Origin of the sequence: Tropicimonas marinistellae, assembly GCF_001509585.1 — a bacterium.
GTDB lineage: Bacteria > Pseudomonadota > Alphaproteobacteria > Rhodobacterales > Rhodobacteraceae > Tropicimonas > Tropicimonas marinistellae.
Genome location: NZ_LNCI01000014.1, coordinates 57,672 through 104,839 on the forward strand (window position 1 = coordinate 57,672; position 47,168 = coordinate 104,839).

General features: G+C 64.5%; 58 protein-coding genes (1 of these 58 only partly in view). 11 read left to right on the plus strand and 47 right to left on the minus strand.

The annotated features are described in order from the left end of the window. From ARC39_RS22820 to yihA, 6 genes are all read left to right on the plus strand, one after another. On the plus strand, positions 1-680 hold the 3' end of the coding sequence (locus tag ARC39_RS22820; RefSeq protein WP_068118453.1) for an FAD-binding oxidoreductase. Its footprint begins 733 nt before the window's first position; 680 of the gene's 1,413 nt are visible here — the last part of the coding sequence; the start codon falls outside the window, past its left edge; its stop codon occupies positions 678-680. 45 nt (positions 681-725) lie between these two features. Next, entirely contained in the window at positions 726-1,571 is an 846-nt protein-coding gene (ttcA, locus tag ARC39_RS22825) for a tRNA 2-thiocytidine(32) synthetase TtcA (RefSeq protein WP_068118457.1), read from the plus strand. Positions 1,572-1,663: 92 nt separating this feature from the next. Further along, entirely contained in the window at positions 1,664-3,202 is a 1,539-nt protein-coding gene (locus tag ARC39_RS22830) for a putative bifunctional diguanylate cyclase/phosphodiesterase (RefSeq protein WP_068118459.1), read from the plus strand. Between the two features lie 157 nt (positions 3,203-3,359). Beyond that, a complete protein-coding gene (yidC, locus tag ARC39_RS22835) occupies positions 3,360-5,165 on the plus strand; it encodes a membrane protein insertase YidC (RefSeq protein WP_068118462.1) in 1,806 nt (601 codons plus the stop codon). Between the two features lie 7 nt (positions 5,166-5,172). Next, entirely contained in the window at positions 5,173-5,934 is a 762-nt protein-coding gene (locus tag ARC39_RS22840; RefSeq protein WP_068118464.1) for an MOSC domain-containing protein, read from the plus strand. Beyond that, positions 5,931-6,584 carry a ribosome biogenesis GTP-binding protein YihA/YsxC gene (yihA, locus tag ARC39_RS22845; RefSeq protein WP_068118467.1) on the plus strand — a complete coding sequence of 218 codons (654 nt, stop codon included), beginning with the start codon at positions 5,931-5,933 and terminating at the stop codon, positions 6,582-6,584. Before ARC39_RS22840 ends, yihA begins: the two co-directional genes overlap by 4 nt. 49 nt (positions 6,585-6,633) lie before the next feature. Here the strand turns inward: yihA and ARC39_RS22850 are convergent, their stop codons facing one another. Next, positions 6,634-7,374 carry an SDR family NAD(P)-dependent oxidoreductase gene (locus ARC39_RS22850; RefSeq protein ID WP_068118470.1) on the minus strand — a complete coding sequence of 247 codons (741 nt, stop codon included), beginning with the start codon at positions 7,372-7,374 and terminating at the stop codon, positions 6,634-6,636. A gap of 117 nt (positions 7,375-7,491) precedes the next feature. Here ARC39_RS22850 and argB point away from each other — a divergent pair, with 117 nt between their 5' ends. Genes argB through ARC39_RS22865 form a run of 3 tightly spaced genes read left to right on the plus strand, consistent with a single transcriptional unit; the run spans position 7,492 to position 9,607 of the window. Beyond that, complete coding sequence (argB, locus tag ARC39_RS22855; protein ID WP_068118472.1) at positions 7,492-8,379, plus strand: acetylglutamate kinase; 888 nt, start codon at positions 7,492-7,494, stop codon at positions 8,377-8,379. A 44-nt stretch (positions 8,380-8,423) separates the two neighbouring features. After that, complete coding sequence (locus ARC39_RS22860) at positions 8,424-9,110, plus strand: ferredoxin (RefSeq protein WP_068118476.1); 687 nt, start codon at positions 8,424-8,426, stop codon at positions 9,108-9,110. Continuing rightward, the gene (locus ARC39_RS22865; RefSeq protein ID WP_068118478.1) at positions 9,107-9,607 is read left to right on the plus strand and encodes a SixA phosphatase family protein; all 501 of its coding nucleotides are present in this window, start codon (positions 9,107-9,109) and stop codon (positions 9,605-9,607) included. The genes ARC39_RS22860 and ARC39_RS22865 overlap by 4 nt, the downstream gene beginning before the upstream one ends. A gap of 59 nt (positions 9,608-9,666) precedes the next feature. On the opposite strand, the gene ARC39_RS22870 is transcribed toward ARC39_RS22865, so the two are convergent. From ARC39_RS22870 to rpsM, 16 genes are all read right to left on the minus strand, one after another. Then, positions 9,667-10,458 carry an amino acid ABC transporter ATP-binding protein gene (locus ARC39_RS22870; RefSeq protein ID WP_068118483.1) on the minus strand — a complete coding sequence of 264 codons (792 nt, stop codon included), beginning with the start codon at positions 10,456-10,458 and terminating at the stop codon, positions 9,667-9,669. Positions 10,459-10,468: 10 nt separating this feature from the next. Then, on the minus strand, positions 10,469-11,761 hold the full coding sequence (locus tag ARC39_RS22875; protein WP_068118484.1) for an amino acid ABC transporter permease: 1,293 nt from the start codon (positions 11,759-11,761) through the stop codon (positions 10,469-10,471). 1 nt (position 11,762) lies between these two features. Continuing rightward, the gene (locus tag ARC39_RS22880) at positions 11,763-13,082 is read right to left on the minus strand and encodes an amino acid ABC transporter permease (protein WP_068118576.1); all 1,320 of its coding nucleotides are present in this window, start codon (positions 13,080-13,082) and stop codon (positions 11,763-11,765) included. A gap of 135 nt (positions 13,083-13,217) precedes the next feature. After that, positions 13,218-14,234, minus strand: a complete 1,017-nt coding sequence (locus ARC39_RS22885; RefSeq protein ID WP_068118485.1) for an amino acid ABC transporter substrate-binding protein — start codon at positions 14,232-14,234, stop codon at positions 13,218-13,220. A 231-nt stretch (positions 14,235-14,465) separates the two neighbouring features. After that, complete coding sequence (locus ARC39_RS22890; RefSeq protein ID WP_068118486.1) at positions 14,466-15,188, minus strand: ATP12 family chaperone protein; 723 nt, start codon at positions 15,186-15,188, stop codon at positions 14,466-14,468. Continuing rightward, complete coding sequence (locus ARC39_RS22895) at positions 15,189-15,878, minus strand: HAD-IA family hydrolase (protein WP_068118487.1); 690 nt, start codon at positions 15,876-15,878, stop codon at positions 15,189-15,191. It lies immediately after the preceding gene. Beyond that, a complete protein-coding gene (locus ARC39_RS22900; protein ID WP_068118489.1) occupies positions 15,875-16,921 on the minus strand; it encodes an RluA family pseudouridine synthase in 1,047 nt (348 codons plus the stop codon). The genes ARC39_RS22895 and ARC39_RS22900 overlap by 4 nt, the downstream gene beginning before the upstream one ends. Next, a complete protein-coding gene (gene crcB, locus ARC39_RS22905; protein WP_068118577.1) occupies positions 16,918-17,301 on the minus strand; it encodes a fluoride efflux transporter CrcB in 384 nt (127 codons plus the stop codon). Before crcB ends, ARC39_RS22900 begins: the two co-directional genes overlap by 4 nt. 61 nt (positions 17,302-17,362) lie before the next feature. Further along, positions 17,363-18,034, minus strand: a complete 672-nt coding sequence (locus tag ARC39_RS22910; protein ID WP_078059435.1) for a cytochrome b/b6 domain-containing protein — start codon at positions 18,032-18,034, stop codon at positions 17,363-17,365. Positions 18,035-18,039: 5 nt separating this feature from the next. Continuing rightward, positions 18,040-18,495 (minus strand): c-type cytochrome, encoded by a 456-nt coding sequence (locus ARC39_RS22915; RefSeq protein WP_068118490.1) that lies wholly within the window; start codon positions 18,493-18,495, stop codon positions 18,040-18,042. Between the two features lie 135 nt (positions 18,496-18,630). Next, entirely contained in the window at positions 18,631-19,947 is a 1,317-nt protein-coding gene (locus ARC39_RS22920; RefSeq protein WP_068118499.1) for a replication-associated recombination protein A, read from the minus strand. 48 nt (positions 19,948-19,995) lie between these two features. Next, complete coding sequence (locus ARC39_RS22925; protein ID WP_068118500.1) at positions 19,996-20,607, minus strand: autoinducer binding domain-containing protein; 612 nt, start codon at positions 20,605-20,607, stop codon at positions 19,996-19,998. Between the two features lie 179 nt (positions 20,608-20,786). After that, on the minus strand, positions 20,787-21,200 hold the full coding sequence (gene rplQ, locus ARC39_RS22930; protein ID WP_068118501.1) for a 50S ribosomal protein L17: 414 nt from the start codon (positions 21,198-21,200) through the stop codon (positions 20,787-20,789). 204 nt (positions 21,201-21,404) lie between these two features. Continuing rightward, positions 21,405-22,421 carry a DNA-directed RNA polymerase subunit alpha gene (locus tag ARC39_RS22935; protein WP_068118578.1) on the minus strand — a complete coding sequence of 339 codons (1,017 nt, stop codon included), beginning with the start codon at positions 22,419-22,421 and terminating at the stop codon, positions 21,405-21,407. 118 nt (positions 22,422-22,539) lie between these two features. Next, positions 22,540-22,929, minus strand: a complete 390-nt coding sequence (rpsK, locus tag ARC39_RS22940; protein ID WP_068118502.1) for a 30S ribosomal protein S11 — start codon at positions 22,927-22,929, stop codon at positions 22,540-22,542. 15 nt (positions 22,930-22,944) lie between these two features. Then, positions 22,945-23,313 carry a 30S ribosomal protein S13 gene (gene rpsM / locus ARC39_RS22945; RefSeq protein ID WP_068118504.1) on the minus strand — a complete coding sequence of 123 codons (369 nt, stop codon included), beginning with the start codon at positions 23,311-23,313 and terminating at the stop codon, positions 22,945-22,947. 439 nt (positions 23,314-23,752) lie between these two features. Between rpsM and ARC39_RS22955 the strand changes: the two genes are divergently transcribed. Both ARC39_RS22955 and adh read left to right on the plus strand, forming a co-directional pair. Beyond that, positions 23,753-24,709: a GAF domain-containing protein gene (locus ARC39_RS22955; RefSeq protein ID WP_068118509.1), complete on the plus strand. Its 957-nt coding sequence runs from the start codon at positions 23,753-23,755 to the stop codon at positions 24,707-24,709. A 127-nt stretch (positions 24,710-24,836) separates the two neighbouring features. Continuing rightward, complete coding sequence (gene adh, locus ARC39_RS22960) at positions 24,837-26,360, plus strand: aldehyde dehydrogenase (protein WP_068118511.1); 1,524 nt, start codon at positions 24,837-24,839, stop codon at positions 26,358-26,360. A gap of 345 nt (positions 26,361-26,705) precedes the next feature. Here adh and radC read toward each other — a convergent pair whose 3' ends face one another. The 30 genes from radC to rpsJ form a co-directional block, all read right to left on the minus strand. Further along, the gene (gene radC / locus ARC39_RS22965) at positions 26,706-27,656 is read right to left on the minus strand and encodes a RadC family protein (protein WP_078059436.1); all 951 of its coding nucleotides are present in this window, start codon (positions 27,654-27,656) and stop codon (positions 26,706-26,708) included. 134 nt (positions 27,657-27,790) lie between these two features. Next, on the minus strand, positions 27,791-29,146 hold the full coding sequence (gene secY, locus ARC39_RS22970) for a preprotein translocase subunit SecY (RefSeq protein WP_068118514.1): 1,356 nt from the start codon (positions 29,144-29,146) through the stop codon (positions 27,791-27,793). A 100-nt stretch (positions 29,147-29,246) separates the two neighbouring features. After that, positions 29,247-29,732 carry a 50S ribosomal protein L15 gene (rplO, locus tag ARC39_RS22975; protein ID WP_068118516.1) on the minus strand — a complete coding sequence of 162 codons (486 nt, stop codon included), beginning with the start codon at positions 29,730-29,732 and terminating at the stop codon, positions 29,247-29,249. Positions 29,733-30,116: 384 nt separating this feature from the next. Then, the gene (locus ARC39_RS22980; protein WP_068118519.1) at positions 30,117-30,698 is read right to left on the minus strand and encodes a hypothetical protein; all 582 of its coding nucleotides are present in this window, start codon (positions 30,696-30,698) and stop codon (positions 30,117-30,119) included. After that, on the minus strand, positions 30,685-32,535 hold the full coding sequence (locus tag ARC39_RS22985; protein ID WP_068118524.1) for a glycerophosphodiester phosphodiesterase: 1,851 nt from the start codon (positions 32,533-32,535) through the stop codon (positions 30,685-30,687). The genes ARC39_RS22980 and ARC39_RS22985 overlap by 14 nt, the downstream gene beginning before the upstream one ends. A gap of 231 nt (positions 32,536-32,766) precedes the next feature. After that, positions 32,767-32,955: a 50S ribosomal protein L30 gene (gene rpmD, locus ARC39_RS22990; protein ID WP_068118526.1), complete on the minus strand. Its 189-nt coding sequence runs from the start codon at positions 32,953-32,955 to the stop codon at positions 32,767-32,769. A 12-nt stretch (positions 32,956-32,967) separates the two neighbouring features. Further along, the gene (gene rpsE / locus ARC39_RS22995; protein WP_068118527.1) at positions 32,968-33,555 is read right to left on the minus strand and encodes a 30S ribosomal protein S5; all 588 of its coding nucleotides are present in this window, start codon (positions 33,553-33,555) and stop codon (positions 32,968-32,970) included. A gap of 122 nt (positions 33,556-33,677) precedes the next feature. Continuing rightward, positions 33,678-34,037, minus strand: coding sequence for a 50S ribosomal protein L18 (gene rplR, locus ARC39_RS23000; protein ID WP_068118530.1), 360 nt, complete (start codon positions 34,035-34,037; stop codon positions 33,678-33,680). Between the two features lie 11 nt (positions 34,038-34,048). Further along, on the minus strand, positions 34,049-34,582 hold the full coding sequence (rplF, locus tag ARC39_RS23005; RefSeq protein ID WP_068118533.1) for a 50S ribosomal protein L6: 534 nt from the start codon (positions 34,580-34,582) through the stop codon (positions 34,049-34,051). Positions 34,583-34,594: 12 nt separating this feature from the next. Then, positions 34,595-34,984, minus strand: a complete 390-nt coding sequence (gene rpsH / locus ARC39_RS23010; protein ID WP_068118534.1) for a 30S ribosomal protein S8 — start codon at positions 34,982-34,984, stop codon at positions 34,595-34,597. Positions 34,985-34,996: 12 nt separating this feature from the next. Next, positions 34,997-35,302, minus strand: a complete 306-nt coding sequence (rpsN, locus tag ARC39_RS23015) for a 30S ribosomal protein S14 (protein ID WP_068118536.1) — start codon at positions 35,300-35,302, stop codon at positions 34,997-34,999. Between the two features lie 14 nt (positions 35,303-35,316). Continuing rightward, complete coding sequence (gene rplE, locus ARC39_RS23020) at positions 35,317-35,877, minus strand: 50S ribosomal protein L5 (protein WP_068118540.1); 561 nt, start codon at positions 35,875-35,877, stop codon at positions 35,317-35,319. After that, positions 35,877-36,182: a 50S ribosomal protein L24 gene (gene rplX, locus ARC39_RS23025; RefSeq protein ID WP_068118543.1), complete on the minus strand. Its 306-nt coding sequence runs from the start codon at positions 36,180-36,182 to the stop codon at positions 35,877-35,879. The genes rplE and rplX overlap by 1 nt, the downstream gene beginning before the upstream one ends. Beyond that, positions 36,182-36,550 (minus strand): 50S ribosomal protein L14, encoded by a 369-nt coding sequence (gene rplN / locus ARC39_RS23030; RefSeq protein ID WP_011567679.1) that lies wholly within the window; start codon positions 36,548-36,550, stop codon positions 36,182-36,184. The genes rplX and rplN overlap by 1 nt, the downstream gene beginning before the upstream one ends. Positions 36,551-36,627: 77 nt before the next feature. Next, positions 36,628-36,858, minus strand: coding sequence for a 30S ribosomal protein S17 (rpsQ, locus tag ARC39_RS23035; RefSeq protein WP_068118545.1), 231 nt, complete (start codon positions 36,856-36,858; stop codon positions 36,628-36,630). A gap of 5 nt (positions 36,859-36,863) precedes the next feature. Then, on the minus strand, positions 36,864-37,082 hold the full coding sequence (rpmC, locus tag ARC39_RS23040) for a 50S ribosomal protein L29 (protein WP_068118547.1): 219 nt from the start codon (positions 37,080-37,082) through the stop codon (positions 36,864-36,866). Positions 37,083-37,323: 241 nt separating this feature from the next. After that, positions 37,324-37,623 carry a type II toxin-antitoxin system death-on-curing family toxin gene (locus ARC39_RS25450; RefSeq protein WP_201455795.1) on the minus strand — a complete coding sequence of 100 codons (300 nt, stop codon included), beginning with the start codon at positions 37,621-37,623 and terminating at the stop codon, positions 37,324-37,326. 444 nt (positions 37,624-38,067) lie between these two features. Beyond that, complete coding sequence (locus tag ARC39_RS23050) at positions 38,068-38,295, minus strand: hypothetical protein (protein ID WP_068118553.1); 228 nt, start codon at positions 38,293-38,295, stop codon at positions 38,068-38,070. Positions 38,296-38,417: 122 nt separating this feature from the next. Then, on the minus strand, positions 38,418-39,038 hold the full coding sequence (locus ARC39_RS23055; protein ID WP_068118554.1) for a 2OG-Fe(II) oxygenase family protein: 621 nt from the start codon (positions 39,036-39,038) through the stop codon (positions 38,418-38,420). A gap of 582 nt (positions 39,039-39,620) precedes the next feature. Next, on the minus strand, positions 39,621-40,034 hold the full coding sequence (gene rplP, locus ARC39_RS23060) for a 50S ribosomal protein L16 (protein WP_068118555.1): 414 nt from the start codon (positions 40,032-40,034) through the stop codon (positions 39,621-39,623). 12 nt (positions 40,035-40,046) lie between these two features. Then, the gene (gene rpsC / locus ARC39_RS23065; RefSeq protein ID WP_068118556.1) at positions 40,047-40,769 is read right to left on the minus strand and encodes a 30S ribosomal protein S3; all 723 of its coding nucleotides are present in this window, start codon (positions 40,767-40,769) and stop codon (positions 40,047-40,049) included. Beyond that, complete coding sequence (gene rplV / locus ARC39_RS23070; RefSeq protein ID WP_068118559.1) at positions 40,769-41,149, minus strand: 50S ribosomal protein L22; 381 nt, start codon at positions 41,147-41,149, stop codon at positions 40,769-40,771. The genes rpsC and rplV overlap by 1 nt, the downstream gene beginning before the upstream one ends. 6 nt (positions 41,150-41,155) lie before the next feature. After that, positions 41,156-41,434, minus strand: coding sequence for a 30S ribosomal protein S19 (rpsS, locus tag ARC39_RS23075; protein WP_068118561.1), 279 nt, complete (start codon positions 41,432-41,434; stop codon positions 41,156-41,158). Between the two features lie 3 nt (positions 41,435-41,437). Continuing rightward, the gene (gene rplB / locus ARC39_RS23080) at positions 41,438-42,280 is read right to left on the minus strand and encodes a 50S ribosomal protein L2 (RefSeq protein ID WP_068118563.1); all 843 of its coding nucleotides are present in this window, start codon (positions 42,278-42,280) and stop codon (positions 41,438-41,440) included. Between the two features lie 322 nt (positions 42,281-42,602). Then, on the minus strand, positions 42,603-43,277 hold the full coding sequence (locus tag ARC39_RS23085) for a sulfotransferase (protein ID WP_068118564.1): 675 nt from the start codon (positions 43,275-43,277) through the stop codon (positions 42,603-42,605). Between the two features lie 173 nt (positions 43,278-43,450). Next, positions 43,451-44,659 (minus strand): MFS transporter, encoded by a 1,209-nt coding sequence (locus tag ARC39_RS23090; protein ID WP_068118565.1) that lies wholly within the window; start codon positions 44,657-44,659, stop codon positions 43,451-43,453. Positions 44,660-45,010: 351 nt separating this feature from the next. Beyond that, on the minus strand, positions 45,011-45,307 hold the full coding sequence (locus ARC39_RS23095; protein WP_068118566.1) for a 50S ribosomal protein L23: 297 nt from the start codon (positions 45,305-45,307) through the stop codon (positions 45,011-45,013). Continuing rightward, positions 45,304-45,924, minus strand: a complete 621-nt coding sequence (gene rplD, locus ARC39_RS23100; RefSeq protein WP_068118567.1) for a 50S ribosomal protein L4 — start codon at positions 45,922-45,924, stop codon at positions 45,304-45,306. Before rplD ends, ARC39_RS23095 begins: the two co-directional genes overlap by 4 nt. Beyond that, on the minus strand, positions 45,921-46,658 hold the full coding sequence (gene rplC / locus ARC39_RS23105) for a 50S ribosomal protein L3 (protein ID WP_068118568.1): 738 nt from the start codon (positions 46,656-46,658) through the stop codon (positions 45,921-45,923). Before rplC ends, rplD begins: the two co-directional genes overlap by 4 nt. Positions 46,659-46,673: 15 nt before the next feature. Further along, positions 46,674-46,985 carry a 30S ribosomal protein S10 gene (rpsJ, locus tag ARC39_RS23110; protein WP_068118569.1) on the minus strand — a complete coding sequence of 104 codons (312 nt, stop codon included), beginning with the start codon at positions 46,983-46,985 and terminating at the stop codon, positions 46,674-46,676. Positions 46,986-47,168 lie beyond the last annotated feature (183 nt).

A 47,168-nucleotide genomic window follows, 5' to 3' on the forward strand; every position in this document is an offset into this window, starting at 1 on the left:
CCTTCGAATACATCCCCGGTGCGACCGTTGAGGCGCTGGTCGCCCATTTCGACGGGATGCGCCCGCCGTTCCAGCGGACCTACGACGTGAATATCCTTGTCGAGGTCGGGGCGACGGCGCCATGCGATGCGACACCTCTGGCGGACGGCACGCTGCCAATCGTGACCTATCTGGAAGAGGTGCTCGGCCAGATGCTCGAAAATGGCACCGTCATTGACGCGGTCGTCGCCCGGAACGAGGCGCAGCGGGTCGAAATGTGGGCACGACGCGAGGGCATGGCCGAGGTCGCGCTCGCCCACCGGCCGTTCGTGAACACGGATATCTCGGTGCCCCTCGATCGGGTGCAGGCTTTCCTGGATTCGATGGCACCGCGCTTGGCGGAAGTCGATCCCGGTGCGCGGACGCTGGTCGTCGCGCATCTTGGCGACGGGAACGTCCACTACACCGTTCAGGCATCCCGAGACGAGGCCGGCTTGCTCGATGCCATCCTTGAGGCGGTGGAGGACCGGGCATTGGCGCTCGGCGGCAGTTTTTCCGCCGAACACGGTATCGGGATATCCAAGCTCGCATCGATGCGGCGGCGGAAAAATCCGGTCGCGCTTTCCGTGATGCGCGAGATCAAGACCGCGCTGGATCCGCAGGGTGTCATGAATCCCGGCAAGGTTTTGCCCGACGCCTGACGCCAGCGGCTTTCGTCCGGCTCCGGAATTTGGCATAGCGGCACCATGTTCGACGACCTGGACGATATCCACCCGCTGTTTCACGGCGCCCCCTCCACGACGGAGTTCAAGAAGCTCCGGAAACGCATCGTGCGCAATGTGCGCGAGGCGGTGGAGCAATATGGCATGATCGAACGCGATGCACGCTGGCTGGTTTGCCTTTCCGGCGGGAAGGACAGCTACACGCTGCTTGCGGCCCTCTACGAGTTGAAGTGGCGCGGGCTCCTGCCGGTGGATCTGCTGGCCTGCAACCTCGACCAGGGACAACCGGGGTTTCCGGCGACTGTCCTGCCGGAGTTTCTGGAGCGGATGGGCGTCCCGCACAGAATCGAGTACCAGGACACCTATTCCATTGTCATGGACAAGGTTCCCCAGGGGCGCACCTATTGCGCGCTCTGTTCGCGGCTGCGGCGGGGCAACCTCTACCGGATCGCGCGGGAGGAAGGGTGCTCGGCGGTGGTGCTCGGCCATCACCGTGACGACATCCTGGAAACCTTCTTCATGAACCTGTTCCACGGCAGCAGGCTGGCCACCATGCCGCCGAAACTGGTCAACGAGGAAGGCGACCTCTTTGTCTACCGTCCGCTCGCCCACGTCGCCGAGGCAGATTGCGCGCGCTTCGCAACCGCGATGAACTACCCGATCATCCCCTGCGACCTCTGCGGCAGCCAGGACGGCTTGCAACGACAGCAGGTCAAGGCGCTTATCGACGGTTGGGAGGCCAATCATCCCGGGCGGCGCCAGAAGATGTTCCGCGCGCTGATGAACGCACGGCCATCGCACCTTCTTGACCCTGCGCTCTTCGATTTCGCCGGTCTGGCGCGCGGGAACGGAAGAAATCCCGAAAATTGAAGGAATAATGCGGGGGCGCGTTAAGAGACTGCTGAGCCCCCTCTCCTAGCATTCCTCCGAGTGGCCTTTCGCCCAACCGAGGAACTGGATCCATGTCACGGCCCGCAATCCGCCTGCGCCACATCCGGCGCCGGCTGAACAACGCCTTTGTTCGACCGCAGACACTTGCCTTTGTGCCCGCGCTGATGTTCGCAGGCTATTGGTTCGGCGGCGAGGGTGTCCTGATGATCACCGGTGTCACGTTTCCCCTTGTGCTGATGCTCGGCGGCCTGCTCGAAGGGGACCGGAACATCGAGCGGCTGGACTCGCTCACCGGGCTCGCCAACCGCAACCACCTGATCGACACGCTGGACGAATTCCTCGTCCACCACGAGGGGCGCGGCCAATCGACCATCGCCTTCGTGATACAGCTGGACGACTTCAGCGAAGTTGCGGAATCGCTGGGCAGTGCCGGTACGGAGGAGGTGCTGCGGCGGACCGCCGATAGAATCCTCGATGCGATCCGGCCGGGCGACCAGGCCGCCCGCCTTGTGGAGCATCGGTATGGGCTGGCGCTCGGGCCCGTGCGACAGGCGAACATGGAGATTGCCCTGCGCGTCGCCGAACGGATCCAGGCGGCGATTGCGGAGCCGATCAGCCTCGATGCAAGCACGATCTACGTCACCGCCTCCATCGGTTTTTGCCTGGCCCGGCGCGCGCCCGATCGGTCGGCGGAGGCCCTTCTAGACGCGGCGGAGGTCGCCATGGACGAGGCGCGTCGCGCCGGTCGCTCGCAGATCCGTGCCTATTCCGCAGAGATGAGCGACGCCATAGCAAGCCGCCACCTGCTGTCCGAAGAGATCGTCCGGGCCTTCGAGAACGGTGATATCCGGCCATGGTTTCAGCCCCAGATCTCCACCGACACGGGTCTCGTGACGGGGTTCGAAGCGCTCGCGCGCTGGATTCACCCCGAGCGAGGCGTGTTGCCGCCGGGCGACTTCCTGGAGGCGGTCGAAGCGGCAGGCATGATGGAACGTCTTGGCGAAGTCATGCTGTTCAACGGCCTGTCCGCATTGCGCATGTGGGACAAGGCGGGATACCGCGTGCCGCGCGTCGCCTTCAATTTCACGGCGGCCGAGCTGCGCAACCCGCGCATGGTGGACCGCATTCGCTGGGAACTGGACCGGTTCGACCTGACGCCGGACCGGTTGAATATCGAGGTCCTCGAAACGGTCGTCGCGGACGCTACCAACGACACGATCACATCGAACATCGCGGCACTGGCAAAACTCGGGTGCCAGGTCGATCTCGACGATTTCGGCACCGGTCATGCCTCCATCGCGAATATCCGGCGTTTTGCGGTCAACCGCATCAAGATCGACCGCTCCTTCGTGACTCACGTGGACACGGACCGCAACCAGCAGAAAATGGTCTCGGCCATCCTGTCGATGGCGGATCAGCTGGATCTCGACACGCTGGCCGAGGGGGTGGAATCGGTCGGCGAGCACGCAATGATGGCGCAACTCGGCTGCGGGCACGTTCAGGGATACAGCGTTGCCCAGCCGATGCCCTTCGAGGATGCGTTGGGCTGGATGGACCGCCACGCCACGCGCCTTGGAACGGCACCGCAGATCGGCGGCCCGTTGCACTGAACCGCCGAACCGGCGGTTTTACCGGCGCCGCACCGCCGCCCGGGCCGCGGCGAGAGGGGGCAATCGCCGCCAAATACCGGGATTCTGCTTGACGTTTCGTCCCGCGACCGATTGAACCTCCGCGAACCCGGAGACAAAGGACGTCGGTGATCCCCTTATGGACGATCAGAACAAGAACCTCATTCTCGCCACTGCGCTCAGCTTTCTCGTGATCCTGGTCTGGTTCGTGCTGTTCCCACCCGAGGAACCGCCCGTGACGCAGACGCCACCGGCAGTCACCGACGTGCAGAACGAGGCAGGCCCGGCCGCATCCGTACCGTCGAGCGCCGATCCCGGCGCAACGTCCGCGGTCACCGATACGGCCCCGGTCGCCGACGCGCCGCGTCTGCCCGTCGAAACGCCGCGCCTGACCGGCTCCATCTCGCTGGCCGGCGGCCGTATCGACGATCTGCTTCTGAACGACTACCGCGAAACGCTGGACACCCAGTCGCCCAACGTTCGCCTGCTCGATCCGGTTGGCGGCCCGCTGTCCTACTACGCGCTTTTCGGTTGGGCCCCCGGCGGCGGGCTGGCCGCGGGCGACGTGCCGGCAACCGACACGCTCTGGTCCGTCGAAACCGGCGAAACGCTGTCACCGGGCACACCGGTCACGCTGCGGTGGGACAGCCCGAAAGGCCTTGTCTTCCGGCGCGAGATTTCCGTGGACGACGACTACATGTTCACGGTCACCCAATCCATCGAGAACCCGACCGACACCGCGTTCCGCGCGCAGCCCTACGGGTTCATCGCGCGGCACAACCTGCCGGAACTGACCCGTTTCTTCATTCTGCACGAAGGCGTGGTCGGCATGGCCGACGGAATCCTGACGCAGAAGAAATACGACAAGTTCGAGGATCTGGACGTCGACCCGCAGCTTGGCGCCCATGCGGAAACCATCCCGGACGCACAGAACGGTTGGATTGGCTTCACCGACAAGTACTGGATGACCACCCTGATCCCGGAACCGGGGAAAGGGCACAAGCAGGTCATGCTGTTCCAACCTGGGTCCAATATCTTCCAGACCCAGACCATCTACCCGACGGTCGACATCGCCGCCGGTCAGACGGTGTCGCAGACGTCCCGTCTCTTCGCGGGCGCGAAGGAATGGGAAACGATCCGCCACTACCAGAACGACGAAGGGATCGAAGGCTTCCTCGATTCCATCGACTGGGGCTGGTTCTTCTTCCTGACCAAACCGATCTTTGCTGTCCTGCACTTCCTCAACGGCCTGATCGGCAACATGGGATGGGCGATCATCGGCCTGACGCTGCTGATCAAGGCGCTGCTCTTCCCCCTGGCCTACAAGTCCTACTCGTCGATGGCGAAGATGAAGGAATTGCAGCCCGAGATGGAGAAGTTGAAGGAGCGCGCCGGGGACGACCGCATGCAGCTCCAGAAAGAGATGATGGAGCTCTACAAGAAGGAGAAGGTGAACCCGGCCTCTGGCTGCTTGCCGATCCTTTTGCAGATCCCGATCTTCTTCTCGCTCTACAAGGTGATCTTCGTCACCATCGAACTGCGTCACGCCCCCTGGTTCGGCTGGATTCAGGACCTCTCGGCGCCTGACCCCTCCTCGATCCTGAATCTCTTCGGCCTGCTGCCCTACGGCGTACCGGATCTGGGCGCGCTGCAGATCATTTCGCTGGGCATCCTGCCGATCCTGCTCGGCATCTCCATGTGGCTGCAGCAGAAGCTGAACCCGGCGCCCACAGACCCCACGCAGCAGATGATCTTCGCCTGGATGCCCTGGGTGTTCATGTTCATGCTCGGCAGCTTCGCCAGCGGGCTGGTCCTCTACTGGATCACGAACAACACGATCACGTTCATTCAGCAGTACCTGATCATGCGCAGCCACGGCTACAAGCCCGACGTGTTCGGCAACATCACGTCGGGTTTCCGGAAGAAAAAGCCGGACGCGGAGTAGCCGGCACGTGGCGGGCCGTCTGGCGCATATCGTCCGCCACCCGATCAAGTCGCTCGGGTGGGAAGAACTGCCGGCGGTGGAGCTCAAGGCCGGGCAGGTGCTGCCCTTCGATCGCCACTGGGCACTGGCCCATGAAGCGGCGGCCTTCGATGGCGCGCCGGATGGCTGGTACGCGAAGCGGAACTTCGTGCGCGGCGTCGCCGCACCGCCGCTCATGGCGATCTCGGCGACCTTGTCGGACGACGCGCGGTCGGTCCGCCTCTCCCACCCCGAACGGCCGACGTTGGAGGTCACACCGGACAATGCCGATGCGTCGGTCGGTCTGGTCGACTGGATCGCACCGCTCTGGCCGGCGAACCGGCCCGCCCCTGCCCGTCTCGTCGCCGCCGAATCGCAGGCCATGACCGATGTCCCCGATCCCTTCGTCGCCGTTTTGAACCTCGCGTCCCTGCGCGACCTGGGCCAGCGAATGGGCAAAGACCTCTCGATCCACCGGTTTCGTGGCAACCTCTGGGTCGACGGCTTCGCGGAATGGGAGGAATTCGACTGGGTCGGGCACGAGATCCGCATCGGCGCAACGCGCCTCAGGGTGGAGGAGCCGATCACGCGCTGCAATGCCACCAAGGCGAACCCGGTAACCGGCCAGGTGGACGGCGATACGCTCGCCGCCTTGGAGGCAGCCTTCGGGCACCGGGATTTCGGCGTCTATGCAACCGTCATCGAAGGCGGCCGTGTCCAACACGGCGACATTGCGGAGGCCCCGCTATGACGGCCCTTCCCTTTCCCCTTGCGGAGGCGCCCGAGCCCTTGGCGCTCGAAACCGGCCGCAAGCTCTTCGCGGGGCAGACGGAATTCCTCAAGGGCGTGGTCGCGATGTCCGGATTGCCGCCCGCCGACCGGCTCGAGGTCTGTTTCGCGGGCCGGTCCAACGTGGGAAAGTCCACGCTGATCAACGCGTTGACCGGGCACAAGGCACTGGCACGGGCCTCCAACACGCCGGGACGCACGCAGGAGATCAACTTTTTCACCCTGCAGGACAGCCACTACCTGGTGGACCTTCCCGGGTATGGATTTGCCAAGGCGCCGGTCGCCGTGGTCGAGAAGTGGCAGCGCCTGCTGAAAGCCTACCTCTCCGGCCGCGCCACGCTCCGGCGCGCCTTCGTCCTCATCGACGCGCGGCACGGGATCAAGGCCGTGGACAAGGAAATCCTCGGCCTTCTCGACAAGGCCGCCGTTCCGTTCCAGGTGGTTCTGACGAAGGCGGACAAGGTCAAGGCGGCGGACCGCGAGACGGTCCTCGCGCAGGTCCGCGCCAGTCTTCAGCCGCACCCGGCGGCCTACCCGGAAATGGTGCTCACGTCCTCGGAAACGGGCGCGGGTATCCCGACGCTACGTTCCATCATCGCAGGTCTGGACTGACAGGCCCCTGATCGTGGTCATCCTGGCAAGGTCCCCGTGAGACCATGCATCAGACGTGTTGACCGGCGTTTACCTCGATTTCCGTCCCGGTGACGTAGCTCGAAGGCTCGGTACACAGGAAGTAGATCACGTCGGCAACCTCCTCCGGCTGACCCAGCCGCCGCAACGGCAGGCCATCGACTATCCTCTCGGTGCCGGGGCTGAGGATCGAGGTCTCGATCTCTCCCGGCGCGATGGCGTTGACCCGCACGCCGCGCGGGCCGAAATCATGTGCCATCTCGCGCGTCAGTGCTTTCAGAGCCGCTTTCGAGGTCGCGTAGGCAGCACCCGCAAACGGGTGGACCCGCGACCCCGCGATGGAGGTGACGTTTACAACCGCTCCCTTCGCCGCCGTCAGCTCCTCGATCAACCCGCGCGCCAGCACCACCGAGGCAAAGAAATTGACGTGGAATACACGCCCCCAGGCGAGGAGGTCGGTGTCGATCGTGTTCAACCGCTCCCCGTTGGGGCCTTTGGGGGAGATCCCGGCATTGTTGACCAGCGCGTCGAGCTTGCCGCCGATGCGCTCCTGGATGACCCCCACGGCATTGATCGTGTCCGCCGGATCGGACAGGTCCAGTTGCACATGGTTGTCTTCCCCGCCCGGCCACGGACATTCCGACGAGAAAGGTTGCCGGGAGCAGGAGATCACCCGCCACCCCTCCGCGCTGAACTTGCGCACGGTCGCGTGCCCGATACCCCGGCTCGCGCCGGTCAGGAGAAGGGTTTTCTGACGTTCGTTGCCAGACATGGCAGACCTCCCGAAGCTGCCCCATGAGTGCGCCACGATACGCGAAAAGACAATCGCCCTTGGCATGAGGCCGGTCCGGGCGTAACACCGCAGGTCAAGGAAACACCGAGCCGACCAATGAAGAAGCAGACAATGAACCGCGATTGGATTGCCACCGCCCGGACCCTGTCCGAAGCCCTCCCCTATCTTCAGCGCTATTCGGGTGCCATCGTCGTCATCAAGTTCGGCGGCCATGCGATGGGCGATGCGGAGCAGATGGCGAGCTTTGCCCGGGACGTCGTGTTGATGAACCAGGTGGGTGTCCATCCGGTGATCGTCCACGGCGGCGGCCCGATGATCAACGACCTGCTGGCGAAGCTGGAAATCCAGAGCGAGTTCGTCAACGGCAAGCGCGTGACCGACGAGGCGACCATGGAGGTCGTCGAGATGGTGCTGTCGGGCCTCGTCAACAAGCGGATCGTGCAGGCAATCAACGGTCAGGGCGGCCGCGCGGTTGGCGTGTCCGGCAAGGATGCCAACATGATGGTCTGCGACCCGGTGGACCCGGCCCTCGGGCTGGTCGGGCAGCCGGTGGAGGTGTCGCCGGAGCTGATCCACCAGATGCATGCGCACAATATCATTCCCGTCGTCGCGCCGCTCGGCGCCGGGCGGGACGGCGAGACCTTCAACGTGAACGGCGACACGGCCGCCGGCGCGATTGCCGCGGCTCTCAAGGCCGACAGGCTGCTGCTGCTGACCGATGTCGAGGGGGTGAAGGACGCCAACGGCGCCGTCGTCACCCAGCTGACCCCCGATCAGGTACGCGATCTCACCGGCAGCGGCGTCATCGCCGGTGGCATGATCCCCAAGACCGAGACCGCGCTTGCCGCCATCTCCGGCGGGGTGCGCGCCGTGGTAATCCTGGACGGGCGGGCCCCCAACGCTTGCCTTCTGGAGCTCTTCACCGAACACGGAGCCGGGTCGCTGATCCGCGTCCCCATCGATGAGACCCCCGGCAAGGTGTGAAAAGGGCTTCGCATCGGCGCGCCTTTCCTTATGATCAGGCCGTCATGACAGCCCCCGTCCAGACAGCCGGAGCCGACCTTGCGGACATATCGCGCGCAGCAGACGCGCGACGTCTTGCGGTGCTTGGAGGGTTTCACGCGGGCTCCGGCACGCCGAACCTGCCGCCGGGAACAGCCACGGTGCTGCTTCTCGGTCCGGCCGAGCCCGGGTTCTGGATGGCGGTCAACAGCACCCCCGAGTTCCGCGATGGTTGCCCCGATCCGCTGGACCGGTGGTCGCGCCGAACGATCGGGGAGATTGCCGCGCGCTTCGATGCCGTGCCCCTGTTTCCGTTTGACGGCCCGCCGTACCGGCCATTCGTGTCGTGGCTTATCGAATCCGGCCGGGCGTGGATGTCGCCGGTATCGCTTCTGGTCCACGCCGATGCCGGTCTGTTCCTCTCGGTGCGCGGCGCGCTCGCGTTCCGACAGTCTCTGACGCTGCCGGCGGCATCCGAACGGCCGTGCGAATCCTGCGCGGCGCAGCCCTGCCGCGATGCCTGTCCGGTGGGCGCGCTTCGGCCGGATGGCTACGACGTTGCGGCCTGTCACCAGTTTCTCGCGACCGACGCCGGTTCCGACTGCATGCGCCTCGGCTGCGCAACGCGCCGCACCTGCCCGGTCAGCCAGAGATACCCGCGCGATCCTGCGCAATCCGCATTCCACATGCGTGCCTTTCACGAGACCCCATGAAGCAGCTGATCCTCCTCCGCCACGCGAAGTCGAGCTGGGTAAACCCGGAACTCGACGACTTCGACCGCCCGCTCAACAAGCGCGGCAAACGCAGCGCCAAGGCGCTCGGAAAATGGCTGCGCAAGAACGAGCGGACGCCCGATCACGTGCTGTGTTCGGCCGCCCGGCGCGCGCGCGAAACCTGGGAGGAGCTGAAACTGCCCGGCGACGTCGCGCTGCGCGACGATCTCTACCATGCCTCGCCGGAGACGATGCTCACGGCATTGCGGGGGACAAGGGGCAGGTGCATCCTGATGATCGGACACAACCCCGGAATCGCGGCCCTCGCCCATGACCTCGTCGCCGAACCTCCGGCCCATCCCCGATTTGCCGACTACCCGACCGGGTCTATGCTGATCCTCGATTTCGACATCAAGAAATGGCTCGGCGCGGCGCCGAAACTCGGCCATGTACAGGAGTTCCTGACGCCCCACGACCTTGTGGAGACGGACACCTGAACACGGGCGCCCGTCTCGTCGCTTTGCCGAGGGCGTCAGATCACGCGTGACGCCCGGCGTCAGTGCCCGAGGATCTGGCTGAGGAACAGCTTCGTGCGCTCGTGCTGCGGGTTGTTGAAGAAGGCCTCCGGCTCGTTCTGCTCGACGATCTGGCCCTGATCCATGAAGATCACCCGGTTGGCGACCTGCCGCGCGAAACCCATCTCGTGCGTCACGCAGAGCATGGTCATGCCCTCTTCGGCCAGTTCCACCATCGTGTCGAGCACCTCCTTGATCATCTCCGGGTCGAGGGCCGACGTCGGTTCGTCAAAGAGCATGATCCGCGGTTTCATGCAGAGGGAGCGGGCAATCGCCACCCGCTGCTGCTGACCGCCGGACAACTGGCCGGGATACTTGTTGGCCTGCTCCGGGATCTTGACCTTTTCCAGGAAGTGCATCGCCGTCTCGACGGCCTCCTTGCGCGGCACCTTGCGCACCCAGATCGGTGCCAGCGTGCAGTTTTCCAGGATCGTCAGATGCGGGAAGAGGTTGAAATGCTGGAACACCATCCCGACCTCGGAACGGATCTTGTCGATGTTCTTCAGGTCGGAGGAAAGCTCCGTCCCGTCGACGACGATCTCGCCCGCCTGATGCTCCTCCAGCCGGTTGATACAGCGAATGAGCGTCGACTTGCCCGATCCGGACGGCCCGGCAATAACGATCCGCTCCCCCCGGTAGACGGTCAGGTTGATGTCGCGCAACACGTGGAACGAGCCGTACCACTTGTTCATGTGCGTGATCTGGATCGCGACCTCGTCGGACACCTGCATCTGGGAGCGGTCGACGGTGCGTTCTGCGGTCAATTCAGACATGAGCGTTTCCTTAGCGATGTCCGGTCTGAAGCTTGCGCTCCAGGTACATGGAGTAGCGGGACATGGAGAAGCAGAAGATGAAGAACATCACGGCGATGAAGCCGTAGATCTCCCAGACGATACCGTTCCAGGCGGAGTCCGCGAGGATCGCGCGGGACAGCCCGAGCGGGTCCAGCAGGCCGATGATCGACACCAGCGTGGTGTCCTTGAACACCCCGATGAAGGTCGAGACGATGCCGGGAATGGAGATTTTGAGCGCCTGCGGCATGATGATCAGTCGCTGCGCCATCCAGAAATCGAGGCCCAGCGCATCAGCCGCCTCGTATTGCCCCCGGGGGAGCGCCGCCAGCCCGCCGCGGATCACCTCGGCCATGTAGGCGGAGGCAAAGAGCGTCACCATGATGATGACCCGCAGGATGATGTCGAAATCGGTTCCCGGCGGCATGAAGATGTTGAGCAGCGTCGAGGCCACGAAAAGCAGCGTGATCAGCGGCACGCCCCGGATGAACTCGATGAACCCCACCGAGAGCGAGCGCACGATCAACAGGTCCGACTGGCGGCCCAGCGCCAGCAGGATGCCGATGGGAAGCGACAGCGCAATGGCAACGACACCGATGGTAATCGACAGCATGTAGCCGCCGAAATTCCGGCTCTCCACTGCCTGAATGGACAGCGGCAGGACCGAGGCAAGTGCATCCGCGACAGGCCCGGCCACAAACAGCCACCAGATGATCGGCAACACGAAAGCGGCGATGGTGGCGGCCAGCTCGCCGATGGACGGTTTGAGAAGCCTTTGCGCGTAGAAGCCGATAACGAAGCCGAGGGCCACGACGATCGGGTTCCAGATCGTTCCGCCCCACAGAAGCCAGGGCATCAGGAACGGGTAGATCGCGGAGAAATAGAGCATCTTGCGCGGCAGGTTGGTGAACAGCACCGGCGCAAGGGCCACGGCCAGCAACAGGAAGTCGAGCACGACCCGCCAGTAGAGTTCTGCCGGATAGAAGCCGAACATGAACTGCAGCCAGCGTTCCCGGATGATGCCCCAGCAGGCCCCGCCATAGCCGAGTTCCGCGATGATCTCGCGGCATTCGGTCAGGGATTCGGCGTGCCAGGTCGGCGAGACGATCCACGGCAGCGCCTGCGCCAGAAGCCAGTAGACGAAGGCGAGCGAGAGCAGGGTCAGGATCGAGTTGGACACGGAGGAGAAAAGGTTCTCCCGCAGCCACCCGGCCACGCCCGTGGTCGCCGCCGGCGGATCCTGTTCCTCTACCATCTGGTTGCGGACGAAATGGGTATCGCTCATCTTACCGCTCCACCAGTTTGACACGTTGGTTGTAGAGGTTCATCGCCGCCGAAATGCTCAGGCTGATCGACAGGTAGACGAGCATTCCCATCAGCACCGTTTCCAGCTCGCGGCCGGTCTGGTTGAGCGTGATGCCCATCAACGTGCCTGTCAGGTCCATGTAGCCCACGGCAATCGCCAGCGAGGAGTTCTTGGTGAGATTGAGATACTGCGAGATCAGCGGCGGGATGATCACCCGCAGGGCCTGCGGCAGGATCACCATGCTCATGATCCGGTTCGGGCGCAGCCCGAGTGCGGCGGCGGCCTCGGTCTGGCCCTTGGAAATCGCCAGGATGCCGGCGCGGACAATCTCGGCGATGAAGGCCGCCGTGTAGAGCGACAGCGCCAGCCAGAGGGCGATCAGCGAGTTACGCAGGTGGATGCCGCCCTGGAAATTGAAGCCCTTGAGCGCGGGCAATCCCACATGGAATCCCAGCAGCACGAGCACGATAAGCAGGGGAATGGCGACAACACCCAGCCGGTAATGCCACGTGGTCGGCCGGTCGCCGGTCTCGTTCTGAATCCTGTCGGCACGTTTCCGGATCAGGCCGGACACGTAGAGACCGGCTCCGAGAACGGCGAGGATCAGCAACATGTCGAGGCTCACCTGGAACACGCCGCAGGCGTCGCTCACCGGCCCGCCGTCTTCCGGCACCGCACAGGCGTCGCTGGCCCGGTCCGGCAGGATCGGCAAGTCCCCCAACCCACGGCTGAAGAGCGGCTCGGGAATATAGACGCCACGGTTGGTCAGGGCGACGCTGTCGAAGAGCATCATGCTCGCCTCGGGGTTCTCCCCCCGGAAGTCGCGCGGCGCCGGCAGCGTCTCGATCAGGATCGCCATCGTGAAAACGATCCACAACAGCACCGGCACGTTGCGGAAGATCTCGACGTAGATCGTCATCAGCCGGGCGATGAGCCAGTTGTTGGAAAGGCGCAGCACACCGACAACGACACCGACGATCGTGGCGGTGATGCACCCCAGCAAGGCCACGAGAAGCGTATTCAGCAAGCCGACGAAGGCGGCACGCCAGTGACTGTTCTGGGAATTGTAGTCGATCAGCCGCTGGTTGATGTCATATCCCGCCGGATCGTTGAGGAAGCCGAAGTCGATGGGCTTTCCCAGGACGGCAAGGTTGTGAACCGTGTTGTTGATGAGCCAGCCTGCCAGGATCAGGAACCCGATGAGCGCGACGATCTGGATTGTGATCGAACGGTACCGGGTGTCGTAGATCAGCATGCCGAGCTTGAACGACTCCTTCGGCGGGTCGGTCATGGTGCTCATGTTGGACATATCCCTGCGGCATACCGGGCTTCACTCCCGCGGGGTCTTGAGCGCCCCGTCCTGCGGCCCGGATGTGTTTGTTATTGTGCAAAAAAGCCAAGGGCGCGGAGTTTCCCGCGCCCTTGAAGCCTTTTCTTAGCGGAACGGCGGCGAGTAGAGCAGACCGCCGTTGGTCCACTGCGCGTTCAGGCCGCGCGCCAGGCCGATCGGGGTCGCTTCCCCGATGTTCTTCTCGAACAATTCGCCGTAGTTGCCGCCGGCCATAATGGCGCGCTTGGCCCATTCCCCGTCCAGGCCGAGCATTTCACCGAGCGACCCTTCCGTGCCCAGAAGCCGGTTGATTTCCGGGTTGTTGGTTCCGCCCGAAAGCTCTTCGATATTGGCCGAGGTCACGCCGAGTTCTTCGGCCGAGATCAGCGCGTTGAGCGTCCAGCGAACCACATCGCCCCATTCGTTGTCGCCATGCCGCACGAGCGGCCCCAGCGGCTCCTTGGAGATGATCTCGGGAAGCAGAATATGATCGCCGGGGCTCTCAAACGTGGCGCGCACGGCGGCAAGGCCGGAGGCGTCGGTCGTGTAGGTGTCACAGGCACCGGCGAGGTACTGCTGCTGGGCCTCGTTGTCGGTCTCGACCGGAACGGGCTCGTAGGAGATGTTGTTGGCGCGGAAGAAGTCCGCCAGGTTCAGCTCGGTCGTGGTGCCCGTCTGGATACAGACCGTGGCGCCGTCGAGCTCCTTCGCGGAAGAAACGCCGAGTTCCTTGGGCACCATGAAGCCCTGGCCGTCGTAGTAGTTCACACCGACGAATTCGAACTTCAGGTCGACGTCGCGGGTGAAGGTCCAGGTGGTGTTCCGGGCCAGCATGTCGATTTCGCCGGACGCGAGCGCGGTGAAGCGCGTCTTGCCGGTTGTCGGGATGAATTCGATGGCGGTCGCGTCGGAAAGGACGGCGGCGGCGACGGCGCGGCAGATCGCAACGTCGAAGCCTTCCCACTCCCCGCTCGCGCTCGGGTTTGCAAACCCGGTGAGACCGGTGTTCACACCGCAGTTCAGCGTACCACGCGCTTTGACATCATCCAGCGTCCCTGCCGAAGCAACTCCGGCGGATAGGCCAGCCAGAGCCAGCGCTCCAACGAGTACGGTCTTTTTCATTTGTACCTCTTCCTGATGGTCCCACCCAGGTTCGAGTGGTGTTCCTTTTTTTTGGGCGCAAAGGCCCCGAAAATCACGCGAGAGAGAGGTCCCCTCTCTCAACGCCCCAACATTGGGCAAATAACCAAATAAAGGTCAAGTGCAGGACAGAAAGCGGCCGTAGGGTAACCCTGCCATAGCAAATGGATGCGCTGAGAGATCAATTATTGGGCGATCGTTCCAGCCCCACTGTCACGATTCGGGCGATACGCGAGAAAGTTCATGGAAACGAGCGGCATGCAGGAAGGCTTGCCGCTTGATCTCGGCTTCCGCAGCGGCAGTTTCGTCCACGCCCCACTGGCTTTCCTGGAACGCCTCGTCAATTCGCGACATTTGCCAGATCTCGTCAGCCGGGAGAATCCCTTCTATTGCGGCGAGGCCCAGAACGAGCGAACCGGTCAGACTCACCAGGTCGTGCAGCGCGGTCAGCGCAAAGACGTCCTCACGCTCGACGCGCTGGCGCAGGCGCGAGAGGCTCTCCGCCGGTTGTGCGACCGGCACGATTCCCGCAGTCGGCACAAGCGCTGCGCCGATTGCCGAGCGCGCCCACTCCAGCATCGGGTCCCAGGCCTCCGCTTGCTGGACGAAGAGCCGGTCCGGCCCCTCTGCGCGATAGCAGCACAGATCGGTCTCGCCATAGGCCGCAATCAGCCCTGCAACCTCCGCGAACTGCGGTGCGACCTTGTCGATCGCCGCATTCGCGGATCGGGTGAACGGCATCGACAGCGGGTCGATAACCTCCGCCTGCGCGTCCCATTCCGCTGCGATCTCCCGAGCGAGCGGCCGTGTGGGCACCAAGAGCACCGCCTTTGCGGGCGTGCGCAATGGCCGCCCGTCGAGCGACACGCCCCAGCCGCCATCGCATTCCGTGATATCGGCGCGTTTCCAGAACCGCTTCGCCTTCCACTCGGCCATTCACGCCTCCCAGAGCCGCTCGATTGCAGCCGGCAAGTCTTCATATCGGTCAATCACGGCACCGGCCCCGGCGCGCAAAAGGTCCTGCGCGGGGTGGTAGCCCCAGGACACGCCAATGGTCTCGAAACCGGCGGCCCGCCCCATCTCGATGTCGAAAGTCGTATCGCCGATCATCACCGCATCGCGGGCCTCGGCCCCGGTTTCGACAAGCGCCGTCAACAGCATGGACGGGTGCGGCTTGGACGGGTGGTGATCGGCCACCTGTTCCGTCGCGAAGGCGCCGGTCAGCCCGTGTGCCGCCAAAAGATGATCCAGCCCGCGGCGCGACTTGCCTGTCGCCAGCCCGACCATCAGGTCATCGCGGCCCAGCAACATGTCGACCACGTCCCGCGCACCTGGATAAAGCGGCGACATGCGCTCCGGCGCGCCGGTCTGTCGGATCGAGGAGAAGCTGTCCTTGTAGGCTTCCACGAGCGCGACGCGGCGATCCGGTTCGATGTCCGGCGATAGCCGCTCCATCGCCACCGGCAGCGACAAACCCACGATGCCGAGCACCGCGTCGCGGCTCGGCGCTTCCAGACCGAGCGCATCGTAGGCACGGGCCATCGCACCCAGGATGTGGGCCTGACTGTCCACAAGCGTGCCGTCCACATCGAACACGACCAGTCGCAACGGGCTATCGGCGGTCATTCGATCTCCTCGAACGGGTCGGCCGGCACATCGGCCGGTTGCCAGCCCAGCATGTCCCAGGTTTTCTGCATATGCTCGGGCAGTGGCGCGGTAATACTCAGCCGGTTTCCCGTCACCGGATGGGTGAAGCTCAGGGACCGGGCGTGAAGGTGGAGCTTGCGGGAAAGCGCGCCGCCGAGCCCCGCGCCCCAGCCGTCGCCGAGGTTCTCCTGCCCGGACCCGCCATATTTCCCATCGCCGATGATCGGATGGCCGATCTCGGCCATATGGGCGCGGAGCTGGTGGGTCCGGCCGGTGACCGGCACCAGCGCCGCCCAACTCACGCGGCCGCCAAGTCCGGAGAGCACCGCGTAGTCGGTGGTCGCCCGTTTCGCTCCCGGCGTGGTATCTACGTCGCGCGGGTGCAGGCAGCGCATCTTCTCGCCCTCCCCGCCCGCGCCGTGACCGGACGCCTTGACCAACCCGTAGCGGACCGTGCCAAGCTGCGGCGACGGCACCCCGGCCAGCGCGGCCCAGTAGATCTTGCGCGTGTCGCGTGCCCGGAACGCCTCGGTCAACGCGCCGGCCGCGGCGCGTGTCCGCGCGAGGAGCAGGACGCCCGACGTATCCTTGTCGAGCCGATGAACGAGGCGCGGCTTTTCGTCGAGCCCGAACCGCAACGCGTCGGCCAGACCATCGACATGGCGGGTCTGCTTGCTGCCGCCCTGCGTCGGCAGACCGGCGGGCTTGTTGAGGGCAATGAGGTGGTCGTCGCGAAAGAGCACCGCCGCGCGGATCATCTTCGCATCCGCCTCCGACACGGCAGGCACCGCGCGTCGCGGCGCCTCCGTCTCCGGGTCGGGCAATGGCGGCACACGGACCGTCTGCCCCGCCTCGATCCGGGTCGACGTCTTGACCCGGCCGCCGTCGAGCCGCACTTCGCCCTTGCGGCACATCTTCTCGATGCGGCCTTGCCCGACATGCGGAAAGCGGTTGCGAAACCAGCGGTCGAGCCTCTGGCCCGCTTCGTCCGCACCAACCTCGATCTGCTGCACCCGGCTCATGGCAGCGGCACCAGCCCACGGGCAAGCGCCAGGCCGGCCACCAGCGCCGCGAGCGAGATCAGAACCGACACCGCGATATAGATCAGCGCGATTTCGGACTTGCCTTCTTCCATCAGGAAGATGGCATCCAGCGAAAAGGCGGAGAATGTCGTGAATCCGCCGAGAACCCCGGTCATCAGGAAAGGTGTCAGATGGGTGCCGCCCTTGCGCGCCAGCACAACCACCAGCGCCCCCATCAGAAAGGAACCCACGATGTTCACCGTAAGCGTGCCCCAGGGGAATCCGATGCCGAGAAGCGCCTTCATGGCGACATTCGTCAGGTAGCGGCAAGCGGCTCCGATTGCCCCGCCGAGAGCGACTTGAAGTGCAGTGAAAATCATGGCGCCGGTGTCCATGGACAGCGGCGCCATGTCAAGCGTCAGATCGGGATTTCAGATCGCCTCAGGCGGCGTCGCTGTGCCGGGTGCCGGTTTCGGCCGCACCGTCGATCGTCTCGATGATCCGGTCTTCCGGCACGTCGCCGAGGACGGTCTTCTTGCCGTGGATCATCGGCGTAACCAGGTCCTCGCCTTTCCAGACCCTGTAATAGACGATGGACCCGACATGCAGCAGCACCAGCAGGAGGATGAGCGGCGGCAAGGCGTTGTGCCACCCGGTCGCCCAATTGACCCAGGAACCGCTCACCGAATCCGCGAGCGGCCCCTTGTTGATGAAGTCGTCGGGATCGGAAAAGAGCCCGGTATAGGCCTGCAATCCCAGGACGCCCAGCAGCGCGAAAACCGACACCGCCCCCATCGGGTTGTGTCCTGCCCAGAAGCTCGGTGTCCGCGCACGGATTCCGCGCAGGTAGGCAATGAACGTCGCCGGGGAATAGACGAAGTCCCGGAACCGCGCAGGCCACGGCCCGACGAGGCCCCAGATCAGCCGGAACACCAGCAATCCGATCACGGCGTATCCGAAGTAGAAGTGCAACGTCATGATTCCCGGGCCGAATTCACCCAGGAACCATGCGGTCGCGACACAGATCGCCAGCGCCCAGTGGAACAGGCGAATGCCCGGATCCCACAGGCGGACACGAGTTAACTTGCCGGAACCCGGCGACCCGTTTGTCATTGGACTCAGTCCTTCTTGAGCTGGAACGCCTTGTGGCATTCCTGACATTGCTGGCCGATGCCGCCGAGCGCCTGGGCCATCTCACCCTGGCCGTTGCCGGCGACCTCCTGCATCGTCGCCGCGGCTTTCTGCAACTCGGTGCCGATGCCACCGGCCTTCTCGAAATTGTTCCACAGATCGGGCTTGGCGTAGGAAACCCCCGGAAGATCGTCGGCCGAGGTGCCCGGAATCCAGAAGCCGGACATATCCATGTTCACCAGCTCGACCAGCGCGTCGGCGGCGGCCTGCGCCGCGGCAGGATCATAATCGACCTCGCCCTTTGCCATCGCAGCAAAGGTTCCAACCTGTTTGCCGTATGATTTCATGTGGTCCTGACGCGCCTTGACGGCATCTGTCGCGGCATCTGCAACGGCAAGCGTCGGAAGGGAAAGGGCAATGGCGGTGAGAATGATCTTGCGCATGGCTGGTCTCCAAAATGTGCCAAGTCGGGACGAACCCGCGTAGTACGCGGGGGCTCGCGGTTTCCGTCGCCATGATTTGCATAAATTTCGGAAGCACGAGAACAATAATGTTTCGTTGCGAATATCAAATCTTGGTCAGGACGCGTCGCCACGTTTTGACCGGAGCTTCGCGAAATACTCGGTGCGGCGCTTCAATTCGCGTTCGAAGCCCCGTTCGACCGGGAAGTAGTAGAGACCGCGCTTCATGCCATCGGGGAAATAGTTCTGCCCCGAGAAGGCATCCTCTGCATCGTGATCGTACTGGTACTCCGCCCCATATCCCTGCTCTTTCATGAGCGCGGTCGGTGCGTTCAGGATGTGCTTCGGCGGCGGTTCCGAACCGGTGCGGGCGGCAGCCGACATTGCCGCCTTGTAGCCCGCGTAGGCAGCATTCGATTTCGGCGCCAGCGCGAGGTAGACGACAGCCTGCGCCAGGGCCAGTTCCCCCTCCGGGCTGCCCAGTCGCTCGTATATCTGCCAGGCCTCCAGGCAAAGGCCCTGCGCCTGCGGGTCGGCCAGGCCAATGTCCTCCACCGCCATCCGGGTGATCCGCCGCGCCAGATAGCGCGGGTCCTCGCCCCCTTTCAGCATCCGGGCCAGCCAGTAGAGCGCCGCATCCGGATCGGAGCCCCGCACCGATTTGTGCAGGGCCGAGATCAGGTTGTAGTGAGCGTCTCCCGACTTGTCGTACTGGGCGGCCCGCTGCGTCAGACGCGCGGTCAACACATCGGTATCGACGACGGCACCGCCTCCCCAGGCCGCGATCTGCTCCACCAGGTTGAGCAGGGCGCGCCCGTCTCCATCTGCCATCGCGACCAGTGTCGTCCGGGCACCGTCGGTCAGCGGGAGCGGGTGGCCCAATTCGGCCTCGGCGCGCGCCAGCAGGGCGGCAAGCGCGGCCTCGTCAAGGCGGTTCAGCACCAGCACCTGCGCGCGGCTGAGAAGCGCGGCATTCAGCTCGAAGGACGGGTTCTCGGTCGTCGCCCCGACCAGAACGATCGTTCCGTCCTCCATGTGCGGCAGAAACCCATCCTGCTGCGCCTTGTTGAACCGGTGGATCTCGTCAACGAAGAGCAGCGTTCCCTGGCCATTCCCGCGCCGGTGCCGTGCCGCCTCGAACACCTTTCGCAGCTCCGGAACGCCGGTGAAAATGGCGCTGATCTGTACGAAATGCAGATCGGTCTCGTCGGCCAGAAGGCGCGCGATGGTCGTCTTGCCGACACCGGGCGGCCCCCACAGGACCAACGACGAGAGACTGCCCGTGGCAAGCATCGCCCCCAGCGGCCCATCCGCTCCAAGCACATGATCCTGGCCGATAACCTGCGAGAGGCTGGTCGGACGCAACCTGTCGGCCAGCGGGCGCGGACCGGGCGTTTCCGAATTGGGAGCAGGCGAGTCGAACAGGTCTTGCATGAGCGCAGACTAGGCGCGTGCCGGGGGGAGCGAAAGCCGAACCTCGGACTATAGCAGGCGGGCATCCTTCGCGCGCTGGATGGCTTCGGCGGTCGTCCGGGCCATGAGTCTCTGACGGGCAGAGGTGAGCCGCGCCTTCAACGCGCTCTCGGAGATGTTGAGCTTTGCCGCGGCCGCTGCGTGCCTGTCGCCGGCCGCAATGAGTCTCAGCGCCTCCGTCTGGGCCGGGGTCAGCCGTTCGGGGGGCTCGGTCAGGGCATGGAGGCGGCCCACAATCCCCGAAATGGCCTTGATCTCCGCGTCGTTGAATTCCCGGTCCGAACGCGCGGCCCCGGCGATTGTGCGCGATACGATCGGACCAACCGAAACCTGCACCCCGAAGGTGAGGCCGAACTGGTCCGCTTCAAGCATGATTCCGAACGGATCGGGAATGTCGATCTCGCTCCAGCGCGCGGCGCCTTCGGTCGAAAACCCCCAGGCGGTCATCGGATCGCGCATCGCGTAGGCATTGGCCGTGTAGTGCTCGATCCAGGCCGGATTGTAGGTCTGATACGTCAGCAGTGGCGAGGCGAAACGAATATGCAAACCCACGAAATACCCGGCCGGGGCCAACACGGCCAGATCCGTGAGTTCCTTATCTATTGTCGCGCGTTCCGCCATACTGGCTCACTATCTAGGGGTGTCGGAGGCGATTGTCATATTGGCACCCGCAATTATTCGTAACCATTCCGGGAATGCCCTCGCATCGCCGTATCAACATTAGGCGTCGATTTCTGGCGCTCCTACGAAAAAAGCCCCCGAATGATCCGAGGGCTTCGTCTTGTCCGTGGCGACGGTGCTTACGCCTCGTCGGCCGCTTCCTCGCGCGCACGGTCGTCGGCACCCTTGGCGTCGACGTCGCGGTCGACCAGTTCGATGATCGCCATCGGGGCCATGTCGCCGTAGCGGAAGCCGGCCTTCAGAACGCGCACGCAACCACCGTTGCGCTCCGCGTACCGCGGGCCCAGCACGTCGAAAAGCTTCGCGACATGCTTGTCCTGCTTGAGGCGCGACGCGGCCAGGCGCCGGGCGTGCAGGTCGCCGCGCTTGCCGAGCGTGATCAGCTTCTCGACAATCGGCTTGAGTTCCTTGGCCTTGGGCAGGGTCGTCTTGATCTGCTCATGCTCGATCAACGAGCCGGCCATGTTGGCAAAGAGCGCCTTGCGGTGCTCGTGCGTACGGTTCAGGCGGCGGTATCCGCGGGCGTGACGCATGTGTCTTCTCCTTCGTGCCCTCTACGGGCGGTTTTGCTTTGTCCGGCGACCCATGCGTGCGGGTCGCTCTCCTTGGGGCGGGATGCCCAGGGTGATTCCCGTTTTGAAAATCACCGTTGGCCAACAGGCGAAATGCCCGGTTCGGGCAAATCGACGAGAGGCCGGTTGTTCGGACGCGCCTGAGCGGCGCGCCCAGATCGAAGATCAGAACTGATCTTCGAATTTCTTGGCGAGATCCTCGATGTTCTCCGGCGGCCATTCCTCGACATCCATGCCGAGGTGCAGGCCCATGCCCGAGAGCACTTCCTTGATCTCGTTGAGCGACTTGCGGCCGAAGTTCGGGGTGCGGAGCATCTCGGCTTCGGTCTTCTGGATCAGGTCGCCGATGTAGACGATATTGTCGTTCTTCAGGCAGTTCGCCGAGCGGACAGAGAGTTCCAGCTCGTCCACCTTCTTCAACAGAAGCGGGTTGAACTCCAGCCCATCGTCCTCTTCCTGGCGGCCGGCGGCTTCCGGCTCCTCGAAGTTGACGAAGATCGACAGCTGGTCCTGCAGGATGCGCGCGGCAAAGGCGAGCGCGTCGTCCGGGGTGACCGACCCGTCGGTCTCGATCTTCATCGTCAGCTTGTCATAGTCGAGCACCTGGCCCTCGCGGGTCGGCTGCACGTCGTAGGAGACCTTCTTGACCGGCGAATAGATCGCGTCGATCGGAATCAGACCGATCGGTGCGTCTTCCGGGCGGTTCTTGTCGGCGGCGACATAGCCCTTGCCCGTGTTGACGGTCAGTTCGACGTAGAGGTCCGCACCTTCGTCGAGGTGACAGATGATGTGATCCTTGTTCAGGATCTCGATCCCCGCCGATTCCGAAATCTCGCCGGCGGTCACGGCACCCGGCCCCTTCGCGGAGATCGACAGGCGCTTGGGTCCGTCGACATCCATGCGGATGGCAACACCCTTGAGGTTGAGCACGATATCGGTGACGTCTTCACGCACACCGGCAACGCTGGAAAACTCGTGCAGGACGTTGTCGATCTGTACGCTGGTGATGGCGGCGCCCTGGAGCGACGACAGCAGAACGCGGCGCAGGGCATTGCCGAGCGTCAGACCAAAACCCCGCTCGAGGGGTTCGGCCACCACAGTCGCCTTGCGGCTCGCATCGGCGCCGGGCTTGACCTCCAGCTGGGTGGGCTTGATCAGTTCCTGCCAGTTCTTGTGGATCATGTATGTTGCCTCCATACCTGTTCGCCTCCCATGTCCGACGAGACGAACGCCCGAGGGTCAAAATGCCAGAACGGACCGCACCCGTTACGGCGCGGTCCGGTAGTGTCGGGCCAGTTCCTCAGACGCGGCGGCGCTTCGGAGGACGGCAGCCGTTGTGTGCAATCGGCGTCACGTCGCGAATCGACGTGATGTTGAACCCGACGGCAGCAAGGGCACGCAATGCGCTCTCGCGGCCGGAGCCCGGCCCCTGAACCTCGACCTCCAGCGTTTTCACGCCGTGTTCCTGCGCCTTGCGGCCAGCATCTTCGGCGGCCATCTGGGCGGCGTAGGGGGTCGACTTCCGGGAACCCTTGAAGCCCATCGTACCGGCGGACGACCAGGAGATCGCGTTGCCCTGCACGTCGGAAATCAGGATCTTGGTGTTGTTGAACGAGGAGTTCACATGCGCAACGCCAGCGGCGATGTTCTTGGAAACCTTGCGCTTCGAAGGACGCTTGTCACGAGCCATATCTTCTGCCCTCCCTTACTTCTTCTTGCCGGCAATCGGCTTGGCCGGGCCCTTGCGGGTGCGGGCATTGGTATGGGTGCGCTGGCCGCGCACGGGCAGGTTGCGGCGATGGCGCAGGCCGCGATAGCAGCCGAGGTCCATCAGACGCTTGATGTTCATCTGGGTCTCGCGACGCAGGTCGCCTTCAACGGTGTAGTTCGCGTCGATGTGCTCGCGGATCGCCAGAACCTCGGCGTCGGAGAGTTCGTTCACGCGACGCGTCACGTCGATGCCCACGGCCGAGCAGATTTCCGCGGCGGACGAGGTGCCGATTCCGGTGATGTAGGTGAGCGCGATCGGGACGCGCTTGGCTGTCGGGATGTTGACCCCTGCAATACGTGCCAAGAGGTATGTTCCTTCATGGTTGCGGTTCCGTAGCGCCAGAACCTTTTTTCACAACAGTTTTCCCGTTGGCGTGCCGCCAGCGGGAGAGGTTTCGCACCGAGTCGCCTGCCGCCTTTCAAGGCTCCCTCGCGACATACCGCATGGGTCGAACAGTCGACGGCGATTCTCGGATGAGGGCTGTCAAGTAATAGATTACGTATGGGTGGTCAAGGCCCCGATTCCGGACCCCTTCACTCCGCCGGATTCACGCGCCGCGTCCGGCCACCATCACACGCAATGAAACCGATCCGAAGGCGCGCGTCAACCGGTCCTGCACGCCCGCACACCGGCTCCCCGGCGGCTGCGGCCCGCTGCCGCCCAGCCCGCGCATCGCGAAATATACTTGCGCGAATGCCCGCGCATCCGTAACAAACTCACCACCCCATTCCGTGAGGACAGGATGACCCGTTACACCGGACATGTCGAAAAGGTCCTTGAAACCGCCCAGTCGTCCAGCGCGGCGGCACGCTCGCGCCTTGCGGCGAGCTGGCGGCGCTCGGCCCAGAAGCACGGGCTCGATCCGGCCGAGACACGGCTTCCGGAGCGTGTCGACGGCGGCAACCTGCGCCAGCGCCGCGAGAGCCTGGAGACCTTTCTGACCATCGCCGCCCCGCGGCTCGACCAGCTCTTCACGCTCGTCGGGCAATCGGGCTGCGCGGTTCTGCTGACCGATACCGACGGGGTCATCCTCGACCAGCGAATCGCCGACAGCGATGCCAAAACCTTCGAGAGCTGGGGGCTTGTCGCCGGGAGCGACTGGAGCGAGGCCCGCGAGGGCACCAACGGTATCGGCACCTGCCTGACCGAACAGCGCCGGCTGATCATCCATCGCGACGAACACTTCTACGCCCGCAACACGGCAATGAGCTGCATTGATGCGCCGATCTTCGGGAGCAATGGCGAGATCGTCGCCGCGCTCGACATCTCGTCCGCCCGCGCCGACCAGACAGAGGGTTTCAACCGGCTGATCGGCGCGCAGGTGACCCAGACCGCGCGCGCCATCGAAGAGGCGAACTTCCGCGCCGCCTTTCCCGAGGCCCGGATCGTGGTTGCCGATTGCGACGACACCGAATCGGCAACGCTGCTGGCCATCGACACCCATGACCTCGTCATCGGCGCCACGCGGGAGGCCCGGCGGGTGTTCGACCTCGGGACAGGCCCGCTCGCCCCGCGCCCGGCCGTCGATATCCTGGGCCGCGACGACGGACCGACCGGATTCGAAAAGGCCGAGAAGGCGGCGGTGGTCCGCGCCCTGACGCGCGCCGGGGGGAACGTCTCCCAGGCTGCGCGGCAGCTCGGTATCGCGCGCGCCACGCTCTATCGCCGCATGAAACGGCTTGGCCTCGACGAAAGCTGAGCCCACCTGTCTCAGTGCTGAGACACCTTGGCCGACCGGCCATCCGCGCCGGGGCTGACGCAGGGACGCTTCATGGCGATCTTCCTCGAACCCGGCCGGAGGAGCCGGACGAACAGGAGGACGCCCTATGAACGAGATGACCCGCACGGCAGACGCAATCCATGCTTCGCCCTTCAAGCAGCGCTACGACAACTTCATCGGCGGCCGCTTCACGCCACCGGTGAACGGCCGCTATTTCGACAACACGACGCCGATCACCGGCGCCAAGATCTGCGAATGTGCCCGCTCCGACGGTGCGGACGTTGAATTGGCGCTCGATGCCGCCCACGCCGCGCGCGAGGCCTGGGGCACCACCTCGGCCGCCGAACGCTCCAACGTCCTTCTGAAGATCGCCGACCGGCTGGAGGAGAACATCGAGTTGCTCGCCATGGCCGAGACCTGGGACAACGGCAAGCCGATCCGCGAGACAACCGCTGCCGACATTCCGCTCTCGGTCGACCACTTCCGCTACTTCGCCGGTGTGCTGCGCGGACAGGAAGGCTCGATGTCGGAGATCGACGCCGACACCGTGGCCTACCACTACCACGAGCCGCTTGGCGTCGTGGGCCAGATCATCCCCTGGAACTTCTCCATCCTGATGGCGGCGTGGAAACTGGCTCCCGCGCTGGCGGCAGGCAACTGCATCGTGCTGAAGCCGGCCGAGCAGACCCCGGCCGCGATCATGGTCCTCGTCGAACTGATCGCCGATCTACTGCCCGACGGTGTCCTGAACGTCGTCAACGGCTATGGCGCCGAAGTCGGCGCGCCGCTCGCGCGCTCCAACCGTATCGCCAAGATCGCCTTCACCGGCTCCACCCAGACGGGCCGCATGATCATGCAATACGCCACCGAGAACCTGATCCCGGTGACGCTGGAACTGGGCGGCAAGTCCCCCAACATCTTCTTCTCCGACGTGATGCGCGAGGACGATGCCTTCCTCGACAAGGCGGTCGAGGGTTTCGTGCTCTTCGCCTTCAACCAGGGCGAGGTCTGCACCTGCCCGTCGCGGGCGCTGATCCAGGAGGATATCTACGACGCCTTCATCGAGCGCGCCATTGACCGCGTGAAGGCCATCAAGCAGGGCGACCCGCGCGACATGGAGACGATGGTCGGCGCCCAGGCGAGCGCCGAGCAGCAGGACAAGATCATGTCCTACTTCACCATCGGCCGCGAAGAGGGCGCCGAGGTGCTGGTGGGCGGCGATGCCGCGCATCTGGGCGGCGAGCTGGAGAACGGCTTCTACATCCAGCCCACGATCCTCAAGGGTCAGAACTCCATGCGCGTGTTCCAGGAGGAGATCTTCGGCCCCGTGGTCTCGGTCACGACCTTCAAGGACGAAGAGGAGGCGCTGCATATCGCCAATGACACGATGTACGGCCTCGGCGCCGGGGTCTGGTCGCGCGATATCAACACCTGCTACCGCTTCGGCCGCCATATCGAGGCCGGGCGCGTCTGGGTGAACAATTACCACGCCTACCCCGCCCACGCGGCCTTCGGCGGCTACAAGCAATCCGGCATCGGGCGCGAAACCCACAAGATGATGCTGGATCACTACCAGCAGACCAAGAACATGCTGGTTTCCTATAACCCCAACAAGCTCGGCTTCTTCTGATCCCGACCTTCCCCGCGCGCGCCACCTTCCCCCGGCGCGCAAGCCGGAGCGTCCCGCCGCCACCTCCCGGGCGGCGGGACAATTCATTCGGACCGTCCCGCCCGAACCCTCGCTCGCCAGCCGCCGTCTCAGACCGAAGATCCAAACGCGACCGGCAATACCTGATGCCGCGATCTGGAAGCGACACCCTTCTGGCTGTCCGGACGATGACCGGAATTCCGCCGGCGCCACCCGCGGCGGGCCCGCCCGGCGCCCTGTCCAACGCGATGGGCGCAGCGAGTCCGCGCGCCACACCCCGGACCGTCGGGGTCCCCCATATGCCAGCAGGCGCCGTGCGCCGTGGTTTCAGCCGAGATAGCCGAGCTGTCGGAAGGAGGCGTTCTCCGCCTTGCCGATCACCACATGGTCGTGGATCGTGATCCCCACGGCCTGGCAGGCATCCGCAATCCGGTCGGTCATCACGATGTCCTCGTTCGACGGCGACGGGTCGCCCGAGGGGTGGTTGTGCACGAGGATCACAGCGCTCGCATTGAGCTCCAGCGCCCGCTTCACGATCTCGCGCGGGTAGACGGGAACGTGGTCCACCGTCCCCTCGGCCTGCGCCTCGTCCGCGACGAGGTTGTTCTTGCGGTCGAGGTAGAGCACCCGGAACTGCTCGGTGTCCCGATGCGCCATGACCGTCTTGCAATATTCCATCAGCGCGTCCCACGACGAGAGCACGTGGCGCTGCATCACCCTGGCCCGCGCCATCCGATGCGCAAAGGCCTCGGCCAGACGCAGTTGGTAATAGACCTTCTCCGTCGCGCCATCGACTTCCAGCAGCCGCGCCTGCGGGGCCGCGATCACGCCGTTCAAGTCGCCGAAGGCGGCGAGCAGGCGCTTTGCCAGGGGCTTGGTGTCGATCCGCGGGATGGCATTGAACAGGAGCATCTCCAGCAGCTCGTATTCCGGCATGGCCGCGTGACCGCCGGAGAGGAACCTTTGCCGGAGCCGCTCCCGATGGCCCCAGTAATGCGGCCGCGCCTGCCCGTCCTCGCCCCGCACCAACCCGCCGCCGGCCGCCGCATCGGCCTTCAGGCGCGCGGTCTGCCGGTAGCTCGGCTGGCTTGCGGGGCGCGTTTCGGCGCCGGGCGGCGGAAGGCGGGCCTCAAGCTCGTCCAGCCCCTTCAGGGCCGCTTCCGAAAACCCGCCGGGCGCATCGGGCGGCACATCATTGCGAAACAGACCCCCCTGCCCGGCGCCCGCCTCCGGACGTTTCGCGCCGATCCCGGCAATTCGATCCCAGATCTTCGACATGCGCCGCTGTGCTCCGACATGGCCCCACGTCGCACACCAAACACCGTGAATGGTTAACAGCAGGTAAGCGCACCCGCGCCGGAGACGAAAACGGGCGCCCGAAGGCGCCCGCTCGATCAAGGGTTAGGCCGATGTCAGCGGCGCGCCGGCGCCTTGCGGGGCCGCTTCTTGCCGCGAAGCTGCGACTTCTCGATCAGCCCCTCGTACTGGTGCGCCAGCAGATGCGACTGGACCTGCTGGATCGTGTCCATCGTCACCGACACGACGATCAGCACCGAGGTGCCGCCGAAGTAGAACGGGATCGCAAGCTGGTTGCGCAGGATCTCCGGGAAGAGACAGACCGCCGCCAGGTAGGCAGAGCCCAGAACGAGCACGCGGCGCACCACGTAGTCCAGGTACTCGGCCGTCTTGGCACCCGGGCGGATACCCGGCACGAAACCGTTCTGGTTCTTCAGGTTGTCCGCCACGTCCTCGGTCTTGAACGACACGTTCTCGGTGTAGAAGTAGGTGAAGAAGATGATCATGGAGGCGAAGAACAGCAGGTAGAGCGGCTGTCCGGGGCCGAAATAGGCCATGATCGTCGACATCACCGGGCCCGTATTGCCACCGGAGAAGGTGGCGATCGTGGTCGGCAGCAACAGCAGCGAGGAGGCGAAGATCGCCGGGATCACGCCCGCCGGGTTCACCTTGATCGGCAGGTGGCTGGAGCCGCCATCATAGACCTTCATCCCCACCTGGCGGCGCGGATACTGGATGTGGATCTTCCGGAGCGCGCGCTCCATGAAGACCACGAAGGCCACGAGCGCCACCATCATGACGAGGATACCGATGATCACCGCCGGGCTGATCGCACCGGACCGGCCGGAGGCGAAGAACTGCGCCAGCGCCGCCGGAACCTCGGCGATGATACCGACGAAGATGATCAGCGAAATACCGTTGCCCACGCCGCGGGCGGTGATCTGCTCGCCCAGCCACATCAGGAACATCGTACCGCCGACAAGCGTGATCACCACGGCGGCGCGGAAGAACCAGCCCGGATCATGCGCCAGCCCGCCGGCTTCGAGGCTCACCGCCAGCCCGTAGGCCTGGAAGGTCGCAAGCAACACGGTGCCGTAGCGCGTGTACTGGTTGATCTTCTTGCGGCCCTGCTCGCCCTCTTTCTTCAACTGCTCCAGCTGCGGGACCATGGCGGTCATCAGCTGGATGATGATCGAGGCGGAGATGTAGGGCATGATGCCGAGCGCAAAGATCCCCATCCGCCCCAGCGCGCCGCCGGTGAACATGGTCAGGATGCCGCCGATCCCGGCCGCCGCCTGATCCATGAAGTCCCGCAGCGCCTGGCCGTCGATTCCCGGCACCGGAATATAGGTGCCGAGCCGGTAGACGATCAGAAGACCGAGGGTGAAAAGGATGCGCTGGCGGAGCTCGGTGGCCTTGCCCAGGGCGGCCCAGCTCATGTTGGCCGCCATTTGCTCTGCTGCTGATGCCATTGGCTGTCTCTCTTGCGCGCGCGCCGCCGAACCGTTTCCCGGTCGGCGGCGCTGGAAAACTGGAAGTTAAGTAAGGGGCATTCCCGCCCCTCACAACCTCTTATTCGGCCGCGGCCTCTGTCGCTGCCGAAGACGTGACTGTCAGCGAGCCGCCGGCCTTTTCCACGGCCGCAACGGCGGATTTCGACGCGCCGGAGACCTGCAGGTCCACCTTGGCACCGAACTCGCCCTTGGCGAGCACGCGGATACCGTCGAGCTTGCGGCGCACGAGGCCCGACTCGACCAGGACGGCCTCGGTGATCGGCTGCTTGGCGTCGATCTTGCCGGCGTCGATGAATTTCTGGAGGATGCCGAGGTTCACCACGGCCCAGGATTTGCGGTTCGGCTTGTTGAAGCCGCGCTTGGGCAGGCGCATGTAGAGCGGCATCTGGCCACCCTCGTAGCCGTTCAGAGCCACACCCGAGCGGGATTTCTGACCCTTGATACCACGGCCGGCGGTCTTGCCCTTGCCGGAGCCGGGACCACGGCCGATGCGCTTTTTCTTCGGGGTGGAGCCCTCGGCGGGGCTCAGTTCGTTCAGTTTCATGTCGCTTCTCCTTGCCGGATGCGGCCCCCAGCGACGGGAGCGGCCGACCACGGCATTTCTTGTTGTGTCGAGTCGGGTCCCGAAGGACCACCGGAGGCGTATAGAGGCAATGGGCACCGCGATCAAGAGCGCACAACGAGGTGTGCCACCCCACACCAAGCCGCGCATCGCCGGTCCGTGGGGCGGCGACCCAACGCCGGGGCAAGGCGCTTTATCGTGTCGCCCCGACTGGCCTCCGAACGCCGTGCAAACGTCCCCCAATCGCCGGGATGGGGGGGGGCGGACTGGCGATGCGCGGCGGCCTGACGGCCTTGTCCCGCGCAGGGGAAAGCGTTCCACCCTCGGCACAAGACCTGCCCCGCGCGGAGCCGGCTCGAATGCCACTCACTCCCCCGACGCCTCCCAGCATTGCGGCCAGCCGTAGCCCCACCGCCAGGGCAGGCCGGTACAGGGGCCGCCGCCAAGCCGGACCGCCTGGAACATCGCCTCTGAAATCGCGCGGTAGACCTGACGCACCTGCGCTTCGTCGAGGCCGTAGAGATCCTGCAGCACCGCGTCGCGGCTGTCCGCGGTGGCGGCCACGCAGGTTTTCAACGCCCCGTCGGCCGCCAGCCGCGCCTCGAAGCTCGCCTCCGGGTCGGGGTCGGGTCCGCCGGTGTGATAGGCCCGGTCGTGGGTCACGCAGCAGGCTTCCCAAGGCGGAATGCCTTCGTGGGCCTCCGCGAACGCGGGAAACCGTTCGGCGGTGAAGGTCCAGAGGCTCGACATGCCCCCGGAACAGCCATCCGTCGTGAAGGGGGTCAGCTCCGCACCCGGTTCCCGCCGCCGCTTGGCGAGCCATTCGTGCGACGGCAGTTCCACCGAACGGGCAAGCTGCGCTGTCCAGTCTGCCTCCGCCTGCGCCGGGGCGGCGCCCAGGCCGAGGATGCCGGCCACGAGGACCGCGGACGCCCTAGGGCGAGCCATCGCGATAGACCTTGTCGTCGACGCTCAGGCCGAGCCGGTTGCCAAGCGCCAGGACCAGTCGTTCCGCGCCGCCAAGACTGGCCCGCTGTGCCAGAACCTCGCGTGCCAGTGCCGGTTCGTCGGTGATCAGCCCGTTCACGCCAAGGCTCAGCATGTGCGACATCGCCAGCGGGTCGTTGACCGTCCAGACATAGAGCGGCTTGCCGGCTTCGCGGGCGTTGCGGACGAGGTACGGTGTCGCCATAGCCATGTTCACGGCCAGGAAATCCGCCTCCAGCTCCCACAACCGGCCCACCGATTGCGCCGCCAGCAGGCCCACCGTCCAGTCCGGCCGCAATGCCTTCATCTTCTGGACGGCCTCGTATTTCAGGCTCATCGCCTCGACCTGATCCTCCATCCCGGTTTCGGCGACGATATCGGCGACCCGCTGCTCCAGCATCTCGTCGTGACCGTAGTATTTCAGCTCGATCAGAACCCCCGAGCCGCTGTCCTTGGCAAGCTCCAGCGCCTGTCGCAGCGTCGGGGTCCGCTCGCCGGAATACTCCGATCCGAACCAGCTGCCGATGTCGATCTCCGCCAGCTCGTCCGATGTCGCGTCCCAGACCTTCAGGGGGTTGCCGGCGAGCTTCATGAAATCGCTGTCATGCACCACGATGACCTCGCCGTCGGCGCTCTCCTGAACATCGAGCTCCACCCAGGTCGCCTCGTCCTCGATCGCCAGCGCGAAGGAGGCCATGGTGTTCTCCGGCCGGAGCCCGGCGGCGCCACGGTGCGCGATGATGTCCACCTCGCCGTCCGCCCCCCGGCGTGCCGCCAGATCCACGCCGCCGCCGATCCCGAACACCGCCGCGACGACCAGCCCGACAAAGAGCGCCAGGCGCAGGGTCCCGCGTTCCTTCTCCACGTTGGGGGTGATCCCGGCGGTTCCGGGCCAGCCGGCCCGCTCCATCAGCAGGTCGGCCAGCGCGCCGGTGGTCAGCGTCGTCACCAGCAGGTTCAGCAGCGCCCAGATCCCCGCGAATACGAACAGGACGGCGGCAAGCCGCGTGAGGTTCAGGCCGATCGCGTCGGCGGCCAATCCGGCGCCGCCACTGACGATGGCGAAGGGCACCGCCACGGCGATCAGCGAAACGCCCGCCCAGACGAGCAGCGTCACGAAAAGGTCGAGCCGCTGGCCCGCCATGCGCCGCGCGCTCTCGCCGAAGCTGTCCCTCGGTGCGACGTCCTCGAACAGAACCAGCGGCAGGGCGACCGCCCACCCCATCAGGCTCCGGACGAGCAGGGCCAGCATCGCCAGCATCATCACGCCGATCAGGACCGCCGCCTGCACGAATTCCGGCGGATGCTCGGCAAGGTAATAGTTGATGTCGTACTCGGTCAGCCGGTGTTGCACGACAACAAGGGACAACAGCACGAAGGGCGCCACGATCGCCACGATCCGCAGCAACAGCCGCCAGGCGAAGCCGACGATCCGGAAGAACTTCGGCACGATCGCCGCCACGCCCGCCTCGAACCGCCGTTGCCGGTTCCGCCGCGCGTCGAGCGCAATCGCCATCATGAAGGAGATATCGAGCACGTAGGTGCTCAGCAGCAGGCTTGCGACCACGAGGGCCGCCACGAAACCGACCGGAGACACCAGGAACATCGCGATGTCGAAATCCGACAGCGCCGGCTTTCCCGACAGGGCAATTGCCAGCCGCAACGTCAGCGCCAGCGCCGGCGCAAGGACCGCCGCCACCACGAGGCTGAACACGAGATGCGACAGCAGGAACGGCCAGCGCAGCCGCCATGCCTCGTGAAACGCGTCACCAACGGCCCGCAGGGGCATGTTCAACATGAGACTCTCCGACTGCTTCGCGCTCATTTATAACGCGTTGATTGCAGCCGGATAGCCCCGCAATCCCCGCCGGCCGCGGGTCGGGCGCCCACCGTTTGGCGAAAATCGACCGCGCCGGGCGGCATTCACCCCGGGTCCGGGCGGGATTTGGGGCCGTTCTCGGGACGGCACCCCGAAAAGGCAAAGGGCGGCCACGCGGACCGCCCTTTCCAATACTACGAAGACAGGGGCTCAGCCCTTCTCTTCGACGATCTCCACCAGATGCGGGATCTTGTTGACCATGCCGCGGATCGCGGGCGTGTCTTCGAGTTCGCGCGTCTTGTGCATCTTGTTGAGCCCCAGGCCGATCAGCGTCTTGCGCTGGATCTCGGGGCGGCGGATCGGCGAGCCGATCTGCTTCACGACGATGGTTTTTGCCATGTCTCCGTCTCCTTACGCTTCGGCCGGGGCTTCGGCCGGCGCTTCCGCAGCGGCAGGGGCCTCTTCCGGCTTCTTCAGGATGTCGGCCACCTTCTTGCCGCGGCGCTGCGCGACCATGCGGGGGCTCGATTCCTTCTTCAGACCGTCCAGGGTGGCGCGGATCATGTTGTAGGGGTTCTGCGTGCCAATGGATTTGGCGACGACGTCATGAACGCCCAGCATCTCGAAAACGGCACGCATCGGACCACCGGCGATGATACCGGTACCTTGCGGGGCGGTCCGCATCACGACGCGGCCAGCACCGTGGCGACCCTCGATATCGTGGTGCAGCGTGCGGCCTTCGCGCAGCGGCACGCGGATCATCTGGCGCTTGGCTTGCTCGGTGGCCTTGCGGATGGCCTCGGGGACCTCCTTGGCCTTGCCCTTGCCAAAGCCGACGCGGCCCTTCTGGTCGCCAACGACCACGAGCGCGGCAAAGCCGAAGCGCTTACCGCCCTTGACGGTCTTGCTGACGCGGTTGATCGCAACCAGGCGATCGGCGAATTCGGGGGTTTCGTCGCGGTCGCGGCGGTTGCCCCGGCGGTTTTCACGTTCTGCCATTCGGCATTCCTTCTCTCATGGCCCAGTCCGTGTTGGCTTCGGCCTTCGTTTGCTCAATCCTGGTGAGCCCCGCATGCGGCGCCCCCGGATCATCGGGGCGGCCCGGGGGCCGCCCACAGGGTTCAGAACTTCAGACCACCTTCGCGCGCGGCGTCGGCCAGGGCCTTCACCTTGCCGTGGAAGAGGAAGCCGCCGCGGTCGAAGTAGCACTCCTCGACGCCGGCCTTCTTCGCGCGTTCGGCAAGCGCGGAGCCAACCTTGGCGGCGGCTTCCACGTTGTTCTTGCCGACGACGCCGAGGTCCTTCTCCAGCGTGGAGGCGGCCGCGAGGGTCTTGCCCTGCACGTCGTCGATCAGCTGCGCGCTGATGTTCTTGCCCGAGCGGTGCACCGAAAGGCGCAGCTTGCCCGGGTTGGTCTTGCGAAGTTTGTTCCGGACGCGCAGGCGGCGCTTGAGGAACAGGTCCCGTTTGCTGTTTGCCATCTATCTCGTCCTTACTTCTTCTTGCCTTCCTTGCGGAAGATGAACTCGCCCTTGTAGCGGATGCCCTTGCCCTTGTAGGGCTCCGGCCGGCGCCAGTCGCGAATGTTCGCGGCCACCTGGCCCACGAGCTGCGCATCGCTGCCTTCGACGACGATTTCCGTCTGCTTCGGGCAGGTGACGGTCACACCGTCGGGGATCGGGAAGTCGACGTCGTGGCTGAGGCCGAGGTTCAGCTTGAGCGTGTTGCCCTGCATCTGAGCCCGGTAACCCACACCCTGGATCTCCAGCTCCTTCTTGAAGCCTTCGGTGACACCGGTGACGAGGTTCCCGACCATCGTGCGGGACATGCCCCACTGCTGGCGGGCGCGCTTCGACTTGCCGCGCGGGTCCACGCTCACCTGGTTGTCCTCGACCGTCAGGGTGACGTCGTCGGTGGCGGTGAAGCTCAGGGTGCCTTTCGGCCCCTTCACCTCGATGGTCTGGCCGGAGAGGGACGCGGAAACGCCCGACGGCAGCTCGACCGGTTTCTTACCAATACGAGACATGTGTCACCCTCCTTAGAAGACGGTGCAGAGAACTTCGCCGCCAACATTGTTGGAGCGAGCCGCTGCATCCGACATCACGCCCTTGGACGTGGAGACGATGGAAACACCCAGGCCCTGACGGACCGACGGGATGTCGTTCACGCTCATGTACACGCGGCGGCCGGGCTTGGAAACGCGCTTAAGTTCGCGAATGACCGGGGTGCCGTCGAAGTACTTCAGCGAGATTTCGATTTCGGGGTGCTGAGTATCCGCAACCTTCTCGTAGCCGCGGATGTAGCCCTCGTCGGCCAGCACATCCAGAACCCAGGCACGAAGCTTGGAGGCCGGTGTACGGACGGTGGACTTGCCGCGCATCTGAGCGTTGCGGATGCGGGTCAGCATATCACCAAGAGGATCGTTCATGTGTTCTCCTCCTTACCAGCTCGACTTGACCATGCCGGGGATCTGCCCTTCGGAGGCAAGGTCCCGCAGCGCGATCCGCGACATCTTCAGCTTGCGGTAATACGCCTTGGGGCGGCCCGAGAGCTGGCAACGGTTGTGAAGGCGGGTGGCCGAGGAATTGCGGGGCAGCTTGGCCAGCTTCAGCCGGGCCTTGAACCGCTCTTCCATCGGGCGCTCTTCGTCATTCGCGATTTCCTTCAGCGCGGCGCGCTTGGCGGCGTATTGCTCGACAAGCTTCTGGCGCTTCTTCTCGCGTTCGATCATGGATTTCTTAGCCATAGGTCCGGATCCCCTCAGCTGTTGAACGGCATGTTGAAATGCTTCAACAGCGCCTTGGCTTCCGCGTCGGTCGGCGCGGTGGTGCAGATAACGATGTCCAGCCCCCAGGCTTCATCGACCTTGTCGAAGTCGATCTCGGGGAAGACGATGTGTTCCTTGAGCCCCATGGCGTAGTTGCCACGGCCATCGAAGGACTTGCCGGAAACGCCGCGGAAGTCGCGGACGCGGGGCAGCGCGATGGTGATCAGGCGGTCGAGGAATTCGTACATCCGGTCGCCACGCAGGGTCACCTTGGAGCCGAGCGGCATGCCTTCGCGGACGCGGAAGGTCGCGATCGACTTCTTGGCCTTGGTGATCACGGCCTGCTGGCCGGCGATGGCGGTCAGGTCATCCGCGGCCGACTTGGCCTTCTTGGAATCCTTCACGGCCTCGGTGCCGGCACCGATGTTCAGAACGATCTTCTCCAGCTTGGGGATCTGCATATCGTTCTTGTAGGAGAACTCTTCCTTCAGGGCCGGACGGATCGTGCCGTTGTAATGGGCCTTCAGGCGCGGGGTGTAATCGGCGTCGAGCATCAGATCGCGTCTCCCGTGGTCTTGGCGAAGCGGACCTTCTTGCCGTCTTCCTCGCGGAAGCCGACGCGGCTCGGTTTGCCATTGGCGTCGACGATAGCCAGGTTGCTCAGGTCGATCGGCATGGCCTTGGCCATGCGGCCACCCTGGGAGGCCTGGGTCTGGCGCTGGTGGCGCACGGCGATGTTGATGCCGCCCACGACGGCCTTGCCGGCCTTCGGGTCGACCGTCTCGATCTCGCCGGTCTTGCCCTTGTCCTTGCCGGCAAGGACGATGACCTTGTCACCTTTGCGGAGTTTGGCAGCCATCAGAGCACCTCCGGGGCGAGCGAGATGATCTTCATGAAGTTCTTCGCACGCAGCTCGCGAACCACCGGCCCGAAGATACGGGTGCCGATCGGCTCGTTGTTGTTGTTGAGAATGACGGCGGCGTTGCGGTCGAAACGAATGGCGGTGCCATCCTCCCGACGCACTTCCTTGGCGGTCCGGACGACGACGGCCTTGCGCACGTCACCCTTCTTCACGCGGCCACGCGGGATGGCTTCCTTGACCGACACCACGATGATGTCGCCCACGGAGGCGTATTTCCGCTTCGAGCCGCCGAGGACCTTGATGCACTGAACCCGGCGCGCACCGGAGTTGTCAGCGACATCCAGATTGGTCTGCATCTGGATCATGAGGTTTCTCCCGACCTGTGAGGGGTGTTCTGGTTCTTCCCCCCAGGGTTTCGATCAAACCGGGTGTGGTTTGGCTGTTAGGCCGTCACCACCTCCCAGCGCTTGGTCTTCGAGATCGGCGCACATTCCTGGATACGGACGGTGTCGCCAACCTTGAACTCGTTCTTCGGGTCGTGGGCCCGGTACTTCTTGGAGCTCCGCACGGTCTTGTGCAGCAGCGGGTGCTTGTAGCGGCGCTCCACCAGAACGGTCACGGTCTGCTCGTTCTGGTCGCTGGTCACGGTGCCTTGAAGGATACGCTTGGGCATGTCTCTCAGGCCTCCGCTTCGTTGCTGGTCGCGGCCGCGGCCGCCTTTTCGTTCAGAACCGTCTTCACACGGGCCACGTCGCGGCGGACCTGGCGCATGCGCGCGGTGTTTTCCATGGCGCCGGTGGCCTGCTGAAAGCGCAGGTTGAAGGCTTCTTTCTTCAGATCGGTCAGTTTCTCGCGGAGCTGGTCCGGAGTCTGATCGCGAAGTTCGGTGGCGTTCATCGCCATTTCCTTTCTCAAAACGCCAGTGAGCCCCCGGATAGGTCAGGGTCACTCGGGATCCTGGCGGATGATTAGACGTCACAACACACGAATCCCGTCCCCGGGCCGCGTGAGATGCCGCTCTATAAGGGTGAGTCTGTGAAAGGGCAAGGAAAAAAGGCCGACGCACCCACGCCGCCCGTTCGATGTATCGCGTGACCTTTTGCGTCGCGGCAAACCTCGCGCGATGTCCGGAGTGGTCTTAATCTGTCTTGAACAGTCGCGGCTTGAACCAAACGACAAGTTCGTCAAACCCTACGCTCCCATCGGCTACCGCCACAACCAGATCGTCCACTGGCCAGTCGTCCGGGATTCCGAGTTCATACCCGCTGCGGCCAATCAAGATTTCGACCAGAAGCCAAGCGGTCCGCTTGTTCCCATCCACGAACCCATGGTTCTTTACCATCGAATGCAGGAGCGCCGCACATTTCCTTGCAATCGGCCTGTGGTACCCGGAGTAAGGCCGCTCGATGGCGGACTCGATCAAGCCAATGTCGTTCACGCCGTCGAGACCGCCATAATGCAGCGCCTCGTCATGGGCCGTGAATGCGTCTGCCAGTTTATCCGGTAGTGACTAGCGATTGGCCAATCTCGTCAAGGCGGAGCTACGCTTCGAAGATGCCGTCTTGGCCGTCTCCCGGGATTTTGGCGAAGCCTTGGACACACCTTTGCGGGTCGTCACTTCAACAACTCGTCCCGTCTTCGCGTTCCGCGTAACAGTGCCGCCCTTGATTGTCGTGTTCTTCGCCATGCGCCGATCTCCTATAGCGCCACATATAGTCGCGTAGGCTAAGCTCACAAAGAGTAATGCGTCCCAATCTGGGCATCTAGCGCGTTCGGAACGCACATCAGCCGGTCACCATACCGACGTCTGGCCTCCATTCCAACCCGCCCGACCGGGAGCAATACTGGCGCACCGTCCGGCCACAAGCGCCAGACGATCTCGTCAGACGAAATGCGCTTCCTGGAATACGTGGTCGACGATGTCTTCCCGGAAGATACCGAGTTCTTCCAGTTCCGCGTCGGTCTTCGCCTCGAGTTCGCGCACCTGCGCAAGGCGCTGCTCGCGTACCGCGTCGGGCACCAGCTCCGAGCATACGTCGGAGTAATAGCGCACCACCCGCAGGCGGGCCTCGTTCTCGGCTTCGACGGAATCCTGGGATTGAAGGATCATCTCTTGACCTCGCGGTTTGGATTGGGGCCTTCCAACACCTCCGGTCATAGAACCGTCACCCGCGGCGTGCCAGCGCGCGGAGCGCATTCCCGCAATGCAAAGACTTCAAACGACGATGCGCGTCACGCCCAGGCGTAGTTGAAGCTCACGCTGATTCGCTCGTCATCCGACATGTTCATCGGCACCTCGTGACGCAGCCAGCTCTCCCAGAGCAGCACCTCGCCCACCGCCGGCTTCATGTAGATGAAGGTCTGCAACTCGCGCCGCGCGTTCTTCTTGCGCGCCGGGGCGGCCATCATCCGGCCCGACCGCGGGTCCTCCAGCTTCAGCGCACTCGCGCCCTCGGGCATGGCGACATAGGTGGTGCCGCTGATCACGCTGTGCGGATGGATGTGGGAGGCATGGGTGCCGCCCTCGGGCAGGATATTGATCCACAGATCTTCCAGCTTCAGCTCCCGCCCGTCGAGGTCAAACTCCAGATCCTCAGCGAATGCGGCGACATGGGCATCCAGCGCGTCCTTCAGATCGGCAAAGATCGGGAACCGCCAGGGCAGGTCCGTCAGCGAGGCATAAGAGGTATAGCCGGGATATCCCACCTCCGCGCACCAGCGCTGCCCGGCCTCGTCATCCTCGGCAATGACGAGACAGGAATTTTCAAGTTCCGCGGGGTCGATGGGCTTGCCCTGCTCCTTGAGCGCGGCGCGGTAGAGACGGGTGACGAAGAGGGAGTCTATCTGTGGCATGGCGGTCTCTTAGCGCAGCCCTGACGAAAGGACGAGGCGTATCGGCCGACAACCGGCAGCAAATCTTCGACGCGCGGAAACGGCGCTCACCGTGACGTAGAGGTCGACTTCCTGCGCATTGCTGCCGTTGGAGAAAAACACCCTGGCACGGAATCAAGGCAAAGCCGCCGTGCCAGCGCCGGCCCGTTCCGGCGGGCTGGCGCTCTCTCGACGCAAGTGCTCCAGTCTGATCTTCTCCGGATCGTCACGATAAATCGCGTGGAACGACCGTTGCGGCGCCATCCCACGGGCCGGCACCGGCACGGCTCTCGTATGTGCGTGTTGCCGACGCAGCCAACGACCGCTCCGTCGCCAAGCTCGTATTTGTGCATCACAGCAGAAATCAAAAGTCTGGGATCTGAGCGACCATACGGTCAAACCGGAGGAATGACCGGAGCTTCGGCAAACCGGCCAAACATCACCGTCTCCGTACACCGACAATAGGAAAACCCCCGCTGCTCGCAGCGGGGGTTTTCCATATTCTGCGGCTGACGGTCCGCGGAAATCCTCGATCTCCGCGAAACTGCAGGCGTTCGGTAGGACCTACCAGTCCTCGCGGACCACGATCCGGGTCTTGATCGGCAGCTTCATCGCGGCGAGGCGCAGGGCCTCGCGGGCGACGTCGTCGGAGACACCGTCGATCTCGAACATCACGCGGCCGGGCTTCACCTTGGCGGCCCAGTAATCGACCGAGCCCTTACCTTTACCCATCCGAACCTCGGTGGGCTTGGAGGTAACCGGCGTATCCGGGAAGATCCGGATCCACACGCGGCCCTGACGCTTCATGTGGCGCGTCATGGCCCGGCGGGCGGCTTCGATCTGGCGGGCGGTGACCCGTTCCGGCTGGATGGCCTTCAGGCCGTAGTGACCGAAGGCGAGGTCGAACCCACCCTTGGCTTCGCCACGGATTCGGCCCTTGTGCAGCTTGCGGAATTTTGTGCGCTTTGGTTGCAGCATCTCGCTTACTCCTTACCGGTCACGGTCGCGGCGACCGCCGCCGGCGCCACGGGGCGCGGGACCTTCCTGGAGCTCCTGGGCCTTGCGATCACGGGCCGACGGGTCGTGCTCCATGATCTCGCCTTTGAAGATCCAGACCTTGATGCCGATGATCCCGTAGGGGGTCATGGCCTCGGAGGTCGCATAGTCGATATCGGCCCGCAGGGTGTGCAGGGGCACGCGGCCCTCACGGTACCACTCGGTCCGCGCGATCTCCGCGCCGCCCAAACGGCCGGCGACGTTGACCCGGATACCCAGGGCCCCCATGCGCATGGCGTTCTGCACGGCGCGCTTCATGGCGCGGCGGAAGGATACCCGGCGCTCCAGCTGTTGCGCGATGCTCTCGGCCACCAGCTGCCCGTCCAGCTCCGGCTTGCGGACCTCGACGATGTTGAGGTGCAGTTCCGAGTCGGTCATCTTGGCGAGCTTCTTGCGAAGCACCTCGATGTCAGCGCCTTTCTTGCCGATGATGACACCGGGGCGGGCGGTGTGGATGGTCACGCGGCACTTCTTGTGCGGGCGCTCGATGATCACCTTGGACACACCGGCCTGCTTGCACTCTTTCTCGATGTACTCGCGGATCGCGATGTCTTCGAGAAGGAGATCGCCGTAGTCCTTGGTGTCGGCGTACCAGCGGCTGTCCCAGGTGCGGTTCACCTGCAGGCGCATGCCGATCGGATTTACTTTATGACCCATTAGGCTTGCTCCTCGACCTGGCGGACCTTGATGGTCAGTTCCGCGAAGGGCTTGTTGATCCGGCCGTACCGACCGCGCGCCCGCGGGCGACCGCGCTTCATGGTCAGGTTCTTGCCGACCCAGGCTTCCGCGACGATCAGCTCGTCCACGTCCAGGTTGTGGTTGTTCTCGGCGTTGGCGATTGCGGACTGAAGGCATTTCTTCACGTCCTCGGCGATCCGGCGCTTGGAGAAGGTCAGGTCCGTCAGGGCCTTCTCGACCTTCTTGCCGCGGATCATCGCCGCAACGAGGTTCAGCTTCTGCGGCGAGGTGCGCAGCATGCGGACCTTCGCCATCGCTTCGTTCTCCGCCACGCGGCGGGGATTCTTATCCTTGCCCATGGTGGATTACTTCCTCTTGGCTTTCTTGTCCGCCGCGTGACCGTAATAGGTGCGCGTCGGAGCGTATTCGCCGAACTTCTGGCCGATCATGTCCTCGGACACGGCAACCGGAATGTGCTTCTGGCCGTTGTAGACACCGAAGGTGAGACCGACGAACTGCGGCAGGATGGTGGAGCGGCGCGACCAGATCTTGATGACCTCGTTGCGGCCCGACTCGCGGGTCTTCTCCGCCTTCTTCAACACGTAACTGTCGACGAAGGGGCCTTTCCAAACGGAACGCGACATGTGTTAGCGGCCCTTCTTCTTGGCGTGGCGCGAACGCACGATGAGCTTCTGCGACGCCTTGTTGGTGTTGCGGGTACGAGCGCCCTTGGTCGGCTTGCCCCAGGGGGTCACCGGGTGGCGGCCACCCGAGGTCCGGCCTTCACCACCGCCATGGGGGTGGTCGATCGGGTTCATAACCACACCGCGGACGGCAGGACGCTTGCCCTGGTGGCGGGTGCGGCCGGCCTTGCCGAAGTTCTGGTTGGAATTGTCGGGGTTCGACACGGCACCGACGGTGGCCATGCATTCCTGACGCACCAGGCGCAGCTCGCCCGAGCTGAGGCGGATCTGGGCGTAGCCGCCGTCACGGCCGACGAACTGGGCATAGGTGCCCGCGGCGCGCGCGATCTGTCCACCCTTGCCGGGCTTCAGCTCGATATTGTGAACGATGGTACCGATGGGCATGCCCGAGAACGGCATCGCGTTGCCCGGCTTCACGTCCACCTTGGCGCCGGCGACGACGCTGTCGCCAACCGCCAGACGCTGCGGCGCAAGAATGTAGGCCTGCTGGCCATCTTCATACTTGATCAGCGCGATGAAGGCGGTCCGGTTCGGATCGTATTCGATCCGCTCGACGGTGGCCGCCACGCCAACCTTGTTGCGCTTGAAATCGACGATCCGGTAGAGGCGTTTCGCCCCGCCACCGCGACGGCGTGCAGTGATACGTCCGGTGTTGTTCCGGCCGCCCTTCTTGGTCAGACCCTCGGTGAGGGACTTGACAGGACGTCCTTTCCACAGCTCCGAACGGTCGATCAGCACCAGCCCGCGCTGGCCCGGCGTCGTCGGCTTGTACGACTTGAGTGCCATGCTTTCTGTCTTCCGTTAGCTTTGCGAGGCTTTGCGCCCCGCTATGTGTGGGCCTTTCGGCCGGGGTAAAGGGCCCTCGCGAGAGGTCCCCGGATATCCGTTCTTGCGAACAAAGCCAAAGCCCCGGACGGGTCCGGGGCTCGGCGGATGGGCTCTCTTATGGGAGCGTCGTGGCCGGGTCAAGCGATTCCCGCCGGAAAAGCCATGCAAACAAGCGCAACGGCAGCCGGGCCTCCCCGCACGCGCGTCGTTGCGAAGCACAGCACCAACGCGGGTGGGAACGAACACAACGCACCCATCGCGAAAAACCCGCGCCTCTTCCTCAGCGGGGGTTTCGCCAGAGCGCCCTGGTCTGCGCGAGCTTGTATCGAAACGTCGCCCGTCCCTGGGGCGGCTGGTAGCTGCCCGGGCGAACGAAACCCACAAGTTCCGCCAGTTTCCGCTCGGTGACATCCACATTGCAGAATTGCCCCATTTCCGTCGACACCTGCGCCGGGTCGAGCAGGAGCTTCTCGTAACTCACCAGCAGCGTCGGCACGGCAGTTCGGCGAACGAAGGCGGTGTTCTTCCGCGTCCGCCGGAGCACCTGGGCAAGCGCGTCCGGAAACGCCACCTTGTCCCGCGCTTCGATCGACATCGCATTTGCCACCGGATCGCGCGTCACCAGGATCAGTCGGGGATTCCGCAGCCGCGGCAGGATTTTCGGCAGGTAGACCAGCGAATGCGGGTGTTTCCAGCCCCAGGTATCCTGCGCCGCGTTCCGCGCCTCGACCGTCTCCGCGATGGCCTCGATGCCTCGGGTCATCCGGAACGCCTTGTCCTCCAGGTTTCCCTCCATCTCGGCCTCATCGCCGAAATCGAGTCCCAGCCGCATCGCCAGCCCGGTCACGGCGGTGGTGCCGCCGCGGTTGTTCCCGAAAATGTGGAAGGTGCGGTGTGGTGCGGTGCGAGAGTCCTCGGTCTCGAACAGCGTCGTCGTTGCCGAAGAAGGTCTCATTCGCGCTCCCGCATCCGGACGTTAACACAGGCGCCGCATACCCACGTCGCCGCCCCCCGGACGTCACCGTGGCGCGACGGATGCGCTTCGCATATGAGAGCGCGCGACATGGGTCAAGCCTTTCCCGCCCGCACCGTGCCGCACCCGCGAAGGGTCCGGCGCTGGCCCGGCGGCTACACCTGCACGTGGGCCCGTTGGCGCAGCGTGAACCAGATTGTGCCAACGATGACCAGGTTGAGGAGGCCCGCCAGAACGGCGTTCGCGTAGGTCCAGAAATAGCTGGCGGTCAGGTCGTAGAAGAGCCCGCCTTGCCAGCCGCCCAACGCATGGCCAAACCAGCCAAATGCAAGAACGATACCGGTCGCGGATGCTCTCCGTGCCGCAGGTGTCAACGCGCGCACGGTGACAAGTACCCCGGTCATCACACCGCCATACCCGAACCCGTAGAGCGGCGCGAAGAGCCAGAACGCTTGCATTGTCCCGAGAAAGACAAACCCGATCATCAATGCCGTTTGCCACGCCGTCGCGGTCATCCAGGCCCGGACCGGGCCGATCATGTCGGAGAGACGCCCGAAGAAAATCCGTCCGCCGATTGCCGCGATGAGCATGACCAGAAGCGGCCCGCCGGCCTCGGCACCAACGCCGCAAACACCCTGGATGAGCGGTACCAGATGCATGAGAGGGACGGCCATGCCCGTGCAGCACCCGAGCACCGCAATCGACAACGCGGGCAGAATGATCTTGGGCGACGGTGTTGCCGCGCTCGAGGCCTGTCCCGCCACACTCGTCGCGTCCTGCGGCGGCTGGATCATCAGCAGCGACAACGGCAACAGCGTCAAAGCAGCGAACGCGCCAATGATCGTGAAGGCGTTTTGCCATCCCGCCGCCTGGATCAGATGCCCGGCAACGAACGGAACCATCCCTTGCCCGAGGCCTTGCCCCGCAGAGGCGATACCGATTGCAAGGCCGGCCCCGGTCCTGAACCACCCTCCGACGAGGGCAATCACCGGCGCGAAAAGGGCGCCTCCGCCGACGGCCCCGGCAACGAAGAAAAGTGTGTAGAACTGCCAAAGTTCATCGGCGCGCGCCGCAAGCAGAAGCGCGGAAGACAGCGTCGCGGCACCGATCAGGCAAACGACCCGAGTCGCGATCCGATCCGCGAGGAATCCCATCAGGATGCCACCGATGGCTATTCCGATCAGCCCTGTGGAGTTGATCGCCGCCGTTTCGGCCCTGTCCCAGCCGAAATGCATCTCCAGGGGAACGAGGAATGCCGACAGGCCGTTGACGAGCGTGCCCATGGCGATCCCGAGAAGGAGCGCCGCTGCCGACACGATGATCCAGCGAAATCCTGGTTGGTTCGGAGTAATGGCACTCGTCATTGGAAAATCTCCTCTTAGCGGGACACTACACCAAATCGGCGACGAAGTCGTGCCGCCGGGCGAAGCCTGCGCGTGCGCTTTACGCGGTCATCCATCCGCGGCAATCCCACGGCGGCACTCCCGGTGTCGCAAGCACGTCAGTCAATCGCGACCAGCCCGGGTCCGCGGCGCGCGCCCCGTGGGAAATGCGGCCCTGTGGGAAACGCGGGATGTCTTAACGGATCGTGAATCCGCCCCTGTAACCCATTGAAATTACGTGCGCCGCTCCTTGTCCCACGCGTGAGACAACCCGAACAGAGAAAGGCCCCCGCCGTCCGGCAGGGGCCTCGTTCTTTCGATCTGTCCCGTGCCTCAGAGGCCGGTGGACACGTCGATCGTGTTGCCCTCTTCAAGGGTCACGTAGGCTTTCTTGACGTCCTTCCGCTTGCCCGGCTGGCCGCGGAACCGCTTCACCTTGCCCTTGGTGACGGTCGTGTTCACGGCCTTCACCTTCACCCCGAAGAGACCTTCGACGGCCTCCTTGATCTGGGGCTTGTTGGCGTCGATGGCGACCTCGAAGACCACGGCATTCGCCTCGGAAGCCATCGTGGCCTTCTCGGTGATGACGGGCTTGCGGATCACGTCGTAATGTTTCGTTTTCGCGCTCATTTCAGGCGGGCCTCCAGAGCTTCGACACCCGCCTTCGTGATCACCAGCGTGTCACGCTTGAGGATGTCCATGACGTTGGCACCGATCGAGGGCAGCACGTCCAGACCTTCGATGTTGGCCGCGGCGAGAGCGAAGTTCTCGTTCACCTCGGCACCGTCGATGATCAGCGCGCGCTTCCAGCCCAGTTCCTTGACCTGCTTGGCGAGTGCACCGGTCTTGGCCTCGTCCAGCGCGGCGGATTCGAGAACCACCAGGTTGCCGGTCGCGGCCTTGGACGACAGCGCGTGCTTCAGGCCGAGCTTGCGGACCTTCTTGGGAAGGTCGTGGGCATGGCTGCGCGGGGTCGGGCCCTTGTAGATACCACCCTTGCGGAAGATCGGCGCGTTGCGGTCGCCGTGGCGGGCGCCACCGGTGCCCTTCTGGCGGTAGATCTTCTTGGTCGAGTAGCTGGTTTCCGAGCGGGTCTTGACCTTGTGGGTACCGGCCTGCGCCTTGTTGCGCTGCCAGCGGACCACGCGGTGCAGGATGTCGGCACGCGGTTCGAGGCCAAAGACGTCCTCGGCCAGTTCCACGTCGCCGGCGGCCCCGCCGTCGAGCTTGATCACATCAAGTTTCATTCTTCCGCACCCCCTTCAGCAGGCGCTTCAGCCGGAGCTTCGGCGACGGCGGCGGCTTCAGCGGCCTTGATCGCGGCCGGGAACGGCACGCCCTCGGGCAGCTTCTTCTTCACGGCGTCCTTGATGGTGACCCAGCCACCCTTGGAGCCCGGCACGGCGCCCTTGACCATGATCAGGCCACGGTCGGCGTCGATACGGACGACTTCCAGGTTCTGGGTGGTGACACGGGCAGCGCCCATGTGACCGGCCATCTTCTTGCCCTTGAACACGCGGCCCGGGTCCTGACACTGACCGGTGGAACCGTGCGAACGGTGCGAGATCGACACGCCGTGCGACGCGCGCAGACCGCCGAAATTGTGCCGCTTCATGGCACCGGCGAAGCCCTTACCGATCGAGGTGCCCGACACGTCGACCTTCTGGCCGGCAACGTAGTGCTCGGCAGAGATCTCGGCGCCTACCTCGATGAGGTTCTCCGGATCCACGCGGAATTCCGCAACCTTGCGCTTGGGCGCAACATTGGCGGCGGCGAAGTGGCCGCGCATGGCCTGGGACGTCCGCTTGGCCTTTGCCGATCCGGCGCCGAGTTGAACGGCAGTGTAGCCGTCGCGTTCCACGGTGCGCTGATCGACGACCTGCAGGTTGTCGAGTTGAAGAACGGTCACAGGAACCTGCTTGCCGTCCTCCAGGAACAGGCGGGTCATCCCCACCTTCTTGGCGATAACTCCAGAGCGCATCTCTCCATGCCCTCCTTAGTTCAGCTTGATTTCGACATCGACACCGGCCGCGAGGTCGAGCTTCATCAGCGCGTCAACGGTCTGGGGCGTCGGGTCCACGATGTCGAGCAGACGCTTGTGGGTACGGATCTCCCACTGGTCGCGCGACTTCTTGTCAATGTGCGGTCCACGGAGCACCGTGAACTTCTCGATCTTGTTCGGCAGCGGGATGGGTCCGCGCACCTGCGCGCCCGTCCGCTTGGCGGTGTTCACGATCTCCTGCGTGCTGGCGTCCAGCACGCGGTAATCGAACGCCTTGAGCCGGATACGAATGTTCTGGCTTTGCATTGTCAGTCGGCCTTGTTCTCGGCATTGGAGTTGAGAGGTCGAATGCGGCTCATTCCGCATCCGGCGTCGAACTCAGGTCAAGTAGGTGGGGCAGGCCGCTTGGCCCGCCCCGCAATCTCGTATCGAGCCGGTATTACTCGATGATCTTGGAAACGACCCCGGCGCCGACGGTGCGGCCGCCTT

What these genes read in the sequence shown, in the direction of transcription:
- yidC (WP_068118462.1), top strand. Translation starts at nt 3,360, where the DNA reads ATGGACGATCAGAACAAGAACCTCATTCTCGCCACTGCGCTCAGCTTT.
- rpsN (WP_068118536.1), bottom strand. Translation starts at nt 35,302, where the DNA reads ATGGCTAAGAAATCCATGATCGAACGCGAGAAGAAGCGCCAGAAGCTT.
- ARC39_RS22865 (WP_068118478.1), top strand. Translation starts at nt 9,107, where the DNA reads ATGAAGCAGCTGATCCTCCTCCGCCACGCGAAGTCGAGCTGGGTAAAC.
- rpmC (WP_068118547.1), bottom strand. Translation starts at nt 37,082, where the DNA reads ATGAACGCCACCGAACTTCGCGATCAGACTCCGGACCAGCTCCGCGAG.
- ARC39_RS23050 (WP_068118553.1), bottom strand. Translation starts at nt 38,295, where the DNA reads ATGATCCTTCAATCCCAGGATTCCGTCGAAGCCGAGAACGAGGCCCGC.
- ARC39_RS22875 (WP_068118484.1), bottom strand. Translation starts at nt 11,761, where the DNA reads ATGAGCGATACCCATTTCGTCCGCAACCAGATGGTAGAGGAACAGGAT.
- rplN (WP_011567679.1), bottom strand. Translation starts at nt 36,550, where the DNA reads ATGATCCAGATGCAGACCAATCTGGATGTCGCTGACAACTCCGGTGCG.
- ARC39_RS22955 (WP_068118509.1), top strand. Translation starts at nt 23,753, where the DNA reads ATGACCCGTTACACCGGACATGTCGAAAAGGTCCTTGAAACCGCCCAG.
- rpsE (WP_068118527.1), bottom strand. Translation starts at nt 33,555, where the DNA reads ATGGCAGAACGTGAAAACCGCCGGGGCAACCGCCGCGACCGCGACGAA.
- ARC39_RS22910 (WP_078059435.1), bottom strand. Translation starts at nt 18,034, where the DNA reads ATGACAAACGGGTCGCCGGGTTCCGGCAAGTTAACTCGTGTCCGCCTG.
- adh (WP_068118511.1), top strand. Translation starts at nt 24,837, where the DNA reads ATGAACGAGATGACCCGCACGGCAGACGCAATCCATGCTTCGCCCTTC.
- ARC39_RS22895 (WP_068118487.1), bottom strand. Translation starts at nt 15,878, where the DNA reads ATGACCGCCGATAGCCCGTTGCGACTGGTCGTGTTCGATGTGGACGGC.
- secY (WP_068118514.1), bottom strand. Translation starts at nt 29,146, where the DNA reads ATGGCATCAGCAGCAGAGCAAATGGCGGCCAACATGAGCTGGGCCGCC.
- ARC39_RS22980 (WP_068118519.1), bottom strand. Translation starts at nt 30,698, where the DNA reads ATGGCTCGCCCTAGGGCGTCCGCGGTCCTCGTGGCCGGCATCCTCGGC.
- rplE (WP_068118540.1), bottom strand. Translation starts at nt 35,877, where the DNA reads ATGCTCGACGCCGATTACACCCCGCGCCTGAAGGCCCATTACAACGGC.
- ARC39_RS22885 (WP_068118485.1), bottom strand. Translation starts at nt 14,234, where the DNA reads ATGAAAAAGACCGTACTCGTTGGAGCGCTGGCTCTGGCTGGCCTATCC.
- ARC39_RS22935 (WP_068118578.1), bottom strand. Translation starts at nt 22,421, where the DNA reads ATGATCCACAAGAACTGGCAGGAACTGATCAAGCCCACCCAGCTGGAG.
- rplV (WP_068118559.1), bottom strand. Translation starts at nt 41,149, where the DNA reads ATGGGCAAGGATAAGAATCCCCGCCGCGTGGCGGAGAACGAAGCGATG.
- rpsQ (WP_068118545.1), bottom strand. Translation starts at nt 36,858, where the DNA reads ATGCCCAAGCGTATCCTTCAAGGCACCGTGACCAGCGACCAGAACGAG.
- rplB (WP_068118563.1), bottom strand. Translation starts at nt 42,280, where the DNA reads ATGGCACTCAAGTCGTACAAGCCGACGACGCCGGGCCAGCGCGGGCTG.
- rplC (WP_068118568.1), bottom strand. Translation starts at nt 46,658, where the DNA reads ATGCGCTCTGGAGTTATCGCCAAGAAGGTGGGGATGACCCGCCTGTTC.
- rpmD (WP_068118526.1), bottom strand. Translation starts at nt 32,955, where the DNA reads ATGGCAAAAACCATCGTCGTGAAGCAGATCGGCTCGCCGATCCGCCGC.
- ARC39_RS22850 (WP_068118470.1), bottom strand. Translation starts at nt 7,374, where the DNA reads ATGTCTGGCAACGAACGTCAGAAAACCCTTCTCCTGACCGGCGCGAGC.
- rplO (WP_068118516.1), bottom strand. Translation starts at nt 29,732, where the DNA reads ATGAAACTGAACGAACTGAGCCCCGCCGAGGGCTCCACCCCGAAGAAA.
- argB (WP_068118472.1), top strand. Translation starts at nt 7,492, where the DNA reads ATGAAGAAGCAGACAATGAACCGCGATTGGATTGCCACCGCCCGGACC.
- ARC39_RS23085 (WP_068118564.1), bottom strand. Translation starts at nt 43,277, where the DNA reads ATGAGACCTTCTTCGGCAACGACGACGCTGTTCGAGACCGAGGACTCT.
- ARC39_RS23095 (WP_068118566.1), bottom strand. Translation starts at nt 45,307, where the DNA reads ATGAGCGCGAAAACGAAACATTACGACGTGATCCGCAAGCCCGTCATC.
- ARC39_RS22900 (WP_068118489.1), bottom strand. Translation starts at nt 16,921, where the DNA reads ATGAGCCGGGTGCAGCAGATCGAGGTTGGTGCGGACGAAGCGGGCCAG.
- rpsJ (WP_068118569.1), bottom strand. Translation starts at nt 46,985, where the DNA reads ATGCAAAGCCAGAACATTCGTATCCGGCTCAAGGCGTTCGATTACCGC.
- crcB (WP_068118577.1), bottom strand. Translation starts at nt 17,301, where the DNA reads ATGATTTTCACTGCACTTCAAGTCGCTCTCGGCGGGGCAATCGGAGCC.
- ARC39_RS22920 (WP_068118499.1), bottom strand. Translation starts at nt 19,947, where the DNA reads ATGCAAGACCTGTTCGACTCGCCTGCTCCCAATTCGGAAACGCCCGGT.
- rplF (WP_068118533.1), bottom strand. Translation starts at nt 34,582, where the DNA reads ATGTCTCGTATTGGTAAGAAACCGGTCGAGCTGCCGTCGGGCGTTTCC.
- ARC39_RS22890 (WP_068118486.1), bottom strand. Translation starts at nt 15,188, where the DNA reads ATGGCCGAGTGGAAGGCGAAGCGGTTCTGGAAACGCGCCGATATCACG.
- rpsH (WP_068118534.1), bottom strand. Translation starts at nt 34,984, where the DNA reads ATGAACGATCCTCTTGGTGATATGCTGACCCGCATCCGCAACGCTCAG.
- rpsK (WP_068118502.1), bottom strand. Translation starts at nt 22,929, where the DNA reads ATGGCTCGTGACAAGCGTCCTTCGAAGCGCAAGGTTTCCAAGAACATC.
- rplQ (WP_068118501.1), bottom strand. Translation starts at nt 21,200, where the DNA reads ATGCGTCACGCCCGCGGATACCGCCGCCTGAACCGTACGCACGAGCAC.
- ARC39_RS22870 (WP_068118483.1), bottom strand. Translation starts at nt 10,458, where the DNA reads ATGTCTGAATTGACCGCAGAACGCACCGTCGACCGCTCCCAGATGCAG.
- ARC39_RS22985 (WP_068118524.1), bottom strand. Translation starts at nt 32,535, where the DNA reads ATGTTGAACATGCCCCTGCGGGCCGTTGGTGACGCGTTTCACGAGGCA.
- ttcA (WP_068118457.1), top strand. Translation starts at nt 726, where the DNA reads ATGTTCGACGACCTGGACGATATCCACCCGCTGTTTCACGGCGCCCCC.
- rplR (WP_068118530.1), bottom strand. Translation starts at nt 34,037, where the DNA reads ATGGCAAACAGCAAACGGGACCTGTTCCTCAAGCGCCGCCTGCGCGTC.
- ARC39_RS22830 (WP_068118459.1), top strand. Translation starts at nt 1,664, where the DNA reads ATGTCACGGCCCGCAATCCGCCTGCGCCACATCCGGCGCCGGCTGAAC.
- ARC39_RS22925 (WP_068118500.1), bottom strand. Translation starts at nt 20,607, where the DNA reads ATGGCGGAACGCGCGACAATAGATAAGGAACTCACGGATCTGGCCGTG.
- rplD (WP_068118567.1), bottom strand. Translation starts at nt 45,924, where the DNA reads ATGAAACTTGATGTGATCAAGCTCGACGGCGGGGCCGCCGGCGACGTG.
- ARC39_RS23055 (WP_068118554.1), bottom strand. Translation starts at nt 39,038, where the DNA reads ATGCCACAGATAGACTCCCTCTTCGTCACCCGTCTCTACCGCGCCGCG.
- ARC39_RS22915 (WP_068118490.1), bottom strand. Translation starts at nt 18,495, where the DNA reads ATGCGCAAGATCATTCTCACCGCCATTGCCCTTTCCCTTCCGACGCTT.
- ARC39_RS23090 (WP_068118565.1), bottom strand. Translation starts at nt 44,659, where the DNA reads ATGACGAGTGCCATTACTCCGAACCAACCAGGATTTCGCTGGATCATC.
- rplP (WP_068118555.1), bottom strand. Translation starts at nt 40,034, where the DNA reads ATGCTGCAACCAAAGCGCACAAAATTCCGCAAGCTGCACAAGGGCCGA.
- ARC39_RS22880 (WP_068118576.1), bottom strand. Translation starts at nt 13,082, where the DNA reads ATGAGCACCATGACCGACCCGCCGAAGGAGTCGTTCAAGCTCGGCATG.
- rpsS (WP_068118561.1), bottom strand. Translation starts at nt 41,434, where the DNA reads ATGTCGCGTTCCGTTTGGAAAGGCCCCTTCGTCGACAGTTACGTGTTG.
- radC (WP_078059436.1), bottom strand. Translation starts at nt 27,656, where the DNA reads ATGTCGAAGATCTGGGATCGAATTGCCGGGATCGGCGCGAAACGTCCG.
- yihA (WP_068118467.1), top strand. Translation starts at nt 5,931, where the DNA reads ATGACGGCCCTTCCCTTTCCCCTTGCGGAGGCGCCCGAGCCCTTGGCG.
- rplX (WP_068118543.1), bottom strand. Translation starts at nt 36,182, where the DNA reads ATGGCTGCCAAACTCCGCAAAGGTGACAAGGTCATCGTCCTTGCCGGC.
- rpsC (WP_068118556.1), bottom strand. Translation starts at nt 40,769, where the DNA reads ATGGGTCATAAAGTAAATCCGATCGGCATGCGCCTGCAGGTGAACCGC.
- ARC39_RS22860 (WP_068118476.1), top strand. Translation starts at nt 8,424, where the DNA reads ATGACAGCCCCCGTCCAGACAGCCGGAGCCGACCTTGCGGACATATCG.